This is a genomic window from Nocardia sp. NPDC057663 (genome assembly GCF_042799895.1).
Taxonomy (GTDB): Bacteria; Actinomycetota; Actinomycetes; order Mycobacteriales; family Mycobacteriaceae; genus Nocardia.
Window position 1 is genome coordinate 16948 of the sequence record NZ_JBHVHX010000021.1, and the last position, 54663, is coordinate 71610.

The following is a 54663-nucleotide window of genomic DNA, read 5'->3' on the forward strand; positions in this document are numbered from 1 at the left end:
GGGGCGCGGCCGCCCCCCACCCCCCCCCCCGGGGGGGGGGGGCCCCCCCCCCCCCCCGGGACACCCCGCGGGGTTCTACTTGGGGGGGGGGGCCCCCCCGGGGGGCCGCCCACCACCTGCCAGGCCAGGGCACAATCACCTGAGGTGTACTCCGTGACGGCCCGATGGGGCTGTCGAGCAGCGAGAGGGTGCAGTGACAGTGACGTCCGACGAGCAGGGTGACCAGGCGGGGCCGACCGCGAGCGAGACCATGTTCGACTACGACGCGGAGCTGCGCTCGCACAACGAACTCTTCCGCACCGCCACGCGCGTCGGCGTCGCGGACCGGGTACTCGATATCGGGTGTGGCACCGGCCAGACCACACGCGAGGCCGCCGGAGCGGCCGTCGACGGGAGTGCGGTGGGTGTCGACGTCTCGGAGCGCATGCTCGGCCGAGCTCGTCAGCTCAGCGAGCGACTGCCCAACATCAGCTTTCAGCTGGCAGACGCCCAGGTACACCCTTTCCCGCCAGCGCATTTCGACCTCTGTATCAGCAGGTTCGGTGCGATGTTCTTCGCCGACCCGGTCGCCGCGTTCACCAATATCGGGCATGCCCTCCGACCCGGGGGACGTCTGGTGCTGCTGGTCTGGCAGGAACGCGACCGCAACGAATGGGCGTCCATGATCCGTCAGACGCTGACTACCGCAATGCCGATACTCACCGCGGGCCCCGGCGCGTTCGCACTCGCAGACCCGGATATCACCAGAAGCATCCTGGTGGCAGCCGGTTTCACCCATATCGGCTTCACCGACGTCAACGAGCCTGTCTACTACGGCCGAGACGGTGCCGCCGCCTACGACAATGTGCTCCGCCTGGTGGAATTCCGGGACATCCTCGCCGACCTCGACCCGGCCTCCGCCGAGCAAGCCCGCGCCCGGCTGCGGGCCCTGCTCGCCGCGCACGACACCGGCAACGGCGTGTACTTCGACTCGCGCGCCTGGATCGTCACCGCTCGCCGTCCCTGAGCCGCGGACGGCTGAATCCTTTTGCGCGGCCAACGCCTCTTATCCGTGTCCCGACACAATGTCGGGAGGATACGGAGGTTGTTGTGATCATTGGAATCGGTATCGCCGTCGGCCTGGTGGCGCTGTGCACATGCATGGTCGTCGTGCAGCGCAAACGAGCCGGGCGTGGCTGAGTCGACCTGGCCCGACCACCAGCTGATCGTCGCGGCGCAGGGCGGCGATGTGGATTCGATCGCCGCGCTGGTGTCGGGCGCGCACCCGAACATCCAGCGCTTCGCTCGATCCCTTTGTGCCACACCGGAAGACGCCGAGGACGCGGCGCAGGAAGCATTGATCATCCTGTACCGCAAGATCGGGATGCTGCGGGCCTCCGGCGCGCTGGCGTCGTGGATGTTCCGCATCGTCCGCAACGAGTGCCTGCGGCGAGCACGGGTGCGGCTGCGGGATCACCCTCCGGTGCCGGACATCGCCTCTGCCGCGTCGGCCGAGGACGAGGTCCTGCAACGCCTGGAAGCGGGGCGGGTCGCAGCCGCGGTCGCCGCCCTGCCCGCCGATCAGCGTCGCGTACTGATCATGCGCGACATCCAGGGCTACAGCGGACGGATGGTCGCCGATGCCCTCGGACTGAGTACCGCCGCGATGAAGTCACGCCTGCATCGAGCACGCGCGGCGGTACGAGAAACACTGCAATCCGCATCCGACCCGGTTCCTGGAGGAAACGATGACCGGAACGAAACCTGACAGCCCCGACTTCGCCAGCTCATCCCTACCGAAACACCTGGCCCGCGGCACAGTGGGCTTCGCCGCCCTGATCGGCTCTGTCGCCCTGATCCCGCTCACCGGACCGGCCGGCCTCCTGCTCCTGCCCGTCGGGCTGATCGCGCTGCGTGGCTGTCCGACCTGCTGGGCGATCGGGTTGATGCAGACGATATCGCGGGGTCGACTGCAGCGCTCCTGTGAGGACGGTGCGTGCAAGCTGACCGTCGCGGGGTCCGAGAAGCATCGGGAGCAGGTGGCTTCCTGATTCCGGCGACCGTCGGTGTGCCTCCGGTGATCAGCGTGGGGCACACCGGCTTTCGCCCGCATTGCTCGCGCCGTCAGCGGCAGGTCTCTAGGTTTCCGCTAACCGCCGAACAGCAGGTACAGCCCGGAGAAGGTGAATCCGACCATTGTCAGCATCAATGCCAGCTGGCCGGTGAGTCGGTGACGAGGCGGGAGAAGCTGGAGGCAGCGGTCGTGGGCGGCGGCGACGGCGAGGATGTGGCCGATCAGGACGGCGAGCACGGTGGCGGTGGCGAGCAGGCTCGGATGACTCGACAGCACGTAAGCGACGTCTCGGTCGGCCAGGCCTGCGATGTTCCAGCCGCGATCCAGTGGGTCCGCGAACAGCAGCACTGTCGCCTGCCCCTTCTCGACGAGAAACGTGAGGTAGTGGGCGATCAGGTAACCCGCCACGAGAGGGGTGAGGCTGAACGCCAGCCGCCGCGGCAGCAGCGCTAGATCGGCGGGGGAGACACCGCCGGTGGCACGCGCGGTAACGGAGAACAGCCCGCCGACCACCCCGATGAAGGCCAGCAGCCCGGCCGTGCGCACCAGCTCCGCGCCGACGACCGGCGCCAGATTGTCGACCAGCTCGCGCCACCGCGGGAAGGTGGAGAAACTGTCGAAGGCGGTGGATCCGAGCAGCGTCGCCGCGACAGCCACGGAACCGGCGAGTGCCGGAGTGCCCGCGAGATTGTTCAGTGGCATCCGCAACACCGCCCGTCCGGCGCGGTCGCGCCCGTAGGGGCTCAGGTGCGCCAGTAGCGTGCTGTACACCTCGAGCGGATCGGCCCGTTCTGCCCAGACGGTGCCGAACAGTACGAGCCCGATCGAGGTCACGACCAGATAGCCGAGCAGCCAGGTCAGCACAGATCCCACCGATCCTGGCGCGCGCCAAGCCAATTCCAGCCAGACGAGGGAGAACAGGCCGAGCGCCGCGGGGCGGTACCCTCATTCCTCGCCGTAGCGGAGAAGTCCGAGTTCCGGTGGGCGTCGCAGCAACAGGCAACCCCATCGATGAATCGCTCTGGCTGGGGAGACGACCTTCCAGACCGGCCCGATCAGCAGGGACCCCACCATCACCCCGACCCAGACGCCGATGTACAGCACTCCGGGCACCGGATTCCGGGCCGGGTCCGAGGAGCCGAACACCGCGATGATTATCACGCAGGCGGTCACCGCCACGCTCACCGCGGCGATGATTGTTCGGGTCGTGCGGGCATCGATCACCCGGCGGACCGGCGCGGGCAGTACGTATCCCGGCGAGCAGGGGTCCAATCGTGGTCGGCGCCAGGCGAAGAACAGCAGCGCGAACGTGAAGGTCAGCGCCCATGCCGCACCGACCAACGCGTAGGTGAGCGGAATCGGCAGGTCCGCAGCACCGCCGATACCGTGGGCGAGGACACTCACTGCCGGACCAGCAGCGTCGTCACCGTCCGTCCAGCGTGGTGCAGTTCGATCTCCACCTGGCCTGGCACCGTCACGGTGAAGCCGAACTCCTGCCCGGAAGCCGCAGCCACGGGAAAGGTGTGCGCGGGGTCGGAGTGGACATGCAGTTCGTCGGCGGTGTCACTGTCGACCCGCAACACGATACGTTCCCCGACCTCGGCTTCGGTGCGCGTATCGGCCGGGGAGACCGTGCCGTTCGCGATCCGGATGTCGATGGTGCGGGCCGCGGGCTCGCCGTTCGGGGTGGTCCTCGTCCCGGACCGGTCGCCGGATGCGCAGCCGACGAGCAGCGAACTCACCGCGACAGTGAGTAGCCCGTACCGGAGCAGGCGATTGGTCACGGATGCTCCTCGGTGCGGTCGGCCTGCGCGGATTGTGTTTCTGCGTAGGCGTTCTCGCGTTTCTCCGCGCGCCGGTCACGCATCGCGATGAACAGCACCAGACCGACCAGCGCGATCGCGGGCAGAAAGGCCGGAATCGCCAACAGCAGGGAGTGGTCGGCGAGAATGTCGACGTCGCCCTGGCGAATCATGGTTGGGCCGTTGCCTTCTGGCCCTGTGTGCGACCCGCCGCCAGATAGCGATCGTTGATACGGGCAGCGCCCCACGACATCGCCGCGATCAAGGCCAGGCTGCACGCCAGCACCACCAGGCTCGCCAGGCCGATCAGCCAGGACGGATGGTCGAAGGACCGCTCGCGTTGCAGTACTGTGATCTCCTCGACGAACGGCCGCGTGAAGCTCGCGGGTGCGGGCACTTCCGCGGCGCCGATGCCGGGATCGAGCGGCATGAAGATCGGCAGCGCGGCTTGCATGCGCCCATCCTGCAGGCGCAGCAGCGTTTTCCAGGTGCCGTGCACGGGCACGGGCCGGGTGGAAACGAAGTGGTCGTCGGCGATGCGGCGCAGTGTGTCCACGACGAGGCCGTGGCCGGGACTGTCGTCGCCGGTGCCGCCCTGCCAGGACAGGATCTCCACCCATTCGGGATCGGAACCGATCAGATCCTCGGGGGAGAGTCTGATGTCGGCGGTGACCATCCGTCCGCCCTGTTCGGGAGCGGCGTCGGTGAGTGTGACGGTCGCCGACGCGGTCTCCGGTACGCGGATGATCAGGCCGTTCGTAGTCGCCGCTGCGGCAATCACCACAGCGGCGACCACGATTCCACGCCGCACCGCGGGTCTGGGCAATGCCTCGCCGCGCAATACGGTGCCGAGCATCGCGCCGATCACTCCGCCCGCCACACCGACCGGCACTGCCATCGCGAGCAGCTCCGGCCACATCCCGGCGACCCAGGCATTGACGAACATCCGCTCGACCCACAGTGACTCGAGCCAGACACCCACCGTCGCCACACAGAACCCGGTGAGCGCGCCCCACCAGAGCGGGCGGCGAATCAGCGGCACGACGGCGAGCAGTTCGACCACGATCGCGGCACCGAGATACAGCGGAAACACGTTGCGTGGCGCCTCGAATCCGGTCCCGACGAGGACCGCGACGACATACCGCACACAGAAGGCGAAGGCAACGAGCAGCAGCGTGCTGAGTGGGCCGAGCGTCAACCGCGCCGAGATCAGGGCGATCGTCGCGGCGAAGACGATCAACATCGGTTGCAGCACCAGCCGGAACTGCTCGACGCCGAAGTCGAACTCGACCTGGAACACCGACAGTCCGATCACCAGACCGCCGAAAGCGAATGCCCGAACCGCCCACAAGACCCGCCCGTCGATGCGTTCGGGATCAGGCCGGTTGTATCGGCCTTCGAGTTCGAGCAGCAGCACGCCGATCAGCGACAGGCCCGCACCGCCGATGAGCATCAGGTGGGTCGGCCCCCAGAGGGTGACATCCTGGCCGAACAGCCGATGCCAGATGTCGTCGAGCGGGAAACCGATCAGCGCGTACAAACCGGCACCCGCGATCAAGATGCCGCCGACGGGGGCGTACCAGTCGCGGGTGATTCGCACCGCGGCACTGCCCGGCTTCTCGTCGAGCGGCAGCACGATCGCCAGCATGCCGGCCATGAAGAGGAAGAACAGGCCGACCAGAATGAAGTAGTGCGCCGGGTTGGCCAGCGGTCCGGCGTCGCGGCCCTTGCCGACGTGCAGGCTCACATCCCAGATGAAGCCGAGGAACGCGGTCAGGATGGTCGCGAGGAACATCAGGATCGGCAGCGCCACCCAGCCGGGACGGTTCATGATGCGACCGCTGAAGTCGGCCAGGCGCCGCAGCCACGTGATGCGCCGCGTCCGGTGCAGGTAGGCCACCACCAGCAGAATCGCGCCGACCACCGCGGCCGCGCCGGTCATCGCTGCGACTTGATCGAGGGCAGCGCCACCGCCTTCGCTGCCCTGCGCGATCAGGATTGTCGACGGATCGGTCATCGCTGTGGCCATGGCAGTCCTCCGAGGATTCGAAGCGCCCGGTCTGCGGGGTAACGAACATTATCCCGAATTCCGCGCGGCGCCGGTACCCCGCGCGCACAGGACGCGGTTCGAACCCAATGCTCAGCTAGGGGCAACCTCCAGCTCACTAGCCGGCCTGACGGAGCTGCTCCCGGTACCGCTCGCCCCAGGTCTCCATCAGCAGGATGATCGGGACGAGACCGCGGCCGAAGTCGGTCAGCTCGTACTCGACTCGGGGCGGGACCTCCGGATACACGGTGCGGGTGAGGACGCCGTCGCGCTCGAGTTCGCGCAGCTGCGCGGTCAGCATTCGCTGGGTCACGTGCGGCATGGCGCGGCGCATCTCGTTGAACCGCGCCGTTCCCTCACTCAGATGAAAGACGATCATGCCCTTCCACTTGCCGCCGATCACATCAAGGGTGACCTCGACCGGGCAGTCGAAATCGAGATCCTGCTTACGCTTCGCCATGCCACATCCTCGTCTCACCGGCAAAGGTATGAAAAAGGGTACCGGGTAACAGAAATGTGCGTTCTTACGCAGATATTCCCCGTCGGGCAGGCTCGGTTCCGCAAGTTACCCCGCCCTGACAGGAGTATCAGAGATGGTCCAGCTGCTGCAGCTCGATGCCAGCCCGCGCCGGTCGCGCTCACACACCCGCACACTGGTCCAGGAGTTTGCCGAACGCTGGAGCGAGGGCAGACCGGGCGACACGGTGATCCGCCGCGACCTCGGCCACGAACCGCCTCCGCACCTCACCGAGGACTGGATCGCCGCCGCCTTCACCACGCCAGGGGAGCGGACCACGCAGATGCGCGAGGCCCTGGCCTACAGCGACCAGCTGGTGGACGAGCTGTTCGCCTCCGACGTGCTGGTGCTCGGAGTCCCGATGTACAACTTCGGGGTACCGGCGATGCTGAAGGCCTACATCGACCAGATCGTCCGGGTCGGCCGCACCTTCGCCTTCGACCCTGAGGCCGCGGCACCGTACACGCCACTCGTCTCCGGCAAGCGCGCCTTCGTCATCGTCGGCACCGGCGACGCCGGGTATGAGATGGGTGGTCCGCTGGCGAGCGCGAATCACGTTGAGCCGTACCTGCGCACGGCTCTGGGTTTCATCGGCATCGATGAGGTCGAGTTCGTCTACACGGGCAACGACGAATTCGGCGGCGAGCGCCTGCAGCGGTCCCTCGCGTTCGCCCGGAACCGGGTAGCAGATCTGATATCTGTGGGTGCAGTGGGTTGAGAGCCACCCGGCGGTGACCAGCAGACGACGGTGCTGGACCAGCGTCATTTCCCGTTCGGCAGGCGCGCCGTGTACGGCTCGTCTTGGGCAGGGCGTGCCGATGGTCATGGTTGCTGCGGAGCATCGACCTGGAGACCTTCGAGGGTCTCGATACCGGGTCGGCACGGTCGGGTCACCTACACGTAAAGCTCGGGCTCTCTGCCCCACGCGGGCGACGTGGGGCAGACGGCGCAAGCTGCGAGTGGATCGTCTACCTGCAACATCTTCTGTGGGCGCAGAGGGGATCGAACCCCCGACCGCTGGTGTGTAAAACCAGTGCTCTACCGCTGAGCTATACGCCCGGGCACCGCCGGCGGGAACCGGCGGTGACGGTTTATGAATCTAGCGCGGTGAGCGCTTTCTCCCAAGCCGCCTGGTCACGGGCCTCTCCGGGCCCGTTCATCTCGGCGAAAGTGATGTGACCGGACTTGTCGACGACGAAGGTGCCGCGGTTGGGGTAACCGGACTTCTCGTTGAAGACGTCGTAGGCCTGGGTGACGGCGCCGTGCGGCCAGAAGTCGGACAGCAGGGGGAACAGGTAGCCCTGTTCTGCTGCCCAGATCTTGTGGGTGGGCGGTGGGCCGACGGAGATCGCGAGGATCTCGGCGTCGTCGTTCTGGAACTTGGGCAGCTCGTCCCGAACCTTGCACAGCTCGCCCTGACAGATACCGGTGAAGGCGAGCGGATAGAACACCAGCAGCACGTTCTTCTTGCCGCGATACTCCGACAGGGTGACGGGCTGGTTGTTCTGGTCCTTGAGCGTGAAGTCCGGCGCGAGAGTGCCAACCTCTAGCGGCATACTACGAATCCTCCGTCGTGTCGGGTCCCAGCCGAGCGTTCTCGCCCAACTGAGACCCTAGCGAACGGCGGATTCAGCGCTGTTTGGACGGTGCCTTCGGCTGGACCAGGCGCGAGCCCGTCCAGCTGCCGAGGCTGATGGTGGATGTCTGGGTCAGGCCGGCCGTGGGTGCGGCCTCGGCGATCTCACTCGGATCGACATGGCCCGATTGACCGGTCTTGGGGGTGAGGACCCAGATGAAGCCTTCGTCGGCCAGCGGGCCGATGGCATCCATCAGCTCGTCGGCCAAATCGCCGTCACCTTCTCGCCACCACAACAGGACGGCGTCCACGACCTCGTCGGAGTCTACGTCGACCATCTCGCCGCCGCTGACCTCCTCGATCTCGGCGCGCAAGTCGTCGTCGGTGTCCTCGTCCCAGCCCAATTCCTGAACGACCAAGCCGTGAGAAATGCCAAGCTTCTGAGCGTAGTTCTGCGCGTCCGCCGCGGCGACCACGGTGGTGTCCTCCCTAAACTGCCGACAATAAGATAGGTGCAAGCGAACATGGTTATCGGCCGCAGCGCAAGCCGATCGGATGAATTGGGACCGTATGCCGCGTGTCGGCGGGGCGAATTCAGCGGCTCGGGCAGGCGTCGTGGACCGCGGTGCGGGCCTGGTTGATCTTGCGGCTGGCGTCGTTGAGCTTGGCCACTTGTGAGTTGTAGGTCATCTTCCTGGTCTCGGCGGACAGCTCGCGGGCGGCGACGACGTAGGCGGTGAACTTCTCCGCGAGGTCGGCGGGCAGCGCGCCCGCCGCGGTGGTGACGCCGGTCTCGACCTCGAGCGCCGCGTTGTCGAGGGTGGTGGCGGCGGCCTCGCGCTTGGCGGCGTAGTCGGGAGCGTTGCTGTCGTGCGCGGTGACGAAGTCGTTGAAGGCGGTCACGCCTGCGCCGGTGGTGGTGGGGAACCGGGTGCAGTTGTCGCTGATCGCCCTGGTCTGCGCGGCGGCGGCCTTGGACGACGCGGCGGCGGACGAGGACGCGGCCGCCTCGGTCTGGTACGCGGCGACCTCGGCGGGATCGGTGGTCGGCGTGCCCGGCACCTGCTCGGCGCACCCGGCCACGACCATGCCCGCGGTCACGGCGACAGCGGCACAGGCCAGCCCCAGCCGGCGCGCGTCCAGCAGCCTCATCGTTGTCCGATCCCTCTCGCTCACGTGGTTCCCACACCTAAACCTAGTGGATCTGCGGATGCGGCGGCGCGTCGCGCCCACGCTGCTTTCCAGGGGAATACCGCCCAGTACCTGCCAGGGAGGGATGACCTGCGCCACCTTTTCGGTAAGGATGGGGGTGCGCCCGAAACGTGTGTGACGGGTGGCCCGCACACCTAGCGGGCAGGCCCGGGGATAGCGACGCCAACAAGCAGTTCAGCCCCCAGTACGAGGAGCAGATTTGACCGACCTGATCCACTCTGTGTCAGCGAATTCCGCGAACGATCCCGCCGCGGCGGCACCCGCCGCAGGCGCCGAGTCCGCCACCAGACCGACCGGTGAGCGGGTCCGGGTGATCCGCGAGGGAGTGGCGTCGTATCTTCCGGATATCGACCCCGAGGAGACCAGCGAATGGCTGGAGTCCTTCGACGACATGCTCGACCGCGAAGGCCCGGGACGCGCCCGCTACCTGATGCTGCGGCTGCTCGAGCGCGCCGGTGAACGCCGCGTCTCGATCCCGGCGCTCACCTCCACCGACTACGTGAACACGATTCCCACCGAGAACGAGCCGTGGTTCCCCGGTGACGAGGAAGTCGAGCGCCGCTATCGCGCTTGGATCCGGTGGAACGCCGCGATCATGGTGCACCGCGCGCAGCGCCCCGGCATCGGCGTCGGTGGCCACATCTCGACCTACGCGTCCTCGGCGGCGCTCTACGAGGTGGGCTTCAATCACTTCTTCCGCGGCAAGGACCATCCCGGCGGCGGCGACAGCATCTTCATCCAGGGCCACGCCTCGCCCGGCATCTACGCCCGCGCCTTCCTGGAGGGCCGGCTCAGCACCGACCGGCTCGACGGGTTCCGGCAGGAATACAGTCACGGCGGACCTGGCCACGGCCTACCGTCCTATCCGCACCCGCGGTTGATGCCGGACTTCTGGGAGTTCCCGACGGTGTCGATGGGCCTGGGCCCGATGAATGCCATCTACCAGGCCAGGTTCAACCACTACCTGCACGATCGCGGTATCAAGGACACCTCCGACCAGCACGTCTGGGCATTCCTCGGCGACGGCGAGATGGACGAGCCGGAGTCGCGTGGCCTGATCCAGGTGGCCGCCAACGAGGCGCTCGACAACCTGACCTTCGTGATCAACTGCAACCTGCAGCGGCTCGACGGTCCGGTGCGCGGCAACGGCAAGATCATCCAGGAGCTGGAGTCGTTCTTCCGCGGCGCGGGCTGGAACGTCATCAAGGTGGTCTGGGGCCGCGAGTGGGACGCGCTGCTGGGCGCCGACCGCGACGGCGCGCTGGTCAACCTGATGAACACCACCCCCGACGGTGACTTCCAGACCTACAAGGCCAACGACGGCGCGTACGTGCGCGACCACTTCTTCGGCCGCGATCCGCGCACCAAGGCGCTGGTCCAGAACATGTCCGACAGCGACATCTGGAACCTCAAACGCGGCGGCCACGACTACCGCAAGGTCTACGCGGCCTACGCGGCGGCGATGGCGCACAAGGGCCAGCCGACGGTGATCCTGGCCAAGACAATCAAGGGCTACACCCTCGGCAAGCACTTCGAGGGCCGCAACGCCACCCACCAGATGAAGAAGCTGGCGCTGCAGGACCTCAAGGACTTCCGCGATCTGCAGCGCATCCCGATCACCGATGCCGAGCTGGAGAAGGATCCGTACCTGCCGCCGTACTACCACCCCGGCATGGACAACCCGGCGATCCAGTACATGCTGAGCAGGCGTCAGTCGCTCGGCGGTTTCGTGCCGGAACGCCGCTCGCCCGCCAAGCCGCTCACGCTGCCCGGCGACGAGGCCTACCGCTCGGTCCGCAAGGGTTCGGGCAAGCAGAAGGTCGCGACCACCATGGCGTTGGTCCGGCTGGTCAAGGAGCTGTTGCGCGACAAGGAGATCGGCAAGCGCATCGTGCCGATCATTCCCGACGAGGCCCGCACCTTCGGCATGGACTCGTGGTTCCCGACGCTGAAGATCTACAACCGCAACGGCCAGCTCTACACCTCGGTCGACGCGGAACTGATGCTCGCCTACAAGGAGAGCACCGTCGGCCAGATCATGCACGAGGGCATCAACGAGGCCGGTTCCACCGCGACCTTCACCGCGGCGGGCACCTCCTACGCCACCCACGGCGAGCCGATGATCCCGCTCTACATCTTCTATTCGATGTTCGGCTTCCAGCGCACCGGCGACAGCTTCTGGGCCGCCGCCGACCAGCTGGCGCGCGGTTTCGTCCTCGGCGCCACCGCGGGCCGCACCACGCTCACCGGCGAGGGCCTGCAGCACAACGACGGGCAGTCGCTGCTGCTGGCGTCGACCAACCCGGCCGTGGTGACCTACGACCCGGCGTTCTCCTTCGAGATCGCGCACATCATGCGGGACGGCCTGCGCCGGATGTACGGCGGCGCCACCCCTTCTGTGAGCCCGCTGCCCGGCACGAATCCGCCCGAGGACGGCGCGTTCGGCGGGGAGAACATCTTCTACTACATCACCCTGTACAACGAGCCCTACCAGCAGCCGGCCGAGCCCGACGACCTCGATGTCGCCGGTCTGCTCAAGGGGCTGTACCTGTACCAGCGTGGTGGTGAGGGCAGCACTCGCGCGCAGATCCTCGTCTCCGGCGTGACCGTGCCCGACGGTCTGCGGGCGCAGGAGATCCTGGCGCAGGAGTGGGGCGTGGCCGCCGACGTGTGGTCGGTGACCTCGTTCGGCGAGCTGCGCAGGGAGGCGCTGGACAAGGAGATCCAGGCGCTCAAGCACCCCGACACCGATCCGGGCGTGCCCTACGTCACCCAGGCGCTCGCGCCGACGCAGGGCCCGGTCGTGGCAGCCACGGACTGGATGCGCGCGGTGTCGGATCAGATCCGGCAGTGGGTGCCGGGCGACTACATCACCCTGGGCACCGACGGGTTCGGCTTCTCCGACACCCGTCCGGCCGCCCGCCGGGTGTTCAACGTCGACGCGCAGTCGATCGTGGTCGCGGTGCTCGAGGGCCTGGTCAAGGAAGGCACGCTGGACAAGGCGAAGGCGGTGGAAGCGGCGGCGAAATACCGCATCGACGACGCCTCCGCCGCGCCGAAGCCGAGTGCGGACGCGGGCGAGGAACTCGCGTAGCGGACTATTGGACTGTGGAGCGCAAACCGCCGCGGCCCCGTCGGATCACCGAGGGCACCAGCGAGCACGAGGTCTACCTGCCGACGGGGGCACTGTCCCCGAATCGGCAGACCCGTGATCCGCTGCCCGACACGCTGCTCAAGCGGGTCAAGCAGTTCTCGGGCCGGCTGTCCACCGAGGCGGTGGGGTCGATGCAGGATCGGCTGCCGTTCTTCGCCGATCTGGACGCCGCGCAGCGTGCGGGCGTCCAGATGCTGGTGCAGACGGCGGTCGTGAACTTCCTGGAGTGGTTGCAGGATCCCGACTCCGATATCCGCTTCAGCCTGGACGCGTTCCAGGTGATTCCGCAGGATCTGGCGCGGCGGCTGACGCTGCGCCAGACCGTGGACATGGTGCGGGTGGCCATGGACTTCTTCGAGCAGTGGCTGCCCGCGCTGGCGCGCAATGATCGTCAGCTGGTCGCGCTCACCGAGGCGGTGCTGCGATACGGGCGTGAGCTCGGTTTCGCGGCCGCCTCGGTGTACGCGAGCGCGGCCGAGTCGCGCGGCGCGTGGGACACCCGCCTGGAGGCCCTGGTGGTCGACGCGGTGGTCCGTGGCGACACCGGTCCCGACATGCTCTCCCGGGCCGCCACGTTGAACTGGGACGCCACCGCGCCCGCCACCGTGCTGGTCGGTACGCCACCGGCGGACCAGGGCGTGTCGACCGTCGGCGCGGTCCACACCATCGCGACCAGGCACGGCAGGGCCGCGCTGGCGGTGGTGCAGGGCGCGCGGCTGGTGATGGTCGTCAGCGGGCACCTGGGTGACGCCGGGATCGCCTCGCCGTTCCTCGCCGACCTGCTCGCCGACGTGTTCTCCGAGGGTCCGGTGGTGATCGGCCCGACCATGCGTACGCTGGGCGCCGCGCACGCCAGCGCGATCGAGGCATTGGCCGGAATGGAGGCCGTGGTGGGCTGGCGGGCCGCGCCAAGGCCCGTTCACGCGTCGGAGTTGTTACCAGAACGGGCCCTGCTGGGCGATAGAGCTGCAATAGAGGCGTTGAACGAGTATCTTGTGCTCCCGTTGGCTGCTGCCGGATCGTCGTTATCCGACACACTCGACGCGTACCTGGATTGTGGTGGAGCAGTAGAAACGTGCGCGCGTCAGCTGTACGTCCATCCAAATACCGTTCGGTACCGTCTCAAACGAATCGGCGAGATCACCGGACGTGATCCCATGAATCCCCGAGACGCCTATGTGCTCCGGATCGCAGCCACAGTGGGCCGTTTGACACGAACCCATAACGAATCGTCTCCCTCCGTCACAGAAACACCGCCTACCCCAGTGGGCTTCGAGCCCCTGTAACGAGATTGGGGAATCGGTCGATCGGGACACCCCACCTCGGATTTTGTGGGACCCCTACAAAACCCGTCCGAAAGCTTCATTCGCGCCGACATCTCGTGCGGCGGGGGTCACAGTGTTTTCTTAGGGAGTGATCGCGTTGTTCACCCCTGGACAGGGGTCCCAGACACCCGGCATGCTCGCGCCCTGGCTCGCACTTCCCGGTGCGACCGATCGCCTCGAGCTGTGGTCGAAGGCCGCCGGCCTCGACCTGGTCCGTCTCGGTACCACCGCGACGGCCGAGGAGATCGTCGACACCGCGGTGACCCAGCCGCTCGTCGTCGCCGCCGCCCTGCTCGCGTTCGCCGAAATCGCCCCCGATACGATTCCTGCGGATACGATCGTCGCCGGACACTCGGTCGGCGAATTCGCCGCAGCCGCGGTCGCCGGTGTCATCACCGCCGACGAGGCGGTCAGCCTGGCCGCCATCCGCGGCCGGGAGATGGCCAAGGCGTGTGCGCAGGAGCCGACCGGCATGTCCGCGGTGCTCGGTGGCGACGAAGCCATCGTGCTCGCACGGCTCGCCGAACTCGATCTCGTCCCGGCCAACCGCAACGCGGTCGGCCAGATCGTGGCAGCGGGTCGCCTGGAAGCTCTGGCGGAGCTCGCCGCGAACCCGCCGGAGAAGGCTCGGGTCCGCGCGTTGCCCGTCGCCGGTGCGTTCCACACCGCTTTCATGGCCCCGGCGCAGGCTGCTGTCGCCGATGCCATCGCTCAGATCTCGCCGAGCGACCCGATCCGGACCCTGCTGTCGAACTTCGACGGCAAGCCGGTCACCTCGGGCGCCGACGCGATCGACAAGCTCGCCGCTCAGGTCACCCGCCCCGTGCGCTGGGACCTGTGCACCGAGACCGTCCGCGAGGCAGCTGTCTCGGCCGTGGCCGAACTGCCGCCGGCGGGCACCCTCGTCGGAATTGCCAAGCGGGAACTGAAGGGCACGCCCAACCTGGCCCTGAAGACCCCGGAAGACCTCCCCGCATTGGTCGAATTGACCATCTCCGGCTAGCTTTCCCCCGGCGGCCGCGCACGACGAGGTGCCGGCCGTTCAAGACCCCCTACAAATGAGAACAAGAAGGGAGCCACCAAAGTGGCCGCTCTGACCCAGGAACAGATCGTCGAAGAACTCGGCAAGATCATCGAAGAGGTTACGGGTATCGAACCCTCCGAGGTGACCATCGAGAAGTCCTTCGTCGACGACCTGGACATCGATTCGCTGTCCATGGTCGAGATCGCTGTGCAGACCGAGGACAAGTACGGCGTCAAGATCCCCGACGAGGACCTTGCCAGCCTGAAGACCGTGGGTGACGCTGTCTCCTACATCCAGAAGCTCGAGGCGGAGAACTCCGACGCCGCCGCGGAGCTCAAGGCCAAGTTCGACGCCGAGTAGGGCTGAACCAGTGACCACTCCTTCCACCTTGAACGGGAATTTCCCCAACGTCGTCGTCACCAGCATGGCGGCGACCACGTCGATCGCGGGTGATGTCGATGCGACGTGGAAGGGACTCCTCAACGGTGAGAGCGGAATCGACGTTCTCGAGGATTCCTTCATCGAGGAATACGACCTGCCGGTGCGTATCGGCGGTCACCTGAAAGTCAGCCCCGACACCCTGCTGAGCCGGGTCGAGATCCGCCGTATGGCGTATGTCGAGCGCCTGGCGACCGTCCTCGGTCGCGAGGTGTGGAAGAACGCGGGCAGCCCGGAGGTCGACCACGACCGCCTGGGCGTCGCGATCGGCACCGGCCTCGGTGGCGGCGACGCGCTGATCGACTCGGTCGACAAGCTGAAGAACGGCGGCTACCGCAAGATCTCGCCGCTGGCTGTTCAGATGGTCATGCCGAACGGTCCGTCGGCCGTCGTCGGTCTCGAGCTGAAGGCCAGGGCGGGAGTGGTCACTCCGGTCTCGGCGTGCTCGTCGGGTTCGGAGGCCATCGCCAACGCGTGGCGGATGATCGTGATGGGTGACGCCGACATCGTCGTCACCGGTGGCGTCGAGGGCTTCATCGACTCGGTGCCGATCGCGGCGTTCTCCATGATGCGGGCGATGAGTACTCGCAACGACGATCCGAAGGGCGCCTCGCGTCCGTTCGACAAGGATCGTGACGGCTTCGTCTTCGGCGAAGCGGGCGCGCTCATGGTCATCGAGACCGAAGAGCACGCCAAGGCTCGCGGTGCCACCATCCACGCTCGACTGCTGGGTGCGGGCATCACGTCCGACGGCTTCCACCTGGTCGCTCCCGATCCCGAGGGCACCGGTGCGGCCAGGGCGATGACCCGCGCGATCCAGACCGCCGGTCTGACCAAGCAGGACATCACCCACATCAACGCCCACGCGACCGCGACCCCCATCGGCGACACCGCCGAGGCCAACGCGATCAACCTGGCAGTGGGCAACCACGCTTCGGTGTACGCGCCGAAGTCGGCACTGGGCCACTCGATCGGCGCTGTCGGTGCCCTCGAGTCCGTGCTCACCGTGCTCGCGATCAGGGACGGCGTCGTTCCGCCGACGCTGAACCTGGACAACCAGGATCCGGAGGTCGATCTCGATGTGGTGCACGGGCAGGCCCGGCACCAGGAAATCGAGTACGCGATCAACAACTCCTTCGGTTTCGGTGGGCACAACGTCGCGCTCGCCTTCGGTCGGGCATAGCCGCCGACTGCATTCACGATCGCCGGTGGGGTCGCGCCAACTGAATGGTCCGACCCCACCGGCGGTTCGCCATACGCAGCCGCCGTAGCGGCACTCTCTTCGAAGGCAGGAGACGACGACGCGATGACCATCATTGCTCCCGCGTTTAACGACACGACGACCGATCCGCGCGACCCGCTCGGCCGGCTTCAGCGATTCTTCGACCCCGGCACCGTGCTTCCGCTGCACCCGCGGGACAAGTCCGGCGTCCTGGCCGCGATCGGCGAGGTCGACGGTGTCCGCACCGTGGCCTACTGCTCGGATGCCACCGTCATGGGCGGCGCGATGGGCGTCGAGGGCTGCAAGCACATCGTCGACGCGATCGACACCGCCATCGACTCCGGCATCCCGGTCGTCGGCCTGTGGCACTCCGGCGGCGCTCGCCTGGCCGAGGGCGTCGAGGCGCTGCACGCGGTGGGCCTGGTCTTCGAGGCGATGGTCCGCGCGTCCGGTCTGGTTCCGCAGATCTCCGTGGTGCTCGGTTTCGCCGCCGGTGGCGCCGCCTACGGCCCCGCGCTGACCGACATCGTCATCATGGCTCCCGAGGGCCGTGTCTTCGTCACCGGTCCGGACGTCGTGCGTTCGGTGACCGGCGAGAATGTCGACATGGAGACCCTGGGCGGTCCCACCACACACTTCAAGAAGTCCGGCGTGTGCCACATCGCCGCCGACGACGAAGCCGATGCCATGCACCGCGCCCGTCGGCTGGTCTCGATGTTCGCCGAGCAGGGCGAGTTCGACCAGGCTGCGGCCGAGCACGGTGATATCGACCTGAAGGCGATGCTGCCCGCCTCGCCCAAGCGCGCCTACGACGTCAAGCCGATCATCCACGAGCTGCTCGACAACGTCGACGGCGAATCCTCCTTCGAGGAACTGCAGGGTGGCTACGCCCGCAGCATGGTCGTCGGCCTCGGTCGCCTCGGTGGCCGCACCGTCGGTGTGCTCGCCAACAACCCGCTGCGCCTCGGCGGCTGCCTGAACTCCGAAAGCGCCGAGAAGGCATCGCGTTTCGTGCGTCTGTGCGACGCGTTCGGCATCCCGCTGATCGTGGTCACCGACGTCCCCGGCTACCTGCCCGGCGTCGGCCAGGAACTCGAGGGCGTCGTCCGCCGCGGCGCGAAGCTGCTGCACGCGTTCGCCGAAGCCCGCGTCCCCCGCGTCACCCTGGTGACCCGCAAGATCTACGGCGGCGCCTACATCGCGATGAACGCCCGCTCCCTCGGCGCCACCGCCGTCTACGCCTGGCCCGGCTCCGAAGTCGCCGTCATGGGCGCCAAGGCCGCCGTCGGCATCCTGCACAAGAAGGCACTCGCGGCCGCCCCCGAAGCGGAACGCGAAGCCCTCCACGAGCGCCTGACCGCCGAACACGAGCAGATCGCCGGCGGCGTCGAGCGCGCCGTCGCGATCGGCGTCGTCGACGAGGTCATCGACCCGGCCAAGACCCGCAGCATCATCGCCGCGGCCCTGGCCTCGGCCCCTGCGCGCAAGAGCCACCACAAGAACATCCCGCTGTGATGTGACGACGGCGTACTAGCACGGACGAATTGGGCCCCGAGATCTTCGGGGCCCAATTCTTTTGTGGGACAACTATTTCGCAGATACTTGGCGACATGGACAGTCGTACCGAGTGGACAGCCGCCGACCAAGATCTGGCGCCAGTGCTGTGGGATGCGTTGACGGACAACGGGCGTGACGTGTTGACAGTGCTCATGCGCAGCCCCGGCCGACCTTTCTCCGGGGAGCAGTTGGCGGCAGCTCTGAACCGCAGCGGATCGCACTGGGCTGCAGGTGTATTCGCGGGTATCGAGTCCAAGTGCGCTGCCTTGGATCGTAACTATCTGTGGCACTTCGCCTACCCTGCACCCGGTTCCAGATGCGTCTACTGGGTTGAGGACGAGATCGCTGCCCTCTTCGCTGCCCTGCTTCATCCGGCAGGGCGTTAACTCACGTGGGGCGTGGTGCATCGGCGTAGCCCGACCTCCACGGGGGGCGGTAGCTCGGAGAAGTCCGCAGGAGGGGCGTCCATATCCGGATGAGGTGCCCGGTGAGCGGAATTTTCTGAGTTCGACTGTACGACCTGTGCGAACGGGCCGCGGCGGGTGACGCCGACGTGAGCGAGCGGGCTGCCGAAGGTGGCCTCGATGTCGTCATTTCGTCAGTCCGAGGAGTGCGGCGGTGAGCCCGTAGTCGGGGCCGAAGTCCTGCATGTTTCCGGAGCGGCAGCCATCGGACTTCAGCTGGATCCGCTCACAGAAGACGCTGACGACCTCGCCCGAGAGGGCGGTGCCGACCAGGCCGTGTATTCGGACGAACCGTTGATCGTGGTCCATCGCGCCGTCGATGTTCTGCATCAGCAGCGGGACGATGTCGACGATCTCGACCATCGCGCCCGAGTTGGCGCGCAGCTGGTTGGTGACATTGGTCAATCCGGTCAGCGAGGCGGCCAGCTCGTCTTGATGTCCGGCGAAGGTGGTGCTGGTGTTGGCCAGGAACGCGTTGAGCTGGTCCAGGGTGGCCTGCAGGCCGGGAGCCTGCTCGGCCAGCAGCCCCGTCATGGCGGTCACCCGGTTGCTGAAATCGCGCACCGACTGATCGTTGTCGGCCAGCATCGTCGTCAGCTCGTTGAGCTTGATGATGATGTTGGAGATGGCGTCCTTGTTGTCGACACCGACCTTGAGCGCGCTCGAGAGCGCGTCGAGGGTCTCGCGGATCTTCTGGCCGTTGCCGTTGAGTACCGGGTAGAGCACCCGGCCCGAGAGCGGGCCGAGGCCTTCCTGACCCGGTTCGGGCTTGAGCGCGGCGGAGAATTGGTCGATGGTCTTGATCATCGTGTCCAGCTCGACCGGGGTCCTGGTGCTGGCCTTGGTCAGGTGCTGGCCGGACTTCATGGCCTCGCCGCCGGTGTAGGGCGGGGAGATCTCGATGTGGCGGTCGGTGACGATCGAGGGCGAGATGATCGCGGCGATCGCGTCTTTCGGGATCTTGACGCCGCCGTCGATGGTCATGTGGACTTCGACGTAGGTGCCCTTGGGGATGATCTTGTCGACCTTGCCGACCGCGAGGCCGAGGACCATGATCTCGTTGCCCTCGTACATGCCCGCGATGTTCTCGAAGTCCGCGGTGATCTCGGTCGACGGGTTCAGCGCATCGCCGAACTCGTCCGGCAGCAGCGAACAGCTGCCCAGAGCCAGCACTGTGGCGCCTGCCATCATCGACCGCGCGGCTGTTCCGTGTCGTGCTCGCGGGGTCGGCCCGAGCCCGGCGGTAAGGCGTTGACGGGATCTGGACGGCTCCTCCGTGTGTGTAGCTGTGGTGTCGGATTCGGTGGTCTGTCGGTGTGTTCGCACCACGGCTCCTGTTGTTCCGGTCGCCGCGCACAATCGTTGTGGGCGAAGGGCGACCGCTGCTCGGTGGTAAAGATCGATCCGGCTCGGCGCCCCGGATCGGGTTATCGGAGGGTGTCGGTGAAGTCCGCGAGGACGAGCCGGGTGGATCGCCCGTGGCCGGGGACGAGGGTGTGCGCCGGCTGCCGGGTGAGCGCACGAGCGCTGTCGAGCGTGCGTGCGAGGTCGTGGTGGAACACCGGCGGCAGCAGTTGCGGTCCGGTCCGCCGGGACAGGGGGTGACCGGTCACCAGCGCGTCACCGGAGAACAGAACCCCTTCGGCGGGAAGGAGATACGCGGTGTGCCCGTCGGTGTGACCGGGCGTCGGCAGGGCGACGAGTCCACCGGGCAACGTCGAAGCCTGTGTCGCGGTCGGAACGCTGGTACCGACGCCGCCGTGGACCGCGCGCAGCGTCTGCGATACCCAGCGCGCTCCGCCGGGTGCGAACAGCGTGCGCACCAGCTGCCCCGGCGTGATCTGTTGCAGGTATTCACGTTTGGCGTGCCGCACTTCCTCGGCGCCGGTGTAGACGGGAACGCCGAGAAGCTCGACGAGCCGTGGGACGGCACCGATGTGGTCCAGATGCGCATGGGTCAGCAGGACGGCGGTGATGTCGGCGAGATCGTGGCCGATGTGGCGAACCGAGTCGAGAACGAGCGGGGTGTCGGCGGGGTAACCGGCGTCGATGACGGTCACGCCGGTGCCGTCGCTGATCAGCGCCCAGTTGACATTCGTTCCGGCGACGACATACACGGAGTCGGAAACCTGATCGATGTTCACGCCGCACTCACCCGCGGATCAGGTGCTCGATGACACCGATCTCGTCGATCTCCAGTCGCAGGACATCGCCGGGCGCGAGCCATCGGCCCAGTTCCATCCCGCTGCCACCGGGCAGCGTTCCGGTGGAGATCAGCTCACCGGGGAACAGCTGTTCGCTCCGGGAAGCATGGGCGATCGCCGCGCCGAGACTGTGCCGCATGCCGTGGGTGCCGGTCCGGGCTACCGTGTGCCCGTTGATCTGCACAGATGCGGTGAGCGAGTCGAGCCGGTCGGCCACCGCCGAGCCGGCGACCGCCGTCACCGACATCGAGGTGGCGAAGTGCTTGGACTTCTGCGGCCCGAATCCCGAACGCATTTCGGCCAGCTGGACGTCGCGCGCGGAGAAGTCGTTGACGACGACGACGGCGCCGATCGCGGCGAGGGCTTCCGCCGGGGTCGCGTCGCGCAGCGGCGCACCCAGCACGACACCCAGTTCCAGCTCGAAGTCGAGCGCCGCGCTGTAGCCGGGGCAGCTGACCGGAATTCCCGACGGGATCATCGTCGACGCGTTGGACATGTAGTAGAGGGGCTGCTGGTTCCAGAGCCGATGCGGCCGGTAGGGCGGGAAGGTGCGCCGGGTCAGAGTCTCGAACAGGAGTCCGAGGCGGTAGCCGGCGGGCACGAATCGCCGCGCCATACCGCGCGCGGCATCGACAGCGTGCTTCTCGTAGACCATGAAATCGCGGAACGACACCGGACAGACGGGCAGGACGCGGGCTCCGTCGGGAACGCCGAGCAGTTCGTACCGGGAGATCTCGTACTCCTCGGTGACGGCCGCCGGGACGACGAACGAAGGCAGGTCATCGATCGTCGTCCACCCGGCGCCGGTGTCGGTGTGCAGCGTGATCCGACGGGCCGCGAGGTCGAGAGTTCGGTGGATCCGGGGCACAGGCAGCGGCATGGGATCAGCACCCCACGCTCTGCCGGACGACCAAGTGCTCGCGCAGGAATCGCACCGACAGCGCGCTCCATTCCTCGCTGTGTCCCATGGCGCAGTGGTCGTCGTCGGCGTAGAGCACCAGCTGGGCCTTCGGCGCCCCGATGGCGATATCGATGGAGTCCTGGGTGCTCAGCAGGGTGTCGTCGGCGCCGTTGACGACCAGGAGTGGAATGTCGATGTGCCGGTACAGGTGGGCGATCGAGAGCTCCCGCAGCTTGCCCGCCATCTCGTGGATGCTCGCCGATCCCGTCGCGTTGCGCAGCGTCGACACCATGATCTCCGGAAGACCCAGTGCCGCAGCCGCGGTGAAGCTGCGGTGCGCGGGCGCGCCGTTGGCGACCGCGACCGAGATCTGCGGATCGACCGCGGCCATCCGGGTCGCCCAGTAGGCCCCGAAGCTGACGCCCAGCATCCCGATGCGATCGCTGTCCACCCGCGGATCCGCGGCGAGGTGCTCGACGACCGCCGAGTACACCCGCTCCACCTCGGGCGCCAAGGGCTGCCGGTAGGAGTAGGTGCCGGGCATCTCCATGACGAACAGGGCCATCCCGGCACGCCGATGGGTCAGCATCGGCAGCATCAGCTCCGCGAGGGTTCCCTCGATACCATTGCTGCACAACACGATCGGAATCTCGGCGGCACCCCGATCGAGCGGGAACATCAGGTATCCGCGGACCACGTCGCCACCCGGGACCGGAACACGCACCGGCTCGATGGACACGCCCATCGCCGGAGCCAGGCAGGTGAGGACGAGTTCGGCGAGCCGGTGTGACCGCTCGTAGGCCGCCAGCCGGCGCGGTGTCCAGCCCGGCCACGCGGCGACGAATTCGTAGACCATCGCCTTGATCAGGCCGTCCAGGGCGATGGCCGACTGCGCGGAATCGGGGTGTTCGGCGCAGAACTTCGCCACCGCGTCAGGGTCGGCGACCGGGCCCCGGTCGGCGAGCAGGGAGACCGCCGGCGACAGTCGCGCACCCAGCTCGTCCCGTATCTCGCTGTCGGTTGTCGCGAGCAGTGCGTCGGTATCCGGAACGCCGAGCTGTGCGAGCGCTTCGTTCGCGCGGGCCATCTGCCGCCCGGCGATGGTCTGCCAGTGCGCGGTCCACCGGGCGTCGTCGAAGGATCGGCAGTCGTCCAGCTGGGTGCGGAACTCCGCGTCGGCGATCCCACCCAGATGGGTGAACCGGTCGACGAACAACGCGGGCAGGAACGGGGCAGGGCCGATCCGGCGGGTCGCGTATTCGGTGGTGCTGGTCAGCGCGCAGATGCTGACCAGCACTTTCTTTGCCCATGCTGACAACGATGTCATCGGTGAACCTCTCCAGTTCAGAAAAAGCAGAACTTTCTGCTTCAGCGAGCTTAAGTCGCCCCGGTAATCAAAAGCAAGGAAATCTGCTTTAAGATCGAGAGGTGACGACGACAGAGGAAGACGCTCCGCAGCGGCGGCCAGGAGGCCGGTCTGCACGCGTTCGCGAGGCGGTTCACCAGGCGGTGCTGGACGCGATCATCGAGCACGGCGTCGATCGGGTCGGGATTCCCGACATCAGCCGCCGGGCCGGGGTCCGGGACAGCTCCATCTACCGGCGGTGGGGCAGTCGGGAGAATCTGCTCCTCGACGTGCTCCTCGAATACAGCCGGCGGGTTCTTCCCCTGCCCGACACCGGGACATTGCGGGGCGACCTCGCCGAGTTCGCCACCGAACTCGCGGCCTATCTCGAGACGCCGCTGGGCGGCGGTCTCTCCCGAGCGCTCGCCTACGTCACCGATACCGAGGAGATGGCCGAGGTGCGCACTGCGTTCTGGGACAGCCGATTCCTCGCGGTACAGCCGCTGTTCGATCGCGCCGTCGAACGCGGTGAGATTCCGCCGGACACCGACCCGCGGCTCGCCCTCGAACTGCTCATCGGGCCCCTGCATTTCCGCACCACACTCGCTCGCCGACCGGTCGCTGCCGACTTCGTCGACCAGCTGGTCTCGCATGTTGTGCGGGCGCTGCAGCGCGCATAATGGCAGGGTGCGCTACGAAGACCTCGCCGAGTTCCCGTGCTCGATCACGCGGCCGTTGGTGATCTTCGGGGACCGATGGACATTGCTGGTACTCAAGTACTGCTTCACCGGGATTCGGCGATTCAATGCCTTCCAGAGCGCGCTCGGGATTTCGCGCAGCCGGCTACAGGACCGCCTCGATCGGCTGATCGAGCACGAGATCCTGGTGAAGCAGCCCGCGAAAGACGGCGCCTACGAGGAATATCGTCTGACCGAAAAAGGCCACGCCATCTACCCGATCCTGATGGCCATCCGCGACTGGGGCGACACCTACATGGCCCCCGACGGCCCCCCGGTCGAATACCGGCACAAGGATTGCACCGGCGAGGCACACGTCCACCTCACCTGCGACGAGTGCGACGCCGAGGTCACCGCCCGCGACATCGTCCCCGAACCGGGCCCCGGCATCACCTCCGCCGCCCGCCCCGCCTGACGCCATCGCCGGGATGAACGATCACCACGCTCTGGTGCGAGCATCGGCCGCCACCGGAGCATGGTGATCGTGATCTGGGTCAGCTGGTGTGCCAGGTGATCTGGTCGGGGAGAGGGGATCGGGAGGTGCGGAAGGTGTTGATGGGGTGGTCGAGGTCGGGGTAGCCGAAGGAGACGCCGAAGACGACCTTGCGGTGGTCGGGGAGGTCGAAGTATTCGCGGAGGAAGGGGGAGTAGGAGGCGAGGGCGGCTTGGGGGGCGGCGCCGAGGCCGAGGGCTTGGGCGCCGAGGAGGAAGCTCTGCAGCCAGAGGCCGCAGTCGACGGCGCCGTAGGTGCCGAGGTCGGCTTCGGAGGTGACGATGGCGACGTGCGGCGCGTCGAAGAATTCGAAGTTGCGGACCATCTGGCGCATCGTGTTCTCGTGGTCGCCCTTGACGATGCCGACGCTGTCGTAGAGCTGGAAGCCGCACTCACGTCTGCGGTCGCGGTAGACGCCTGCGTACTGGGCGGGGAACTCGAAATCCGGTGCGGTGCCGTTGGTCTGGATGTGGGTGAGCAGTTCCTTGCGGAATCGTTCGGTGCCTTCGCCCGTGGTGACGACGACCTGCCACGGCTGAGTGTTGCACCACGACGGTGTGCGCGCGCCGAGGCTGAGCAGTTGGTCGATCGTCGCCCGGTCGACCTCGTCGGGAAGGAACTGCCTGCAGGTCCAGCGTGTGTCGGCGAGGCGCTGCAGGGCGGCGAAATCGCTGCTGTCGTGATCGGTCGGCGCCATCGCGCGGCTCCCTCGGTCGGTGCGGAGAACTAGTCTCATTTTGAGACCACGTTAGCAGTCGGGCCGGAAACGCGGAACCCGCCCGCACCACGAAATCGGGTGCGGGCGGGCTCCGGACGTGAATCAGGCGCGACGCCGGGTGACCACCCAGATCGCGATACCGATACCGATCAGAGCGACCACGCCGACACCGAGGGCGGCGACGGCGACCCAGGGTGTCGACGAAGCCGAACCACTCACCGCGACAGACTTTTCGGTGCTGGGCTGCGACTGCTCACCGAGCACGTCGGGACTACCGGTCAGGTACGTCGGCCCCGCCTCGGTATCACCCGCGACGGTGAGGTCGAGTTCGACCGGGGTCGGCGGCATGGCCGTCGTGCCCGACGGCATCCCGATTTTGACCGCGATGTAGTACCACCCGGCCACCGACTGCTGCTGCACGGGGATGTCGTCGGCGTCTCGGTTCGCGTAGCGGATCGGGACGGTCGCGCCTTCGAGATCCGTGGCCTGCCGCCCGGTGTAGGCGTTCGTGTCTTCGTGGATCTGGCCGCCGAGCGGCGAGTACACGGTCGTGGTGACGTTCGTGGCGGTGGTGTACCCCGCGCCGCCGGTTTCGGTGAACCGTACGCGATAGGCCAGCCCCTGGCCCCAGTTCAGGCGCACCTTGTAGAAGACGTACTCACCGGACTGGATCGTGTCGGTGTACTTGCCGCTCCCGTCGAGAGCGGTGGCGACGGTGAACGATCCGCCGCCGCTGACCGGCTCGGCCGGGCCCGCCGGTGCGGCGAACGTCGTCTTCTTGGTGACCGAGCTCGGGCCGGGATCGGTGACGCCCGGTTCGATGCCGATGAGCAGCTCCACCGGTAGCCGCGCGGGCAGGCCGGCGGGGGCCTCGTCCCAATTGAGTTCGTAGTAGTAGCGGCCGCCGCCCTTGCAGGAGTCGGAGCTGCCGCCGCTGGGCTCCTCGGTGGCCCGCTCCAGGGTGTTGCTGATCGTGAAGGCGACGCCGTCGCCGGTGCGGGATTCGAGCTCACGTTCCCGGATGTTGCAGTACGCGCCGTCGTGGCCGTAGACGCGCAGTTCCAGCACGCTCAGACCGTTGGTGGCGGCGCCCAGGGCTGCCCGCGGGAAGGCGACGATGCCGGTGAAGTACGCCGTCGCGCCGGCGGGCACGTCGACGGCGTAGAACCGCTTCTCGTGCTGGCCGATGGTGTCGAGGTACTGACCGGGCTTCGCGACGGGGGCGGTGCCGTAGGTGGCGGTGCCGGTGATCGGGGTGCCGGTGGCCTGGTAGTTGCGCAGAGCAGCCGAACTCACCCGCGGCAGAATACGTTCCAGCGCGGCGCCGTCGGCGGCGTCGCTGTAGCTGCCGCCGGTGGCCTGCGCCATGCAGGTGAGCTGGGCGCGGGCTTTGTCGTCGACGGCGAAACCGATGGAATGGACGACGAGGTCGATACCCTTCTGCTTCAGCTCCTTGGCGACCTCGCACGGATCGGGCGGCGCGCAGGTGTCGTCACCGTCGGAGACGAGCACGATCGAGCGCGGACCCGAGGACGGCAATGCCTCGGCGGCCTGGCGCAGCGCGGTGCCCATCGGGGTCCACCCGCGAGCCTGGATGCTGTCGACGGCGCTGGTGAGCGCGGGCTTGTCGATGGTGTTCGGCGGCTGCAGGATCTGGACGTCGCGGCAGCCCGCCGCCTTGTCGGCCTCGTCGTTGCCGGTGCCGGTGCCGTAGGTGGTGAGCCCGACCTTGGCTTCGGCCGGCGCCGAGTCGACGAAAGTGCGCACGGCCTTCTTCGCCGAATCCATCATGGTGGCGCCCTGGTCGGGGCGCTGCATGGACCCGGACGCGTCCAGGATGAGCATGGTCGGCGCGTACTGCGCCGGGTCGGCGTGCGCTGCCGCGGGTAGTACTGCGGGCAGCAGGGTGAGCGCTGCGGCGGTCAGTGCCGCGGTCAGCGTCCTGAATCTCGACATCGTCCTCGACTTCGTCAACCGGGATGAAACCGAACAGACGTTACAGATCGGGCGGTGCCGGTACTACCCCCAAAATCGGTGGCACAAGCCACCGTTTACCGGACGAAATCGTGTTTCGGCAGGTTGCCAGGCGGATGTCCCGGCGCTGTCTCGCGCCTGCCGCAGGATGACGACGTCGCGGGGCACAATCGAACGCATGGCTTCGCAGGCCCGCGATGCGCAGGAGCGCAAACGGCACGGCAGGCACTACACCCCGCCGGAGCTCGCGCGGTTCCTGGCGCGACGGGCGCTGCTGCACGCGCCACGCGCCGGTGAGCTCCGCGTGCTCGACCCCGCCTGCGGCGACGGCGAGCTGCTCCTCGCGGTGCACCGGGAGGTCGCACCGGATGTCACGGTACGGCTGACCGGCTACGACCTGGACCGGCGGGCCGTCGGCGAAACGGCCGCGCGCGCCGCCGCCGAAGGCATCGAGATCGAGTGCCGGGCGGACGATTTCCTCGCCGCGTCGGCACGCATCGCCGACGGTTCGTTCGACCTCGTCATCAGCAATCCGCCGTATGTGCGGACCCAGCAGCTCGGCGGTTCGACGGCACAGCTGCTGAGCAAGCAGTTCGGCCTGCGCGGGCGCATCGACCTCACCCATCCGTTCGTGGCGATCGCGCCCCGGCTGCTCGCCGCCGACGGTGTCCTCGGATTGCTCTGCGCCAACCGGTTTCTCACCACCAGAGCGGGGGCGAACCTGCGCCGGATCCTGACCAGCGAGCTGCATCCGGCCGAGCTCTACGATCTCGGCGACACCAAGCTCTTCGCGGCGGCGGTGCTGCCCGCCGTCACCGTCGCGACGCGGGCGCCCAGGGAGCACGACTGCCGGTACGTCTCGGTCTACGAGGAACTCGGCGCCGAACCCGACTGCGCCACCGACTTGTTCGATGCACTGGCCGGTGATGTGGCCTGCCTGGTCGGCACGGGTGGACGGGTGTTCGCCGTCGAGGTGGGTGTGCTGTCCACCGGGTCGATAGGTGGGCAATCGTCGCAGAGATCGGCGGCGGGTGCGCCGCACCCAGACAATGCTTCGACTGGGCTCGGCGGACCGTCTCCGGGGCGACGGAGCGTTCGGCCGGGGGTGGACCTCTCGGGGCCGAGGTGGGAGTCCTCGGCCCGAGAGAGGGGGGTGCGGCCGGAGCCCGACCGGCCGCCGGTAGTCGAAGCGCGGAGCCGGCCCGGCGAGGTCGACCGGTCGAGCCTCGTTCCGTCAGGTGACACCGCTTGGCGCATGTCCCGGCCCGCCGTCGACCGCTGGCTCGGCCGCATCACCGAGCGCACCTGGCGCACCTTCGGCGACACCGCCCGCATCCGCGTCGGCATCAAGACCACCGCGGACCGGGTGTTCATCTCCGACCGCTGGGACCAGATGGACCCGACTCCGGAACCGGAACTGTTGCGGCAGTTGATCACCCACCACGATCTGCAACCGTGGCGGATCGGGCGGGACCGCGGCACCAGGGTCCTCTACCCCTACGACCTCATGCAGCCACGCCGCACTCCCATCGACCTCGCCGAATTCCCCGGCGCCGCAGAGTATCTGCGCTCGCACCAGCAGGTGCTGTCCGGCCGCCGGTACGTGCTCGACGGCGGCCGGAAGTGGTTCGAGATCTGGGTTCCGCAGCGCCCGCACCTGTGGGGCGCGCCGAAACTGGTGTTCCCCGACATCAGCGAGCGACCCCGGTTCGCGCTCGACCGGTCCGGCGCGGTGGTCAACGGCGACTGCTACTGGATCTCGCTCACCGACCTCGGGACCGGCGAGCAGGCCACCGATCTCGCGTATCTGCTGATGGGCGTGGCGAATTCGGCGCTGGGACTGCGGTTCTACGACGCGGTGTGCGGCAACCGGCTGTATTCGGGACGGCGCCGCTGGATCACCCAGTACGTGGCCCGGCTGCCGCTGCCCGATCCGGCCTGTCCCGCCGCGGCGGCGATCGTCGGGCGGGTGCGTGGCGTGCTGGAAGATGGTGTCCCCGTGGCGGCCGCGGGCATCGACGAGGCCGTCGCCGCCGCGTTCGGGGTGCCCGCTCAGTGAGCGACGTGGATGCCGACCATGGGCAGCAGGGTGCGGCGGGCGAACTCGCGGCCCGCCGCCGGGTCGTCGAGGGGGATGAGACCGTCCGGGGTGAGCGCCAGCGACAGCGCGAGCCGCGCCATGATCTCGGCCACCAGGTCGGGCTCGAAGTCGGGGACCGTCTCGCCCACCTGCAGTTCGCGGAGCTTGTCGGCGAGGTAGCCGCGCCCGACCGTGAGGATCGGGCCCGCTTCGGTGGTGAGCCTGGGCAGGATGATCTCCGGTTCGGTAGCGAGCAGCCTGCGCAGCAGCTCGTTGCCCGCGATGGTCGTCACGAACGCGACGAAGATCTCGACGAGTTGTTCGCCGGGCTCGGTGACCGCGCGTACCCGCTCGTCGATCACGGCGACATAGCGCTGGGCCTCCCGCACGCCCACCGCTTCGACCAGGTCGTTCTTGGATTCGAAGCGCCGGTACAGGGTGGCTGGGCTGATGCCGGCCCGCCGGGCGATCTCGCCCATGCTCGTGCGTTTGATCCCGAAGTCGAGAAACGCCGACAGCGCGCTGTCGAGCAGCTTCTCCCCATCGGTGACGGGCTTTTCCAGTATCCGCGCGAGGATGGACGAGACGGTAGGCATCGTCCCATTATCCTCGTGGCGACAGATCCAGCGCGACCATCTCCTGCTCGATCGCGTTTGCCGCGAAGTGGACCCCGCGAGAACGTAATTCGTGAACCCGGCACTGGAGTGCCTCGATTCCGCCGGGCTGGGCGGCGATGTCGGCCACGCTGAGCCGTCCCCCTGCTCGGTGCACACCGGAATGCATGTATGCCACCGTGATACCTCCTACCTCGCGCATCCGGTGCCGGCCGTCACACTCCGTGGCCGGACGCAATACGCAGGGCAAATGCTATCAGGTATGCCAACTGGTCACTTGCTCAGTGTGACGACTCACAACACCTCGGCCGCGCGATGCGCCGCCAGATTGTGCACATAGACCGCCGCGTTGAGCTTGATCCCGTCCTGCTGCGCCTCGGTCAGCTCGCGGCGCACCTTGCCGGGGACACCGGCGACCAGCGAGCCGGGCGGAATCTGCGCACCCTCGGGGATCAGGGCATTGGCCGCGATCAGGGTGCCCGCGCCGATCACCGCGCCGTTGAGGACGGTCGCGCCCATGCCGACCAGCACGTCGTCGCCGATGGTGCAGCCGTGCAGGATCGCGTTGTGTCCCACCGAGACTCCACTGCCGACGGTGAGCGGGAAGCCAGGGTCGGCGTGCAGGACGCAGCCGTCCTGAATATTGGTGCGCGCGCCAAGAGTGATCTGCTCGAGGTCGCCCCGCAGCACAGCCGAGTACCAGATGCCGACCTCGGCGGCCAGGCTCACCCGCCCGATGACGGTCGCGTTCGGCGCGATCCAGGCAGTGTCGTCGATTTCCGGCGCGAACCCGGCCACCTTGATGATCATGCGGAGATTATCGCGCTGCCCCGCGGAACTGGGCGCGGTGGGCCGCCGGACTGGTGCCGAGCATGCGATGGAAGTGGTGGCGCAGGCTCACCGCGCTGCCGAAACCGGTGTCGCGCGCGATCCGGTCGACGGTCTCGTCGGTCGACTCCAGCAGCAGCCGGGCATGGTCGGTGCGCTGCTGCAACAGCCACTGCTGCGGACTGGTGCCGGTGCGTTCGCGGAACCGCCGGGTGAAGGTGCGCCGCGACATGAGCGCCTCGCGCGACCAGATGTCGAGATCGATCCCCGTGTCGAGGTGGGTGCGCGCCCACACCATCGCCTGCTCGATCGGGTCGGTGGTGCTGTCGTCGGGGACCGCGACCGGGATGAACTGGGCCTGCGAACCGTTGCGGTGCGGCGCGGTGACCAGCGCGCGGGCCAGATCGGTGGCCGCGCGGGCGCCGAGGTCACCGCGGACGATGTGCAGGCAGCAATCCAGCGCGGCGGCGACGCCCGCGGAGGTGATCACATCGCCGAGGTCGGTCCACAGGGTGTCGGCGCGCACGTGGACCCGCGGATAGGCGCGGGCCATGGCCTCCGCGGCGGCCCAGTGCGTGGTGAGTTCGCGGCCGTCGGCCAGGCCCGTCGCCGCGATCGCCCAGGCCCCGAGGCACAGGCCGACCAGCCGGGCGCCGTTCGCGTGCGCGGTGTGCACCGCGTCGTTGAGCGCGGGGGAGACGTCGAGGCCGCGCAGCCAGCCGGGGAAGACCACCAGCTCGGCCGTGGCCACGGTATCGAGGCCGTGGTGCACGGTGATGTCGAAACCCGCTGCGGTGGACAGGGTTCCGGGTTGCTCGGCGCATACTCGCACGTCGTAGGGCGACTCGCCGTCGACGCCGGTGCCGGACCGGCCGAGCACCAGCGTCGGTACCGACAGATGGAACGGACTGATCCCGTCGAACGCGATGACCGCCACCGAGCGCATGGCCCGATCTTAGCGATGGTCGGCCTGCAGGCCGCTGTCGTGGGGTGGCGTGGTCGGCGAAAGTTGTCGGCATGACCGAGACGATCACCCGCCCAATGCTTCTCGACGCCTTGCACATCGGTGGTCCGACCCTGCGCTTCCGGTACGCGGGCCTGACCTGGCTCACCGACCCGACCTTCGATGAACCGGGCGACTACCCGGGCCCGATCACGCTGCACAAGCTCAGCGGCCCCGCCGTGCCGGTCGAGGCGATCGGCGCGATCGATGTCGTGCTGCTCTCGCATGATCAGCACGCCGACAACCTCGACACCGCGGGGCGTGCGCTGCTGGCTCAGGTCGAGACCGTGCTCTCGACGCCCGATGCCGCGGGCCGGATCGACGGCGTGCGCGGGCTGGTCCCGTGGGAGACAGTCACTCTCGGCGATGTCGAGGTCACCGCGGTGCCCGCGCTGCACGGCCCCGAGGGCTGCGAGCCGCTCAGCGGCGTGGTCACCGGTTTCGTACTGCGTGCCGAGGGGGAGCCGACCGTCTACGTCTCCGGCGACAACGCGTCCGTCGAGTTGGTCGAGCAGATCGTCGAGCGGATCGGGCGGATCGACGTCGCGGTGCTCAATATCGGCGCCGCCAATATCGGCCGGTTCGGCGACAGTGACGTGACGCTGAACGCGCGCACCGCCGTTCAAGCCGCCGCCGTTCTCGGTGACGCGGTCATCGTCGCGGTGCACGCGGAGGGCTGGGGCCACTTCAGCGAGTCGCTGGACTATCTCGAGCGCACCTTCGCCTACGCCGATCGCGCTGGGCAGCTTCGCATTCCGGTGCGGGGTGAGGTGTTCGCGGTCTGAGGGCTGCTGGCTGCGCTTCCGACGCTGCGGTCGGTCGGAACTGTTAACGGCGGCAGCAGACAAAATGATTAGTTTTCGAAACGACTGGTTTCAGAACTTGGGGATTCGATCGCCCGCGTCCGGTCCACCGGGCGCGGGTTTCCACGACTGCAGGAGATGAGTTGCTGAAGAAGCGAATGAGTGGCCGCTCACGCGCGCTGGTGCGGGTGCTCCTGGCGCTGGTCGCGTTGGTGCTGGCGTTGACCGCGTGTTCGTCGAACGGGTCCGGTTCGGGTCAGCCGGGGTCGAGCTCGGTGTCCCAGACCTCGGTCACCACGACGCAGCCTGCGACGAGTTCGGTGACGCCGTCTGCGAATCCGGGCGGCGCACCCGGTGCCGCGGCGCCGGGTGGCCAGTCCGCGCCGGAGTCGTCGTGGTACCACTCGCCCACACAGGCGCCGGAGTCGTCGTGGTACCACTCGCCGACGCAGGAGCCGCCGCCGGGATACAACTGTGTGCCCGGCCCGGATTGTGGCACGGACAGTTGTGGACACAACGAATGCGGATTACCGCCGGGCCACACCTGCATGCCGGGTCCGGATTGTGGCACCGACAACTGTGGCCCCGGCCAGTGCGGCGAAACACCGCCGACGACCACCGTCGCGCCGCCGGCCACGACGCAGCCGGTGACGACCACACCGGCGTCCACCTCCGCCGCGCCGCCTGCGACGACCACCACCGGCGCTGCTCCGGCGGCGGCATCGGTGACGCCGTCACCGTGAACCCGGCTCCGACACGCGATGTTCCAACCGGCTGACTCCCGTCGGCGGGCGTCCTAAGCTGGCGCAATGACGGGAACAGGCGAAACGGTCGGTGTGCCGGCGGAGGTCAAACCGCAGGAGTTCCGAGTGGCCCTCACCCCGGCGGGCGCCACCGAACTGGTCGCACATGGGCACGAGGTGCTCGTGCAGGCCGGTGCCGGAACCGGCTCGGGATTCGGTGACGAGGACTACCTCGCCGCGGGCGCCGGGATCGTGCCGGACGCCGACGCGGTCTGGGCCGAGGCCGGGCTGATCCTGAAGGTGAAAGAGCCCGTCGCGCAGGAGTATTCGCGGATGCGGCGCGACCAGGTGCTGTTCACCTATCTGCATCTGGCCGCGTCGAAGGAATGCACCGACGCGATCCTGGATTCCGGGATCACCGCCATCGCCTACGAAACAGTGCGGGCGGCGGGCGGTTCACTGCCGCTGCTCGCGCCGATGAGCGAGGTCGCGGGCAAGCTCGGCACCCAGGTGGGCGCCTATCACCTGATGGCGCCGATGCGCGGCGAAGGCGTGCTGCTCGGCGGGGTGCCCGGCGTGCGCCCGGCCGACGTGGTGGTGCTCGGCGGCGGCGTCGCGGGGACCAACGCGGCGAGTGTCGCGGTCGGGATGGGCGCCAAGGTGAGCGTCCTCGACACCAACCTGGCGCGGTTGCGCGAGCTCGACGCCCGCTTCGCCGGCCGGGTCGGCACCCTCGCCTCGCACGCGCTGGAGATCGAAAAGGCCGTCCTCGCCGCGGATCTGGTGATCGGGTCGGTGCTGGTGCCGGGCGCCAAGGCACCGAAACTGGTCTCCGACGAGCTCGTCGCGGGGATGCGTCCCGGCTCGGTGCTCGTCGACATCGCCGTCGACCAGGGCGGCTGCTTCGCCTCCACCCGGCCGACGACGCACGCCGATCCCACCTTCCCCGTGGCGAATTCGCTGTTCTACTGCGTCGCGAACATGCCGGGCGCGGTGCCGCACACCTCCACCGTGGCGCTCACCAACGCCACCCTGTCGTTCGCGATCGCGATCGCAGACAAGGGCTGGCGTGGCGCGTGCGCCGCCGATCCCGGACTGGCCGCCGGGCTCACGGCCGTCGACGGAAAACTGCTGTCGTCCGAAGTGGCCGCGGCACACGGATATTCGCTCGGCGTCTGAGCTCCTACTCGCCCGCGCCCAGGTACCAGTCCGGCGCGCCCTCGGTCGGCAGGTCGTGCAGCTTGTCGGGGTTGCGGACGATATTGATCGCGACGATGCGGCCCGCGTCGATGACGAACGAGAAGACGCCGGTATTGGCGCCGTCGAACACCACCAGGCCGGGCACGCCGTTGACCAGGACCGCCCGGCCCCAGGCCTCGGCGGCCGACGGCGCGTGGTACCAGCCGAGCAGCGCCTTGGCGATGAGCTCCGCGCCGCGCAGCGGCTGGCGGACGGCGGGCACCTTGCCGCCACCGTCGGCGGTGAGCACCACGTTCTCGTCGAGGACGCCGAGCAGCGAGCTCAGATCGCCCGACCGCCAGGCCAGCGCGAACGCCGAGACGACCTTCTCCTGCTCGGCGGGCGAGGCAGGGAAGCGCGGGGTGCCGGACTCCACGTGCTTGCGGGCGCGGGAGGCGAGCTGACGGACGGCGGCCGGGGTGCGGCCGACGACCTCGGCGACCTCGGGACCGGTCATGCCGAACACGTCCTGCAACACGAACGCCGTGCGCTCGGCCGGGGACAGCGATTCCAGCACGACCAGCAGCGCGGTGGTGACCCGTTCGTCCTGGGAGATCCGGTCGGCCGGGTCGTCCCAGGTGGTGACCTCCGGCTCCGGTAGCCATTCGCCGACATACTGTTCGCGGCGGGCGCGTGCCGAACCGAGCTGATCGAGGGCCAGCCGGCCGGTGACGGTGGTCAGCCAGGCGCGCAGATTGTCGATCTCGCCCGCCTTGCCCGCCTCGTAGTGGCGCTGCAGGCGCAGCCACGCGTCCTGCACCACGTCCTCGGCGTCGGTGAGGCTGCCGAGCGTGCTGTAGGCGAGCCGCCGCAGGTAGGGGCGGTGTTCCTCGAAGCGGCGGGCCAGTTCGGCCTGGTCGAGCTGCTGGTGTGCATCGGTCATCGTGGTTCGCCGTTCGGTCGTCTGGCCCGGTCCGGGCGAGTGTATGAGGGTGGTCGCAGAGATGACGAAACAGCGGGGACGGGTGTGACATTCCCGCTGTCGGCTACCCTCGGCTGGGTGCAGAAGGGGACATCGACCGCGGTCGGGCTGATGCTGGGATTCGCGCTCGATCGGGTGTTCGCCGATCCGCGCCGCTGGCATCCCGTGGCCGGATTCGGCTCCGCGGCAGCGGCTTTGGAACAGGTGACCTATGCCGACGACCGGCGTGCCGGTGTCGTGCACGAGGTGGTCGCGGTGGGCTCGGTGATCGGGATCGGAGTGCTGGCCGCGCGCGGCGGCGTGCTCGCCACCGCGCTGGCCACCTGGACGGCGCTGGGCGGGCGCAGCCTGGCGCGCGCCGGGCACGCGATGGCCGAGCGGCTCGACGCAGGCGACATCGACGGCGCCCGGGACCTGCTGCCCTCGCTGTGCGGGCGTGATCCGTCGGTGCTGGACGCGGACGGGCTGGCCAGGGCGGCACTGGAATCGGTCGCCGAGAACACCGCCGATGCGACCGTCGCGCCGCTGCTGTGGGGTGCTGTCGCCGGGGTGCCGGGGCTGCTCGGGTACCGGGCTGTCAACACGCTCGACGCGATGGTCGGCTACCGCAACGAGCGATACCTGCGGTTCGGGTGGGCTGCCGCGCGGACCGACGATCTGGCGAATGTGGTTCCAGCCCGGGTTACGGGTGTGCTCACGGCGGCGCTGGCGCCGCTCGTCGGTGGAACGCCCGCCGCCGCGTGGCGGGCTTGGCGGCGTGACGCGGCCAAGCACCCGAGCCCGAACGCCGGTGTCGTGGAAGCCTCCATGGCCGGTGCCCTCGGTGTCCGTCTCGGTGGCCGGACCCAGTACCGGCACGGTGCCGAACTCCGGCCGACGCTGGGCGACGGACCCGCACCGACCACTGCCGATCTGCGCCGGGCGGTTCGCATGTCCGAGGCGGTGCAGGTGGGAGCGCTGGTGGTGTCGGTGCTGGCCGCCGGCGTGCGCGCGGTGCGGGACTGAACCGCCTGAGCGGTGGCTGTGTCGGCCTCAGCGGTTGCGGCCGTAGCGGTCGGCCAGGCGGGCTTCGGTGGTCGGCGGGGCCGGGGTGGCCTGCTCGTCGGCCAGGGTGGTCTCGGTGGTCGAGGTGCCTTCCGTGCTGGCGCGGTCGCGGCGGCGGGCGCGGAGTTCGGCGACGACGAAATAGCCGAGGCCGAGTGGGGCCATGATGCCGAAGGCCAGCCATTGGAGGCCGTAGGAGAGGTACGGGCCCGCGTCGAGCTGGGGGAGCGGGCTGGGGGTGAAGGCACCGGGTTGGCCCTCGGCCAGTTGGAGGTAGCCGCCCTTGTCGGTGCCGGTCGGGATGTCGGTGAGCGGGGTGCCCAGGACGGTGGATTCCTGGGCGGTGTCGACCGTGTACACCTGGCGGTAGCCGTCCTGAGTGCTCGGCGGCTTGTCCGCCACCACGCCTTCGGAGGCGCGCACGCGGGCTTCGAGGCGCTGGGGGCCGGTCGGCGGGACGGTGATCGCCGGGGGACGGGTGCCGTCGACGGCGGCGACCAGGCCGCGGTCGACGAGCAGGGTGCGGCCGTCGTCCAGGCGGAAGGCGTCGAGGACGGCGTAGCCGGGGGCGCCGTCGAGATGACGCAGCCGGACGAGGACCGTCGATTCCGGGACGTACGCGCCGCTCGCGGTGACCTTGCGCCATTCGGTGTGCGCGGTCGGGTCGCCGTCGAGAACGCTGACCACGTCCACCGGGTCGGCCTGCACGGAGTCGGCGATCAGCTGGTTGCGGTGCTCGGTGCTGGTGTTCTTGCCCAGCTGCCACGGCGCGAGGACGGTGAAGCACAGGTAGGCGAACGCCGCGACGATCACGGCGAGGATGAGCCAGCTGGGGCGCAGCAGGAACGTGAGTTTGCGCATCAGCGTCGGGCGTCGGCGGGGGTGCGGGCGTCGAGTTCGGCGCGAACCCAGTCGAGCAGGCCGGGGACGGCGGCTTCGATCTGATCGCGGACCAGGTCGAAGCCGGACTGATCGCCGTAGTACGGGTCGGGCACGTCGCGGCCGTCGGCGGCGGGGTCGAAGCTGCGCAGCAGCCTGCGCTGTTCGGTGGGCACGCCGCGGTGGGCCAGCTCCCGGTCGTGCCCGGTGTCCAGGGCGACGATCAGGTCGGCGTCACGATGCTCGGGACCGAAGGTGGCCGCGACGTGGTCGGTGGGGTAGCCGGCGCGGCGCAGCGTCGTCTCGGTACGCGGATCGGCCGGATCGCCGACATGCCACGATCCGGTACCCGCGCTGGTCACCCGTACCCGGTTCGCGAGACCGGCACGGTACAGATGCGCCTCGAACATCTTCGCCGCCATCGGCGACCGGCAGATGTTTCCCGTGCAGATGAATGACACGTGCAGCTGTCCCACGGAGCCATTCTCGCCCGAGCCGCCGAATTGCCGCCACGTAGGGTGTTCAACTGTGTTCCAGGACTCCGTCGACCCCGCGATGCTTCGCCACCACGGCGACGTGGAAGCGCGCCCTGGGATGCTCGATTTCGCGGTGAACGTGCGCGGCTCAGCCCCACCGGCCTGGCTGCGCGATCGCCTCTCCGCCCGCCTGGACGACCTCGGCCGCTACCCGAGCTCCGAGGACGAAGCCGCCGCCCGAGCCGCCGTCGCCGCCCGTCACGGCCGCGCTCCCGACGAGGTGCTGCTGCTGGCAGGCGCCGCCGAAGGGTTCGCCATGCTGCCGCGCCTGGCCCCGCGCCTGGCCGCGGTCATCCACCCGTCCTTCACCGAGCCCGAACTGGCATTGCGGGAAGCGGGTGTCCCGGTGACGCGGGTGATCCTGGAGCAGCCGTACACGCTCGACCCCGCGCTGGTCCCCGAAGACGCCGATCTCGTCGTCCTGGGCAACCCCACCAACCCCACCTCGATCCTGCACCCTGCCGCCACCATCCAGGCGCTGCGGCGGCCCGGTCGCCTCGTCGTTGTCGACGAAGCCTTCGCCGACGCGGTCGTGCCGGACCCTGCCGAGCCCACGTCGCATGCCGGGCCAGCGCCGCATGCCGGGCCAGCGCCGCATGCCGGGCCAGCGCCGCATGCCGGGCCACAGCCGCATGCCGGGCCACAGCCGCATGCTGGGCCACAGCCGCATGCCGGGCGACAGCCGCATGCCGGGCCGGCGGCGCACGCTGAGCCAGCGCTGCACATCGCGCTCGCGTCGCACGCTGAGTCTGCGTCGCACGCCGGGCCGGCGGCACATGTCGAGCCCGCGCTGCACGCCGCGCTCGCGTCGCGCGCCGGGCCCGCGGCACATGAGCCCGCGGCGGACACCGACCGCGGACTGCACGCCGAACCGGAGTCGCTGGCCGCGTTGTCCGCACCCGACGTGATCGTGCTCCGCAGCCTCACCAAGACGTGGGCGCTGGCCGGTTTGCGCTGCGGCTATGCGCTCGGCGCTCCCGAGGTGCTGGCCCGGCTGACCCACGGGCGCCCGCACTGGCCACTGGGCACGCTCCAGCTCGAGGCGATCATCGCCACCGCCGCACCGTCGGCCGTCGCCGAGTCCCAGCGGGACGCCTTCCAGATCGCCTCCGAGCGCGCGGCCATGATCGGCCGCCTCACCGCCCTCGGCATCGACGTCCACACCCCGGCGGCGGGACCGTTCCTGCTCCTGCGTGTCCCCGACGGCGCCCTGGTGCGCAAGCGCCTCGCAGACCGCGGCATAGCTGTCCGTCGCGCCGACACGTTCCCCGGTCTCGGCCCCGACTACCTGCGCGTGGCCGTGCGCGGTCCTGCCGAAGTCGACCGGTTGATCGAAGGTCTGCGGGCCGTGCTGTGGTGAACGCACCTGCCGAACCCATCAATTCCACGCCGGTTTCGACCGCCCATCATCGGCCTCGGTGGCCAGTGGTATCGCCTCGGTGCAGGTCGGTGCAGGTCGGTGCAGGTCGGTGCAGGTCGGTGCAGGTCGGTGCAGACGGAGCTCTGGAATCGATCCACCACCGAGGTCGGGTGTCGACGCGACCCGCACCGGCTGGGGCGGGCGAGTGGCGCACAGCCGGAAACCGGCGAACATCGTTGTGGTGCAAGGTGATCTCGTCGCCCTGGCGGTGACGGGCATGTCAACGGAACGAAGAAGGAGGCGGCGGTGACCGACCTGGCCGAACTGATCGGGGTTCTCGACGCGGCGTACCCGCCGAGACTGGCCGAATCGTGGGATTCGGTCGGGCTCGTGTGCGGTGACCCCGCGCAGGAGATCACCAAGGTGGTCTTCGCCGTCGACGCCACCGCCGCCGTGGTCGACGAGGCGATCGAGTGGGGCGCACAGGCATTGGTCGTGCACCACCCGCTGCTGCTGCGCGGCGTCGACACCGTCGCCGCCGATACCCCCAAAGGCGCTCTGCTGCACCGGTTGATCCGCTCCGGTTGCGCTCTGTTCTCCGCGCACACCAACGCCGACTCCGCCGACCCCGGCGTCTCCGACGCGCTGGCCACCGCCGTCGGCCTCACGGTCACCGGCCCGCTGGACCCCAAACCGGTTGCCTCCGTGGACAAATGGGTGATCCAGGTCCCGCAGACCCACACCGCCTCGCTCATGTCGGCGTTGTTCACCGCCGGCGCGGGCGCGATCGGCGACTACCGGGAAGCGGCCTGGTATACCGCCGGCACCGGCCAGTTCCGCCCGCTGCCCGGCGCGAAGCCGGCGCTCGGCGTGGTCGGCACGGTCGAGACCGTCACCGAGGACGCCGTCGAGGTGGTCGCGGCACCGACCTCGCGCCTCGCCGTCCTGGCGGCCCTGCGCGCGGCCCACCCGTACGAGGAACCCGCCTACCACGTCACCGAACGCGCACCGCTGCCGTCCTCGCTCGGCATCGGCCGCATCGGCGAACTCCCGGAGCCCGAAACCCTGCGCGAATTCACCGCCCGCGTCGGCGTCGGCCTGCCGCGCACCGTCTGGGGCGTCCGTGCCGCCGGTGACCCCGACCGCCTCATCCGGCGGGTGGCCGTCTGCGGCGGCGCAGGCGACTCCTATCTGAACGCGGCCATCCGCGCGGGCGTCGACGCCTACCTCACCTCCGACCTGCGTCACCACCCCGTCGACGAGCACCTCCGCCGCGGCGGCCCCGCCCTCATCGACGCCGCCCACTGGGCCACCGAGTTCCCTTGGTGTGGCCAGGCCGAGCAGGTCGTCCGCACCGCCCTCCTGGGCGTGACCACCCGGGTGTCCACCCTGCGCACCGACCCGTGGACGGTCACCGGCTGAACCACGCGGACGACGAGGGCTGCACGCTGCGCGAACGTCGGACGAACCGGACCGCGCCCGGTCTCTGTCCGAATCCGCGCGCACGACGACGCTGCGCGGCCTGCGCGAAGGTCGGGTGCGCGCACAGCGAGTCGGCGCGGCGGCAGCCTTCGGGTGCTGAACCACGTGCACGACGACGCTGTGCGGCCTGCGCGAACGTCGGGTGCGGGCACAGCGGGCCCGGCCAGGCGGCAGTCCTCGGGTCATGGCGTGCGCACCCCCCGCGGCGCGGTACGGTTGAACAACCCATCCGTCCCCTGTGTTCAGGAGTTCGTGCGCGTTGAATGTCGAACCGTCGGTCCAGTCCAAGCTGCTGCAGCTCGCCACTGTCGATGCCGAGTTGACGCGGATCGCGCACCGCAGGGGCGCGCTGCCCGAGCAGCAGGAGGTGGCACGCCTGGCGGCCGAGCGCAACGGCTACAAGGACGCGGCCGTCGCGGTGGAGATCGGCATCGACGATCTGGATCGCGACATCCGCAAGCTCGAGGGTGAGGTCGACGCCGTCCGCAAGCGCGAGGACCGCGACCGCGGCATGCTCACCGCGGGCACTGTCGCCGCCAAGCAGCTCTCCGAGATCCAGCACGAACTGGGCAGCCTGGAGCGTCGCCGCTCGGTGCTCGAGGACGAGCTGCTGACCGTGATGGAGCAGCGCGAAGCCATGGCCGCCGACCACGACCACGCGGGCGCCCGCCTGAGCAAGGCCGATCAGGACCTGGCCGACGCCGAGCGCCTGCGCGACGAGGCGCTGGCCGATCTCGAAGTGGCGCAGCAGCGTTGCGAGAAGGACCGGGCCGGGCTGATCGGCCTGTTCCCCGGCGAACTGCTCGCCGTCTACGACAAGCAGCGTTCGGCGCACGGCGTCGGCGCCGCCCTGCTGCAGGCCCGCCGCTGCGGCGCCTGCCGGATCGAGATCGATCGCGGCGAGATGCAGCGCATCGCCAAGGCCGCGCCCGACGCGGTCCTGCGCTGCCCCGAATGCGGCGCGATCATGGTGCGTACCAAGGAATCGGGGCTGTGATCGGCGTGGTGCGCCGATGAGCGTGCACGAGGTGATTGTCGAGGCCGACGGTGGCTCGCGCGGCAATCCCGGCCCGGCCGGATACGGCGCGGTGGTCTTCGCCGCCGATCATGTGCGGGTGCTCGCCGAGCGCAAGGAGTACGTCGGCGTCGCCACCAACAATGTGGCCGAATATCGCGGTCTCATCGCCGGTCTGGAGGCTTCGGCCGAGCTGGGCGCGCGGGTGGTCGCGGTCCGGATGGACTCCAAGCTCGTCGTCGAGCAGATGGCGGGACGCTGGAAGGTCAAGCACCCGTCGATGATTCCGCTCGCCGAACAGGCGCGGGCGCTCGTCGCGGGCTTCGACCGGGTGAGCTTCACCTGGATTCCGCGCGCCGAGAACTCCCACGCCGACCGGCTGGCGAACGAGGCGATGGACGACGGCGCCGTCGTCGGCACAGTCCGCGAGGCCGTCTCTGCCGGGCACACCCCGGGCGACCAGGTGGCCGTGCCCGCTGCCAGGGCGAGCGAGTCGGCCGATACCGACCGGGTGGCCGGCGCGGCAGAGCTCGCCGCTGACCCGGCACTCGATGGCGAAACCACTGCGGCACAGCCGGTTTCGACCAATGCTCCCGGCTGGACCGGCGCGCTCGGCAGGCCGACGAGGCTGTTGCTGCTGCGCCACGGCCAGACCGAGCTGTCGATCGAGCGCCGCTACTCCGGTCGCGGCAACCCGCCGCTCACCGATCTCGGCCGCCAACAGGCCGAGCGTGCCGCGAAAATGCTGGCCGCCAAAGGTGATATCGCCGCCGTCGTCACCTCACCGCTGCAGCGCGCCCGTGCCACCGCCGAGGCCGCCGCCGCGGCGCTCGACGTTCCGCTGCGCGTCCTGGACGGCCTCATCGAGACCGATTTCGGCGACTGGGAGAGTCTCACCTTCGCCGAGGCCGCCCAGCGCGATCCGCAACTGCACACGGACTGGCTCGGCGACCCGTCGATTCCCGCCCCCGGTGGCGAGAGCTTCGATCAGGTGCGCGAGCGCGTGGAGGGCGTGCGCCGGGATCTGGTCGCGCTGTATCCGGGCCAGAACATCGTCGTGGTCAGCCATGTCACCCCGATCAAGACGCTGCTGCAGCTGGCGCTCGGCGTCGGCCCGTCGCTGCTGTACCGCCTGCACCTGGACCTGGCGTCGCTGTGCATCGCCGAGTTCTACCCCGACGGCGGCGCGTCGGTCCGCCTCGTCAACGACGTTTCCTACCTTTGACAGCATGTCTGAATACACCTGATGGTGTCTGACACCGCCCTTCCCGGGCGTCGTCAGTTCACGCCTCGAGCGTGGCATGAACGTCGGTTTCCGCGTCTACCGGGCCGGTTGACCGACACCCGCAGGGTGTCGGTCAGCGCCTTCCCGTCGGCGGACATTGGTAACCCGGCCTCCTGCTCGGGGGTCCGGGGATCGTGAAAAGTCCTGCTGAATCGTCGGCCAATTAGCGAGGTTGATCGCAGCGTTGTGGTCACGGTCGGCGCGGAACCCGCACCCGCAGGAGAACACTCGATCGGCCAACGTCAGGGCGGTGTTGACCACTCCGCAGGCCGAGCACCGTCTACTAGACGGATACCAGCGGTCCGCGGTTGCGAGCGTGCCGCTGCGCCATGACTGTTTGTAGTCCAGTAGCCGCGCGAAGTCGCCCCATCCCGCGTCGCTGATCGCACGAGCCATGCGGCGGTTGCCGATCATGCCCGCCACGTGCAGGTCTTCGATCACGAGCCGGTCGTGGGTTTTGACCAGCGTGTTGGCGACCTGATGAGCGAAGTGACGGCGAATATTCGCGATTCGATGATGGTGCCGTGCCAGCCGGGTGACGGCCTGTCGATGGTTGTGTGACCCTTTCTGTTTCCGCGCCATCGACTTCGCCAGACGACGTTGCCGAGCCAGACCCGCTGCAAGTGGTTTGGGTGCGGTGTCGATGCGCGCGATCTCGGTGCCGTTGGCGGTCGCGGCGACAGCGAACACTGTCAACCCGCGGTCGATCCCGACCCAGCCACCGTCATCGCCGTGTTCACGCGGCCGATGATGGTGAGCCGGGTGTAAGTCGGCGGCTTCGAGAGTCAGGCTGATCCACCATCGTCGCGCCCGGTAGGTGATGGTGGCGTAGAGGATCTTCGCCCGCTCTTTGGTGATCAGACGACGCAACCGGCGGGTGTCATTGCGCACCCGCACCAGACCGATCCCGGGCAAAGTCACCGACCGGGCAGTGTCGTTGTCACCGACCCGGATCATCGCACGCCCACCTTTGGCGTGTTTGTTGCGGACCCGAAACGACGGGGTGCACCTATCCTTCTTCTTGAATCGGGGAAACCCGACCCGTTTGCCTGCGCGTTTACCCGAGCGGGAGTCCGAGAACGTGGCCAGGGCGCGGCCGCAGTCCACGGCGGCTTCTTCGAACACTTGCTGGCATACCTGGGTACGCCACACCAGCCCGGTCACCCGGACCTCGACAGTCCCGTCCGAACCGACAACGAATACCCGTCCGGCGGCTTCGGTCTTCTTCCACGTGTTGAACGCATTGATCAGATCGAACCGGGTCCAAGGCACTGGATGTCCTGGACAGCTTTTACGTTGGGTGAGTGCGGCTTTCACAAAATGGAGGCTCTGGTTGAATGCGAACCGGGCCGCCCCGGCATGCCGAGCGAGCGCGCTGGACTGCTCGACGGTGGGGTCGAGGCAGTACCGGAAGGTGGTGTGGCGGCTCATTGTCGACGAGTGTGACATACGCCACCGACAGCTATCGGAGCGACTTCCGGGCCCGGCATCGGACCCTATCGCACGGTGTCGACCAGAGACCACTCATCGGAGGGGCGATGCGGTGGGGAATCCTCACGGCCAGATGTGGACGCTCTCTGAGCTAGCCGTTGGTCGCCGGGGCGGGGTACGGTCGCCCCGGTTCGCGGTCGGCGTAACGACGACGCCCCGGCGCCCGAAAGGTACTCGGGCGTGCGGAATGCCGCGGCCATCGAGAAAGGTACTTGATGAGGTTTCTACGGATGGCGGCGTTCGCGGCGGCCATCGCGGGGGCGCTCACCGCGTCCGCTGGTGTGGGCAGCGTGTCGGCCGATCCGAGCGTGGTGCTCGGCGCGGCCTCGGGCATCGTCTTCGACAACAACTCCGGTTGCTCGCTGACCGCCATCGGCCATGACAACGCGGGCCGCCTGGTCGGCCTCACCGCCGGGCATTGCGCGCCGACGGGGGCGCGGGTCGGCGCCGAGCAGGCCCTCAACGCGGGTGTCATCGGCACCGTCGCGTTCTCCGACGACGGCGACTACCTGGATTTCGCTGTCCTGCAGCTGGATGCGTCGAAGGTACTGCCGGTCCGCACCGTCGGCCAGACCACCGTCGCAGGCATCGGCGGCCCGCCCGCCCCCGGCACCACGGTGTGCTCGGACGGGCGCACCAGCGGCCGCAGCTGTGGCGTGGTGTGGGGTGAGCTCGAAGGCACCTCGATCAACCAGTACTGCTCGCAGCCGGGCGACTCCGGCGGCCCGGTCGTCGTGGGCGATCGCCTGGTCGGCATGAACCAGGGCAGGCTCACCGGCCTCGGCCCGCTGGACTTCGACGTCCCGTGCACCGGCGGTGCCAACCCGATCCACTCGCCCGCCTACTTCCAGCCCATCGGGGTCATCCTCGAGGTGCTGAACCGGGCAGGCGGCGTCGGCGCGGGCTTCCAGCCGATCTGATCCCAGCTCGACCCCGCAGGGGCGCATCACCCACCCGGTGATGCGCCCCTGTCATCGTTCCCGGCCCGAAATCGCGTTGCCCGGCGCCGGGCGGCATGCTGGAATCGCAGTCATGGGGGAACCTGACGGCGCAGTCGGAATCAGGCGACTGGAACCCGGCGAGTGGGCGGTGTTCCGCGAGGTGCGGTTGCGCGCGCTGCGCGACGCGCCGACGGCGTTCGGCCAAACCATCGAGCAGGCGCTGGCACGGAACGCGCAGGACTGGCGGGACGTGCTGCGGGCGCGGGCACAGTTCGCGGCGACGGCCCGCACCGAGACGGTGGGCACGGTGGGGGTGACCACCGATGCCGCGAGCGCCCACCTGGTCTCGATGTGGGTGGCTCCGCGTGCCCGCGGCCAGGGTGTCTCGGATCTGCTGATCGACGCGGCATTGGGCTGGGCGGTCGAGCGTGGCTGTGTGACGGTGCGCCTGGAGCTGACCGAGGGCAATACCGCCGCCGAGAAGCTGTACCGGCGACACGGATTCGTACCGACCGGGCGGCGCGGGCCGGTCGAGCCGGGCTACCCCCGGATGGAATTCGAGATGCACCGGCTGCTCTGAATCCGGTCGGAGTGACGCGGCAGCGATGGTGCGGAGGGCGGCGGGCGCCTCACGGAAGGCGGCGCGCAGCCGACGGCGGCAGCAGCAGCGTATTGCGTTCCCGCAGTGGCACATCGAGCGTTTCGCACAGCCGCAGTACCGCACAGTAGGCTCGTCACAGCGAGAAGAGGAGACCGCGATGACCACCATCACCGCCCCACGACCAGGCCTGCTACCCACCGACCTACGCGTAGCCGGCTGGAGCGTCGCACTTTTCGGCGTCGCCTCGGCCACGACCTTCGCGGCGCTCGAGACCGTCGGCCTGGGCCGGGCCGACCGATGACCGCAGACGCCGATGCGGCCGCCGTGCGGCAGCTGCTGGCCACCCAGTCCGCCGCCTGGGCCGCCGGTGACGGCACCGCCTTCGCCGCCACCTTCACCGAGGACGCCGATTTCGTCTCCGTGATCGGCGAGTTCATCCAGGGCCGTGCGGAACTGGCGACGGTCATGCAGGAAGGCTTCGACGGCTTCATGAGCGGTACCCGGCTCTCGGATCCGGAGCGCACGACCGTGCGATTCCCGGTCGCCGACCTGGCTGTCCTCGTCACCTACGGCGTGAGCGTCCTGCGCCCGGACCCGTTGGCGCCGCGGACCCCGACGGTGCAGATCCGCACGGCCGTGCGCACCGGCGGCCGCTGGCTGTTCACCTCGTTCCAGAACACCCGCATCGCACCGCAGTAGTGCCCGTCAGCTGTTCGGCACGTGAACGCCGCCCGCCGGGGAACTGAGGCCGCGTTCGTGCATGAGCAGCAGGCCGTAGGCCGCCACCGCGTGGGGGTCGATGATCTCCCCGCGCAGGATCATCGCCTCGAGCTGTGCGCGGGAGAACCAGGCCATGCGCATGTCCTGCTCCTCGGGTTCGCGCTGCGGCTCGCTGGGAGTGAGGCCGGTGGCGAGGAAGCAGTGGCCGCGCTGGCTGCTCGAGGCGGGCGCCGAGGCCATGGTGCCGAGCAGCGTCATCCGGTCGGCCCGCAACCCGGTTTCCTCACGCAACTCGTTGTGCGCCAACTCGACCGGCGTCGGGGCAGTGCCCTGTGGCGGAGTGCCCGCGGGGAACTCCCAGCACCGCGTCCCCAGCGGGTACCGGTACTGCTCGACCAGATGGAAGCCCTCCCCGTCGAACGGGACGACCATCGCCCAGTCGGCCTTGTCGACCACGGCGTAGATGCCGACGGAGCCGTCGGCGCGGCGAATGGTGTCCTCCCGCAGCCGCATCCACGGATTGGTGTAGATCGTGCGCGAGCTGAGTTGTTCCATGGGATCCATGGTGCCCCACCGATCACGGGCGCAGGACGGACACCAGGAAGTCGGTCTGATCGCGCACGACCTGCTCGAACACGTCGTCGAAGTACACGTCGAAGTGGCCGACCGGGTACTGCTTGACCACCGCGTGCTTGGTGCGTTCGGCAGCCTTGCGGGTCGGGCCTGCGGGCGCGATCGAATCGTTCTCGGCGATCGCGTAGAACACCGGCACCTTCAGCGCCTTCGCCCGACGGCCGGGCCTGTCGAAGAAGGTCGAGAAGGCCACCCGCGCACCGACTTTCGGCTGGTAGGTCGCGCTCTCCTCGGCTAGCCTGCCGAACCCCTCGGGCACGTCGGGCGCACTCATCAGCGCCGCGGCGCGCTGGCGACCGGCCAGCCGGATCCGCACCGGCTTACGACGGATCGGGCCGATCAACAGGTCGACGGCCGCGATCGTGACGACCTTGGTGACGCTGATCGGCCCCTTCGCCATCGTCGAGGCCCACCCGCTGGTGAACGGCACCTGCGCGACCACCGCGGCGAGGTAGTCGTCGTCGGGCGCCACGGACAACACGTGCCCGCCGCCGAACGAGGTGCCCCACAACGCGATCCGGGTCGCGTCGAACCCGCGGATACTGCGCCCGTAGGCGATTGCGGCCTTCCAGTCCTGCCGCTGACGGGCGATGTTGAGCACCTGGCGCGGATCACCCTCGCTGGCGCCGAAATGCCGGTAGTCGAACGCCAGCACCCCCATCCCCGCCGCGACGAACCGCCGCGCATACCGATCCAACCCCATTTCGCGGGTTGCCCCCAGCCCGTGTCCCATGATCACCAGCGGGCGCGGCCGGGGCGCACCGTCGGGCAGGTAGAGCCAAGCAGCGCACTGCTGGTCACCCGAGGGGAAACTGACGTCGACACGTTCCATGGCTCGTAACCGTACCGAGTACTCTGTACGAGCGGACGAGTCGGCCGGGCGACCGCGGCGACGAGAACGGGCGCGATGGTGCCGCTGCTCGTTGCCGAGGAAAGTCCGGACTCCACAGAGCAGGGCGGTTGCTAACGGCAACCCGGGGCGACCCGCGGGACAGTGCCACAGAAAACAGACCGCCGCACGCACGTGCGGTAAGGGTGAAACGGTGCGGTAAGAGCGCACCAGCGCCCCGGGTGACCGGGGCGGCTCGGTAAACCCCGCCCGGAGCAAGGTCGAAGGTCGCACCTCGCGGTGCGGCTGCGCAGGTGTTCGAGGGCTGCTCGCCCGAGCCTGCGGGTGGACCGCTCGAGGCACCCGGCAACGGTGTGTCCAGATGGATGGTCGCCCCCCGGTGCGAACCGGGGACAGGATCCGGCTTACAGGCCGGCTCGTCCGCCTCCGACGAACGACGAGGCGGCGGTCCCGGGAGGGAACCGCCGCCTCGTCGAGCCGGGAACACCCGTCAGCACATCAGCTTGGCCATCTGGAAGATGGCCTGCGCCTCTTCGGTGGTCGCGGCCGTCGCGCCGTTCTTGGAGCTCTTCACGATCGCGGCGACGACGTCGGACTCCGGCTTGCCCGCCTTGATCTCACCGCAGGTCTGGGTCAGCACACCGCTCACCGCGGCGTCGTCGCGGCCCTCGGCCAGCTTCGGGAACGCGTTGCGGTAGCTCACCACGAACATGCCCGCCTTACCCGAGTCGACCTGCGCGGTCGGGGCGGCGGACGAGGAGGAGCCGGCAGTGGACGAGGAGTCGTCGCTGCAACCGGCCAGAAGCAGGGCGAAGACGGTGGCGCTGGCCGCGATGGCGGCGGAAGTTCTACTCACGCAGCGGGATGCTAGCGCCCCAGAAAACAAGTCGCCTGCCGTGTGGTTAACGGGAGGAAACACCGCTGCGGCGAATATGCGCGGGAACTCGCCGGGAACGTGAGCGAGGTCATAGAGTGATCGCCGTCGGCAGGGCCCGAGCCACAGGTTGCGGGCCCATCACACTCTCATCGCGGAAGCAGGTCACATTTACATGCGGGTAGTTCGTTCCATTGTCGCCGGTGCACTGATCGCCGGAGCCGCTGCGGTTCTCACCTCGCTGGGTGCCGGATCGGCGAGCGCGGTCGCGGTGACCCCGCTGTCGGGTGGGGTCCAGGTCGACCTCAGCCCGGCCGATACCGCCTGGGTCCACCAGACCCGGTTCGGCCTGACCGTCGCCGGTCTGCCGCACCCCTCGGCGGCCTCGTTCGGCCAGGCGCTCGACGCGGCGGCCGCCGTGTCGTCGTCGGTTCCCAACGGCCGGGTCACCTTCACCGTGTTCGGCCCGTTCGATCAGCTCAACGGCACCATGCTGGCACTGCAGTAGTCAGTCGCTAACCTGCCAGGATGGAACTCCATCAGCGGATCGTCTCGGCGCCGGTCGACTTCGGCGCCATCCGTTCCGAATTCGGGCTGGCCTCGGACTATCCGGCCGAGGCCGTCTCGGAGGCCCGCGGCGCGGTCGACGCGTTCGCGGGTACCAGGGTCGACCGAACCGACATCGAGTTCGTCACCATCGACCCGCCCAGCGCCATGGATCTGGACCAGGCGCTGCACATCGAACGCACCCCCACCGGCTTCACCCTGCATTACGCGATCGCCGACCTCGGCGCCGTGATCGTGCCGGGCGGTGCGCTCGCCCGCGAATCCGAAGCGCGCGGCCAGACCTTCTACCTGCCCGACGGCAACGTCCCCCTGCACCCGACGGTGCTGTCCGAGGGCACGGCCAGCCTGCTCCCCGGTGCCGACCGGCCCGCCGCGCTGTGGACCATCGAACTGGACGGCAACGCCGTCCCGCAGAGCTACTCGGTGACGCGCGCGCTGGTGCGCTCCCGGGAGCGGTTCGACTACGCGCACGTGCAGGCCGCCGCCGACGCCGGGACGCTGCATCCGTCCCTGCTCGCGCTGCCCGAGTTCGGGCGGCTGCGGATCGAGGCGGGGCTCGATCAGGGTGCGATCTCGCTGCGGCTGCCCGCCCAGGACGTGGTGCGCCACGGTGACAACTGGCGGCTGGAACTGGAGCCGCGGACCGCCGCCGACGACTGGAACGAGCAGGTCTCGTTGCTCACCGGCATGTGCGCGGCGCGGATCATGCTGGAGCACAACGGCACCCGGATCGGACTGCTGCGCACCATGCCGCCGCCTGCCGAGAGCGCGATCGCGTCGATGCGGCGCACCGCGACGGCCCTCGGCGTCTCGTGGCCCGCCGGCATGCCCGTCGGACGGATGCTGGCCGGCCTCGACGCGAACACCCCCGCCGCCCTGGTCCTCATGTCGGAGGCGACGAGCCTGCTGCGCGGCGCCAGCTACACGATGCTCGGCGACCTCGACCAGCCGACCGAGGACCAGCTGACCCACAGCGCGATCGGCGCCCCCTACGCCCACGTCACCGCCCCGCTGCGCCGCCTCGCCGACCGATTCACCACCGAGATCTGCCTGGCGCACTGCGCGGGCACCGAGATACCCCGGTGGGTGGCCGACGGCCTCGGCCCCGCCGCGGAAACCCTGCGCCGCACCGACTCCGTCGCCGGCAAGGTCGACCGAGCCTGCGTCGACCTGACCGAAGCCACCGTGCTGGCACCCCGCGTGGGCACCGAGTTCTCGGCCCTGGTCCTGCGCGAGGCCAACGGCACCCGGGGCGCCGAGATCTTTGTCGCCGAACCTCCCATTCTGGCTCGCTGCGAGGGCAAACCCCCGGAAGGCGAGCGGGTCTCCGTCCGCCTCACCGTCGCCGACATCGCGACCAGAACGATCGGCTTCGACTACAACGGACGAGCGACGGGCTGATCAGCGGGCCGCTGCTCCGCTATGGCTGGTCTCTCTTCGACCGTGCTGTCCGTGCGTCGCAGGACAGCCCGAGCGAAGCCACGGCGAAAGCCCCTGGGGGCCAGGGCTAATCGGGGACCGAGACGAAAGCGGCGGCGGCGGGGTAACTGGCCAGCGCTCGGCCCGCGGCGGCTTCCTCGGAGTCGGCGAGGAGTTCGTAGAGGGTGGCATTGGGGCCAGGGGTGGTAGCCGCAGCGAGGATGGCTTCGCGGGATTCGACGGCGTCGCGGTGGTCGCCGAGGACGGTTTGGAGGCGTTTGGCGCGTTTGCCGAGGTCGGTGGCGTTGTCGCCCAGGACCTCGCCTGCCGCTTCACAGGAATAGCGTAAGCGCTTGGCGCCCTTGCGGATATCGTGCAGGATTTCCACGCGGTCGTCGGGGGTGGCGGTGGGTTCGGCGAAGACCATCTTGCGGAGGCGCCTGCGGTCGCGGCGCACGACGTGGTCGAACACGGTCGCCGAGTCTTCCTTGGCGAGCGCCTTGACCAGCGGGGGATCGGTGCGCCAGGTGGTCAGGACCTCGGACAGTCTGCGGTAGCGGGAGCCGTCGAGTTCGGTCAGCACCTCGGCGTGGGCGTCGGTGTAGGCGGTGTTGGAGGCGCCGACCAGCGCCTCGGTGACCTCGGCGGGGACCTTGTCGTAGTTCGCCAGCAGGTCCGAGAAGCGCTCGGCGCGGACCTCGGCGTCGCGGGCGACGCCGAGTAGATCGGCCAGCCACTTCAGCTCGGACCCCGTCTCGGCGGCGGCCTCGGCATCGAACAGGTCGCGGTAGGAGCGGAGGACACTGCGCAGCCTGCGGGTGGCCACCCGCATCTGGTGGACCGAGTCGTCGGCGTCGGCGCGCACGTCGGGCTCGGCGGCCAGCAGCCGGTCGATGTCCTCGCGCAGTGCCGCGACGACGGCTTTTCCGGCCTTGGGCGCCATGATTCAGCCTCGTTTCCCGAATGCGTCGGTCGCCTCGACCAGGTGGTGCGTGATGCCGGGCTCGTGGGCGGTGTGCCCCGCGTCCTCGACGATGTGCAGGGTCGACGACGGCCACGCGTTGTGCAGATCCCACGCGCTCACCGCGGGGCACACGATGTCGTGGCGGCCCTGCACGATCACGCCGGGGATGTGGGCGATCCGATCGAGGTCACGCAGCAACTGTCCCTCGTCGAGGAATCCGCCGTGCCGGAAATAGTGGTTTTCGATCCGGGCGAAGGCCAGCGCGAAGCGCGCCTCGCCGGTCTCGGCGACCCGATCCGGTTGCGGCAGTAGCGAACTCGTCGCGCCTTCCCACGTCGACCACGCCACGGCGGCATCCAGGGCCACCTGCGGATCGGGGGAGTGCAGCAGCCGGTGATACACCTCGACCAGGTCGTCGGCGCGCTCCTCGGCGGGCACCGGGGCCAGGAATTTCGACCATTCGGCCGGGTACACGTTGCCCGCGGCGCCGTTGTAGTACCAGTCGATCTCCTTGCGCCGCAACAGGAAGATCCCGCGCAGCACCAGCTCGGTCACCCGCTCGGGATGGGCCTGGGCGTAGGCGAGGCCGAGGGTGGATCCCCACGAGCCGCCGAACACCTGCCAGCGTTCGATACCGAGGTGCGCGCGCAGCAGCTCCATGTCGGCGATCAGGTGCGGCGTGGTGTTGACGTCCAGGCTCGCGCCGTCGGCGATGTGGGGCACCGACTGCCCGCAGCCGCGCTGATCGAACAGCACGATCCGGTACACCGCGGGATCGAAGAACCGCCGCTGCAGCGGACCGGTGCCACCGCCGGGCCCGCCGTGCACGAACACCACCGGCTTGCCGTCGGGATTGCCGCTGACCTCCCAGTACACCGACTGGCCGTCGCCGACCTCGAGCAGGCCGTGCTCGAACGGCTCGATCTGCGGGTACAGCTCGCGCATCAGAATGCCCATCCCGCAGCGAGATCCGGCATGTCGAGCGCGGTCGTCGCCCCGGTGCGCGCAGGGAGCACGGGACGGACCTTCCAGCGGCGATGCGGCATCGATACCTCTACTCGTGTCGACTATGTCGCAATCGAGTCTGCCACCGTTGACAACTCTCCGCCGAACCCCGAGGCGGCCGCGAACCGCATCAGCCGGCCCCGCACGCCCCGACCTCGAGGAGGGGCAGGCCGCGCAGCGGCCGTCGCGGCCGTCCCGCCGGTCAGGTGCCGTTGCGTAGGCGACGAAGGAGCAAGCAACGGTGCCTGACCGGCGGGACACAAGGGGCCGCGACCTCGAGCGCGCCAGTGCTCCAGAAACTCAGAAGCTGTGCTCGGGGCCGGGGAAGGTACCCCGGCGGACCTCGTCGGCGTATGCGGCTGCGGCCGAACGCAGCTCGTCGCCGACATTGCCGAAGCGCTTGACGAACTTGGCGGTCTTGCCGCTGGTGTAGCCGGCCATGTCCTGCCAGACCAGCACCTGCGCGTCGCAGTCGGCGCCCGCGCCGATGCCGACGGTCGGGATGGTCAGCTTGTGGGTGACCTGGCCCGCCAGCTCGGCAGGCACCATCTCCATGACGACGGAGAACGCGCCCGCTTCCTGCACGGCGATCGCATCGGCGACGAGCTGCTCGGCGCCGTCGCCGCGGCCCTGCACCCGGAATCCGCCGAGGGTGTTGACGCTCTGCGGGGTGAAGCCGATGTGTGCCATCACCGGAATACCCGCCGCGGTGATCAGCGCGATCTGCTCGGCGACCCGTTCGCCGCCCTCGAGCTTGACCGCGTGCGCGCCGCCCTCCTTCATGAAACGGGTGGCGGTCGCCAGCGCCTGCTGCGGCGAGGACTCGTAGGTGCCGAACGGCAAGTCGGCGACGACCAGCGCGTGCGGCGCGCCACGGACGACACCGCGCACCAGCGGGATCAGTTCGTCGATGGTGATCGGCACGGTGGTGTCGTAGCCGTACACCACGTTGGCGGCGGAATCACCGACGAGCAGGACCGGAATGCCCGCTTCCTCGAAAAGGCGCGCGGAGGAGTAGTCGTAGGCCGTCAGCATCGACCAGCGCTCGCCGTCGGCCTTCATCTGCTGCAGATGCTGGACGCGGGTCTTGCGGCGGGGCTTGGCTTCGGCGGGAGCGGCACCGTAGGCAGGGGTCTGCTCATCGGATACGGACATCATCGTCCCTTTCGTCTGGTTCCTCGAGGCCCGTACCGGGTCCCCGGGTTTTTCTGACGAATCCAGTGTGCCACCTCGGGTCGAGCCGGTTTAAGGGCCGATGCCGGTGTGATCGGTCACAGCGGTGGTTCGGCTACCGTGAGGGTGAGCCCATTCGGGCGCATCGGGTTGTGCGCCGTGCGGCGCGGAAAGGTGGGCCCACCGTGCAGCGTGGCAGGCTTGTCGTGCTCGTCGGCGCTCTGTGCGCGCTGATCGTCTCGGGGTGCACCAGCGCCGAGACCAGCGCGCCCCGCGCCGAGCTGCCGCCCCCGCCCGAAGGCCTGGCGAAGTTCTACGAGCAGCCCCTGGACTGGGGTTCGTGCGAGGGCTTCGGCAGCCCCGAGGATCGGCTGCCGCCCAAGACCGAATGCGCGCGGATCACCGTGCCCGTCGACTACGCCCGCCCGGACGGTCCGACCGCCCAGATCGCGATGTCGCGGATTCCGGCCACCGGCGACAAGATCGGCTCGCTGCTGATGAATCCGGGCGGTCCCGGCGTCTCCGGGCTGTCGATGGTCACGGTCGGCAACCGCACCGAACTGTCCGACAGGTTCGATCGGGTCGGTTTCGATCCGCGCGGTGTCGGTTCGTCGCTGCCCGCGATCGTCTGCCTGACCCCGCAGCAGGCCGACGCCGAACGCGCGGAGCCGCCGACCGACAACACCCCGGCGGGCATCGCCGAGGCCGAGGCCGACAACCGGGAATACGCCGACCGCTGTGCCCAGCGCAGCGGCACCGAGCTGCTCACCCATGTCGGCACCCGCGAGGTCATCCAGGACATGGACGTGATGCGCGCGGTGCTCGGCGA

56 protein-coding genes, 1 tRNA gene, 1 other RNA gene and 1 pseudogene (1 of these 59 only partly in view) are annotated in these 54663 nt (G+C 69.0%); 29 read left to right on the top strand and 30 right to left on the bottom strand.

Annotated features, from left to right (window positions below; all coding sequences use genetic code 11):
* Nucleotides 1–193 precede the first annotated feature (193 nt).
* From ACFVAV_RS29695 to ACFVAV_RS29705, 3 genes are all read left to right on the top strand, one after another.
* Nucleotides 194–1006 (top strand): class I SAM-dependent methyltransferase, encoded by an 813-nt coding sequence (locus tag ACFVAV_RS29695; RefSeq protein ID WP_379038885.1) that lies wholly within the window; start codon nt 194–196, stop codon nt 1004–1006.
* Nucleotides 1007–1171: 165 nt separating this feature from the next.
* On the top strand, nt 1172–1747 hold the full coding sequence (locus tag ACFVAV_RS29700; RefSeq protein WP_379038886.1) for an RNA polymerase sigma factor: 576 nt from the start codon (nt 1172–1174) through the stop codon (nt 1745–1747).
* Nucleotides 1728–2030 carry a hypothetical protein gene (locus tag ACFVAV_RS29705; RefSeq protein ID WP_379038887.1) on the top strand — a complete coding sequence of 101 codons (303 nt, stop codon included), beginning with the start codon at nt 1728–1730 and terminating at the stop codon, nt 2028–2030. Before ACFVAV_RS29700 ends, ACFVAV_RS29705 begins: the two co-directional genes overlap by 20 nt.
* Nucleotides 2031–2128: 98 nt before the next feature.
* Here ACFVAV_RS29705 and ACFVAV_RS29710 read toward each other — a convergent pair.
* From ACFVAV_RS29710 to ACFVAV_RS29730, 5 genes and pseudogenes are all read right to left on the bottom strand, one after another.
* Nucleotides 2129–3457 (bottom strand): annotated as a pseudogene (locus ACFVAV_RS29710) (hypothetical protein).
* Nucleotides 3454–3837 carry a hypothetical protein gene (locus tag ACFVAV_RS29715; RefSeq protein ID WP_379038888.1) on the bottom strand — a complete coding sequence of 128 codons (384 nt, stop codon included), beginning with the start codon at nt 3835–3837 and terminating at the stop codon, nt 3454–3456. The pseudogene ACFVAV_RS29710 and the gene ACFVAV_RS29715 overlap by 4 nt, the downstream one beginning before the upstream one ends.
* Nucleotides 3834–4028 carry a hypothetical protein gene (locus ACFVAV_RS29720; protein ID WP_379038889.1) on the bottom strand — a complete coding sequence of 65 codons (195 nt, stop codon included), beginning with the start codon at nt 4026–4028 and terminating at the stop codon, nt 3834–3836. The genes ACFVAV_RS29715 and ACFVAV_RS29720 overlap by 4 nt, the downstream gene beginning before the upstream one ends.
* Nucleotides 4025–5884: a hypothetical protein gene (locus ACFVAV_RS29725; RefSeq protein ID WP_379038890.1), complete on the bottom strand. Its 1860-nt coding sequence runs from the start codon at nt 5882–5884 to the stop codon at nt 4025–4027. Before ACFVAV_RS29725 ends, ACFVAV_RS29720 begins: the two co-directional genes overlap by 4 nt.
* Before the next feature lie 136 nt (nt 5885–6020).
* On the bottom strand, nt 6021–6362 hold the full coding sequence (locus ACFVAV_RS29730) for a winged helix-turn-helix transcriptional regulator (RefSeq protein ID WP_379038891.1): 342 nt from the start codon (nt 6360–6362) through the stop codon (nt 6021–6023).
* A 133-nt stretch (nt 6363–6495) separates the two neighbouring features.
* Between ACFVAV_RS29730 and ACFVAV_RS29735 the strand changes: the two genes are divergently transcribed.
* The gene (locus ACFVAV_RS29735) at nt 6496–7137 is read left to right on the top strand and encodes an FMN-dependent NADH-azoreductase (protein ID WP_379038892.1); all 642 of its coding nucleotides are present in this window, start codon (nt 6496–6498) and stop codon (nt 7135–7137) included.
* 269 nt (nt 7138–7406) lie between these two features.
* Here the strand turns inward: ACFVAV_RS29735 and ACFVAV_RS29740 are convergent.
* The 4 genes from ACFVAV_RS29740 to ACFVAV_RS29755 all read right to left on the bottom strand — a co-directional run bounded on the left by ACFVAV_RS29740 (nt 7407) and on the right by ACFVAV_RS29755 (nt 9147).
* Nucleotides 7407–7478, bottom strand: a tRNA-Val gene (locus tag ACFVAV_RS29740).
* A gap of 32 nt (nt 7479–7510) precedes the next feature.
* Nucleotides 7511–7975, bottom strand: coding sequence for a peroxiredoxin (locus ACFVAV_RS29745; protein WP_379038893.1), 465 nt, complete (start codon nt 7973–7975; stop codon nt 7511–7513).
* Between the two features lie 73 nt (nt 7976–8048).
* Nucleotides 8049–8471 (bottom strand): DUF3052 domain-containing protein, encoded by a 423-nt coding sequence (locus tag ACFVAV_RS29750; protein ID WP_379038894.1) that lies wholly within the window; start codon nt 8469–8471, stop codon nt 8049–8051.
* A 118-nt stretch (nt 8472–8589) separates the two neighbouring features.
* On the bottom strand, nt 8590–9147 hold the full coding sequence (locus ACFVAV_RS29755; RefSeq protein WP_379038895.1) for a hypothetical protein: 558 nt from the start codon (nt 9145–9147) through the stop codon (nt 8590–8592).
* 370 nt (nt 9148–9517) lie between these two features.
* Here ACFVAV_RS29755 and aceE point away from each other — a divergent pair, with 370 nt between their 5' ends.
* From aceE to ACFVAV_RS29790, 7 genes are all read left to right on the top strand, one after another.
* On the top strand, nt 9518–12301 hold the full coding sequence (aceE, locus tag ACFVAV_RS29760; RefSeq protein ID WP_379038974.1) for a pyruvate dehydrogenase (acetyl-transferring), homodimeric type: 2784 nt from the start codon (nt 9518–9520) through the stop codon (nt 12299–12301).
* 44 nt (nt 12302–12345) lie between these two features.
* On the top strand, nt 12346–13647 hold the full coding sequence (locus ACFVAV_RS29765) for a PucR family transcriptional regulator (protein WP_379038975.1): 1302 nt from the start codon (nt 12346–12348) through the stop codon (nt 13645–13647).
* A 127-nt stretch (nt 13648–13774) separates the two neighbouring features.
* The gene (locus ACFVAV_RS29770; protein WP_379038896.1) at nt 13775–14689 is read left to right on the top strand and encodes an ACP S-malonyltransferase; all 915 of its coding nucleotides are present in this window, start codon (nt 13775–13777) and stop codon (nt 14687–14689) included.
* 81 nt (nt 14690–14770) lie between these two features.
* The gene (acpM, locus tag ACFVAV_RS29775; protein WP_019046010.1) at nt 14771–15070 is read left to right on the top strand and encodes a meromycolate extension acyl carrier protein AcpM; all 300 of its coding nucleotides are present in this window, start codon (nt 14771–14773) and stop codon (nt 15068–15070) included.
* Between the two features lie 10 nt (nt 15071–15080).
* Nucleotides 15081–16331, top strand: a complete 1251-nt coding sequence (locus ACFVAV_RS29780; protein WP_379038897.1) for a KasA/KasB family beta-ketoacyl-ACP synthase — start codon at nt 15081–15083, stop codon at nt 16329–16331.
* Between the two features lie 123 nt (nt 16332–16454).
* A complete protein-coding gene (locus ACFVAV_RS29785) occupies nt 16455–17885 on the top strand; it encodes an acyl-CoA carboxylase subunit beta (RefSeq protein WP_379038898.1) in 1431 nt (476 codons plus the stop codon).
* A gap of 95 nt (nt 17886–17980) precedes the next feature.
* Nucleotides 17981–18313: a DUF6416 domain-containing protein gene (locus ACFVAV_RS29790; protein ID WP_379038899.1), complete on the top strand. Its 333-nt coding sequence runs from the start codon at nt 17981–17983 to the stop codon at nt 18311–18313.
* A gap of 204 nt (nt 18314–18517) precedes the next feature.
* On the opposite strand, the gene ACFVAV_RS29795 is transcribed toward ACFVAV_RS29790, so the two are convergent.
* From ACFVAV_RS29795 to ACFVAV_RS29810, 4 genes are all read right to left on the bottom strand, one after another.
* A complete protein-coding gene (locus ACFVAV_RS29795; protein ID WP_379038900.1) occupies nt 18518–19579 on the bottom strand; it encodes an MCE family protein in 1062 nt (353 codons plus the stop codon).
* 239 nt (nt 19580–19818) lie between these two features.
* Nucleotides 19819–20535, bottom strand: coding sequence for an MBL fold metallo-hydrolase (locus ACFVAV_RS29800; protein ID WP_379038901.1), 717 nt, complete (start codon nt 20533–20535; stop codon nt 19819–19821).
* Between the two features lie 7 nt (nt 20536–20542).
* A complete protein-coding gene (locus ACFVAV_RS29805; protein ID WP_379038902.1) occupies nt 20543–21475 on the bottom strand; it encodes a fumarylacetoacetate hydrolase family protein in 933 nt (310 codons plus the stop codon).
* A gap of 4 nt (nt 21476–21479) precedes the next feature.
* On the bottom strand, nt 21480–22823 hold the full coding sequence (locus tag ACFVAV_RS29810) for an alpha/beta hydrolase family protein (RefSeq protein WP_379038903.1): 1344 nt from the start codon (nt 22821–22823) through the stop codon (nt 21480–21482).
* A gap of 101 nt (nt 22824–22924) precedes the next feature.
* On the opposite strand from ACFVAV_RS29810, the gene ACFVAV_RS29815 reads away from it, so the two are divergent.
* Together ACFVAV_RS29815 and ACFVAV_RS29820 are read left to right on the top strand one after the other, a co-directional pair.
* Nucleotides 22925–23521: a TetR/AcrR family transcriptional regulator gene (locus ACFVAV_RS29815; RefSeq protein WP_379038904.1), complete on the top strand. Its 597-nt coding sequence runs from the start codon at nt 22925–22927 to the stop codon at nt 23519–23521.
* Nucleotides 23522–23528: 7 nt separating this feature from the next.
* Nucleotides 23529–23993 (top strand): winged helix-turn-helix transcriptional regulator, encoded by a 465-nt coding sequence (locus ACFVAV_RS29820; protein WP_379038905.1) that lies wholly within the window; start codon nt 23529–23531, stop codon nt 23991–23993.
* 79 nt (nt 23994–24072) lie between these two features.
* Here ACFVAV_RS29820 and ACFVAV_RS29825 read toward each other — a convergent pair whose 3' ends face one another.
* Both ACFVAV_RS29825 and ACFVAV_RS29830 read right to left on the bottom strand, forming a co-directional pair.
* Entirely contained in the window at nt 24073–24768 is a 696-nt protein-coding gene (locus tag ACFVAV_RS29825; RefSeq protein ID WP_379038906.1) for a nitroreductase, read from the bottom strand.
* Between the two features lie 123 nt (nt 24769–24891).
* Nucleotides 24892–26745 carry a VWA domain-containing protein gene (locus tag ACFVAV_RS29830; RefSeq protein ID WP_379038907.1) on the bottom strand — a complete coding sequence of 618 codons (1854 nt, stop codon included), beginning with the start codon at nt 26743–26745 and terminating at the stop codon, nt 24892–24894.
* A gap of 196 nt (nt 26746–26941) precedes the next feature.
* Between ACFVAV_RS29830 and ACFVAV_RS29835 the strand changes: the two genes are divergently transcribed.
* Complete coding sequence (locus ACFVAV_RS29835; RefSeq protein ID WP_379038908.1) at nt 26942–28822, top strand: Eco57I restriction-modification methylase domain-containing protein; 1881 nt, start codon at nt 26942–26944, stop codon at nt 28820–28822.
* Here ACFVAV_RS29835 and ACFVAV_RS29840 read toward each other — a convergent pair.
* The 4 genes from ACFVAV_RS29840 to ACFVAV_RS29855 form a co-directional block, all read right to left on the bottom strand.
* Nucleotides 28816–29439: a TetR/AcrR family transcriptional regulator gene (locus tag ACFVAV_RS29840; protein ID WP_379038909.1), complete on the bottom strand. Its 624-nt coding sequence runs from the start codon at nt 29437–29439 to the stop codon at nt 28816–28818. The genes ACFVAV_RS29835 and ACFVAV_RS29840 overlap by 7 nt on opposite strands.
* Nucleotides 29440–29446: 7 nt before the next feature.
* On the bottom strand, nt 29447–29626 hold the full coding sequence (locus ACFVAV_RS29845; RefSeq protein ID WP_229740164.1) for a hypothetical protein: 180 nt from the start codon (nt 29624–29626) through the stop codon (nt 29447–29449).
* Nucleotides 29627–29751: 125 nt separating this feature from the next.
* Nucleotides 29752–30267, bottom strand: coding sequence for a gamma carbonic anhydrase family protein (locus tag ACFVAV_RS29850; protein ID WP_379038910.1), 516 nt, complete (start codon nt 30265–30267; stop codon nt 29752–29754).
* A 7-nt stretch (nt 30268–30274) separates the two neighbouring features.
* The gene (locus tag ACFVAV_RS29855; protein ID WP_379038911.1) at nt 30275–31231 is read right to left on the bottom strand and encodes a GlxA family transcriptional regulator; all 957 of its coding nucleotides are present in this window, start codon (nt 31229–31231) and stop codon (nt 30275–30277) included.
* Between the two features lie 71 nt (nt 31232–31302).
* On the opposite strand from ACFVAV_RS29855, the gene ACFVAV_RS29860 reads away from it, so the two are divergent.
* Nucleotides 31303–32073, top strand: a complete 771-nt coding sequence (locus ACFVAV_RS29860) for an MBL fold metallo-hydrolase (RefSeq protein ID WP_379038912.1) — start codon at nt 31303–31305, stop codon at nt 32071–32073.
* 274 nt (nt 32074–32347) lie between these two features.
* Here the strand turns inward: ACFVAV_RS29860 and ACFVAV_RS29865 are convergent, their stop codons facing one another.
* On the bottom strand, nt 32348–32791 hold the full coding sequence (locus ACFVAV_RS29865) for a hypothetical protein (protein WP_379038913.1): 444 nt from the start codon (nt 32789–32791) through the stop codon (nt 32348–32350).
* 109 nt (nt 32792–32900) lie between these two features.
* On the opposite strand from ACFVAV_RS29865, the gene ald reads away from it, so the two are divergent.
* Nucleotides 32901–34013: an alanine dehydrogenase gene (gene ald / locus ACFVAV_RS29870; protein WP_379038914.1), complete on the top strand. Its 1113-nt coding sequence runs from the start codon at nt 32901–32903 to the stop codon at nt 34011–34013.
* Between the two features lie 4 nt (nt 34014–34017).
* Here the strand turns inward: ald and sigJ are convergent, their stop codons facing one another.
* On the bottom strand, nt 34018–34956 hold the full coding sequence (gene sigJ, locus ACFVAV_RS29875; protein WP_379038915.1) for an RNA polymerase sigma factor SigJ: 939 nt from the start codon (nt 34954–34956) through the stop codon (nt 34018–34020).
* Nucleotides 34957–35073: 117 nt separating this feature from the next.
* Here sigJ and ACFVAV_RS29880 point away from each other — a divergent pair, with 117 nt between their 5' ends.
* Entirely contained in the window at nt 35074–36000 is a 927-nt protein-coding gene (locus ACFVAV_RS29880) for a cobalamin biosynthesis protein (protein WP_379038916.1), read from the top strand.
* A 27-nt stretch (nt 36001–36027) separates the two neighbouring features.
* On the opposite strand, the gene ACFVAV_RS29885 is transcribed toward ACFVAV_RS29880, so the two are convergent.
* Together ACFVAV_RS29885 and ACFVAV_RS29890 are read right to left on the bottom strand one after the other, a co-directional pair.
* The gene (locus ACFVAV_RS29885; RefSeq protein WP_379038917.1) at nt 36028–36900 is read right to left on the bottom strand and encodes an SURF1 family protein; all 873 of its coding nucleotides are present in this window, start codon (nt 36898–36900) and stop codon (nt 36028–36030) included.
* The gene (locus tag ACFVAV_RS29890) at nt 36900–37340 is read right to left on the bottom strand and encodes a protein tyrosine phosphatase (protein WP_379038976.1); all 441 of its coding nucleotides are present in this window, start codon (nt 37338–37340) and stop codon (nt 36900–36902) included. Before ACFVAV_RS29890 ends, ACFVAV_RS29885 begins: the two co-directional genes overlap by 1 nt.
* Nucleotides 37341–37446: 106 nt before the next feature.
* Here ACFVAV_RS29890 and ACFVAV_RS29895 point away from each other — a divergent pair, with 106 nt between their 5' ends.
* From ACFVAV_RS29895 to ACFVAV_RS29910, 4 genes are all read left to right on the top strand, one after another.
* Nucleotides 37447–38814, top strand: coding sequence for an aminotransferase class I/II-fold pyridoxal phosphate-dependent enzyme (locus ACFVAV_RS29895; protein ID WP_379038918.1), 1368 nt, complete (start codon nt 37447–37449; stop codon nt 38812–38814).
* Nucleotides 38815–39120: 306 nt separating this feature from the next.
* Nucleotides 39121–40236, top strand: coding sequence for a Nif3-like dinuclear metal center hexameric protein (locus tag ACFVAV_RS29900; protein ID WP_379038919.1), 1116 nt, complete (start codon nt 39121–39123; stop codon nt 40234–40236).
* A 319-nt stretch (nt 40237–40555) separates the two neighbouring features.
* Nucleotides 40556–41293: a zinc ribbon domain-containing protein gene (locus tag ACFVAV_RS29905; RefSeq protein WP_379038920.1), complete on the top strand. Its 738-nt coding sequence runs from the start codon at nt 40556–40558 to the stop codon at nt 41291–41293.
* A 16-nt stretch (nt 41294–41309) separates the two neighbouring features.
* On the top strand, nt 41310–42536 hold the full coding sequence (locus tag ACFVAV_RS29910) for a bifunctional RNase H/acid phosphatase (RefSeq protein WP_379038921.1): 1227 nt from the start codon (nt 41310–41312) through the stop codon (nt 42534–42536).
* A gap of 96 nt (nt 42537–42632) precedes the next feature.
* On the opposite strand, the gene ACFVAV_RS29915 is transcribed toward ACFVAV_RS29910, so the two are convergent.
* On the bottom strand, nt 42633–44027 hold the full coding sequence (locus ACFVAV_RS29915) for an RNA-guided endonuclease TnpB family protein (RefSeq protein WP_379038922.1): 1395 nt from the start codon (nt 44025–44027) through the stop codon (nt 42633–42635).
* A gap of 290 nt (nt 44028–44317) precedes the next feature.
* On the opposite strand from ACFVAV_RS29915, the gene ACFVAV_RS29920 reads away from it, so the two are divergent.
* The 4 genes from ACFVAV_RS29920 to ACFVAV_RS29935 all read left to right on the top strand — a co-directional run bounded on the left by ACFVAV_RS29920 (nt 44318) and on the right by ACFVAV_RS29935 (nt 46328).
* Nucleotides 44318–45007, top strand: coding sequence for a S1 family peptidase (locus ACFVAV_RS29920; protein ID WP_379038923.1), 690 nt, complete (start codon nt 44318–44320; stop codon nt 45005–45007).
* A 112-nt stretch (nt 45008–45119) separates the two neighbouring features.
* The gene (locus tag ACFVAV_RS29925) at nt 45120–45608 is read left to right on the top strand and encodes a GNAT family N-acetyltransferase (protein WP_379038924.1); all 489 of its coding nucleotides are present in this window, start codon (nt 45120–45122) and stop codon (nt 45606–45608) included.
* A gap of 178 nt (nt 45609–45786) precedes the next feature.
* Nucleotides 45787–45930, top strand: coding sequence for a hypothetical protein (locus ACFVAV_RS29930; RefSeq protein ID WP_379038925.1), 144 nt, complete (start codon nt 45787–45789; stop codon nt 45928–45930).
* Nucleotides 45927–46328 carry an SgcJ/EcaC family oxidoreductase gene (locus ACFVAV_RS29935; RefSeq protein ID WP_379038926.1) on the top strand — a complete coding sequence of 134 codons (402 nt, stop codon included), beginning with the start codon at nt 45927–45929 and terminating at the stop codon, nt 46326–46328. Before ACFVAV_RS29930 ends, ACFVAV_RS29935 begins: the two co-directional genes overlap by 4 nt.
* A 6-nt stretch (nt 46329–46334) precedes the next feature.
* On the opposite strand, the gene ACFVAV_RS29940 is transcribed toward ACFVAV_RS29935, so the two are convergent.
* Nucleotides 46335–46913, bottom strand: coding sequence for an NUDIX domain-containing protein (locus ACFVAV_RS29940; RefSeq protein WP_379038927.1), 579 nt, complete (start codon nt 46911–46913; stop codon nt 46335–46337).
* A 13-nt stretch (nt 46914–46926) separates the two neighbouring features.
* Entirely contained in the window at nt 46927–47814 is an 888-nt protein-coding gene (locus ACFVAV_RS29945; protein ID WP_379038928.1) for an alpha/beta hydrolase, read from the bottom strand.
* Nucleotides 47815–47850: 36 nt separating this feature from the next.
* Between ACFVAV_RS29945 and rnpB the strand changes: the two genes are divergently transcribed.
* Nucleotides 47851–48255: RNase P RNA component class A (rnpB, locus tag ACFVAV_RS29950), an RNA gene on the top strand.
* Between the two features lie 67 nt (nt 48256–48322).
* On the opposite strand, the gene ACFVAV_RS29955 is transcribed toward rnpB, so the two are convergent.
* Nucleotides 48323–48688 (bottom strand): hypothetical protein, encoded by a 366-nt coding sequence (locus ACFVAV_RS29955; RefSeq protein ID WP_379038929.1) that lies wholly within the window; start codon nt 48686–48688, stop codon nt 48323–48325.
* Nucleotides 48689–48881: 193 nt separating this feature from the next.
* Between ACFVAV_RS29955 and ACFVAV_RS29960 the strand changes: the two genes are divergently transcribed.
* Together ACFVAV_RS29960 and ACFVAV_RS29965 are read left to right on the top strand one after the other, a co-directional pair.
* Nucleotides 48882–49214 (top strand): hypothetical protein, encoded by a 333-nt coding sequence (locus ACFVAV_RS29960; RefSeq protein WP_379038930.1) that lies wholly within the window; start codon nt 48882–48884, stop codon nt 49212–49214.
* A gap of 20 nt (nt 49215–49234) precedes the next feature.
* On the top strand, nt 49235–50674 hold the full coding sequence (locus ACFVAV_RS29965) for an RNB domain-containing ribonuclease (protein WP_379038931.1): 1440 nt from the start codon (nt 49235–49237) through the stop codon (nt 50672–50674).
* 106 nt (nt 50675–50780) lie between these two features.
* On the opposite strand, the gene ACFVAV_RS29970 is transcribed toward ACFVAV_RS29965, so the two are convergent.
* From ACFVAV_RS29970 to panB, 3 genes are all read right to left on the bottom strand, one after another.
* A complete protein-coding gene (locus ACFVAV_RS29970; RefSeq protein ID WP_379038932.1) occupies nt 50781–51635 on the bottom strand; it encodes a CHAD domain-containing protein in 855 nt (284 codons plus the stop codon).
* 3 nt (nt 51636–51638) lie between these two features.
* Nucleotides 51639–52601 (bottom strand): prolyl aminopeptidase, encoded by a 963-nt coding sequence (gene pip / locus ACFVAV_RS29975; protein WP_379038977.1) that lies wholly within the window; start codon nt 52599–52601, stop codon nt 51639–51641.
* A gap of 360 nt (nt 52602–52961) precedes the next feature.
* Entirely contained in the window at nt 52962–53816 is an 855-nt protein-coding gene (gene panB / locus ACFVAV_RS29980; RefSeq protein WP_379038933.1) for a 3-methyl-2-oxobutanoate hydroxymethyltransferase, read from the bottom strand.
* Between the two features lie 203 nt (nt 53817–54019).
* Here panB and ACFVAV_RS29985 point away from each other — a divergent pair, with 203 nt between their 5' ends.
* Nucleotides 54020–54663, top strand: the 5' end (the start) of a protein-coding gene (locus ACFVAV_RS29985) for an alpha/beta hydrolase (protein WP_379038934.1). The gene runs 889 nt beyond the window's last position; the window shows 644 of its 1533 coding nt (coding positions 1–644); it begins with the start codon at nt 54020–54022; its stop codon lies beyond the right edge, outside the window.

What these genes read in the sequence shown, in the direction of transcription:
- ACFVAV_RS29705 (WP_379038887.1), top strand. Translation starts at nt 1,728, where the DNA reads ATGACCGGAACGAAACCTGACAGCCCCGACTTCGCCAGCTCATCCCTA.
- ACFVAV_RS29720 (WP_379038889.1), bottom strand. Translation starts at nt 4,028, where the DNA reads ATGATTCGCCAGGGCGACGTCGACATTCTCGCCGACCACTCCCTGCTG.
- ACFVAV_RS29725 (WP_379038890.1), bottom strand. Translation starts at nt 5,884, where the DNA reads ATGGCCACAGCGATGACCGATCCGTCGACAATCCTGATCGCGCAGGGC.
- ACFVAV_RS29730 (WP_379038891.1), bottom strand. Translation starts at nt 6,362, where the DNA reads ATGGCGAAGCGTAAGCAGGATCTCGATTTCGACTGCCCGGTCGAGGTC.
- ACFVAV_RS29735 (WP_379038892.1), top strand. Translation starts at nt 6,496, where the DNA reads ATGGTCCAGCTGCTGCAGCTCGATGCCAGCCCGCGCCGGTCGCGCTCA.
- ACFVAV_RS29745 (WP_379038893.1), bottom strand. Translation starts at nt 7,975, where the DNA reads ATGCCGCTAGAGGTTGGCACTCTCGCGCCGGACTTCACGCTCAAGGAC.
- ACFVAV_RS29755 (WP_379038895.1), bottom strand. Translation starts at nt 9,147, where the DNA reads ATGAGGCTGCTGGACGCGCGCCGGCTGGGGCTGGCCTGTGCCGCTGTC.
- ACFVAV_RS29785 (WP_379038898.1), top strand. Translation starts at nt 16,455, where the DNA reads ATGACCATCATTGCTCCCGCGTTTAACGACACGACGACCGATCCGCGC.
- ACFVAV_RS29790 (WP_379038899.1), top strand. Translation starts at nt 17,981, where the DNA reads ATGGACAGTCGTACCGAGTGGACAGCCGCCGACCAAGATCTGGCGCCA.
- ACFVAV_RS29795 (WP_379038900.1), bottom strand. Translation starts at nt 19,579, where the DNA reads ATGGCAGGCGCCACAGTGCTGGCTCTGGGCAGCTGTTCGCTGCTGCCG.
- ACFVAV_RS29805 (WP_379038902.1), bottom strand. Translation starts at nt 21,475, where the DNA reads ATGCCGCTGCCTGTGCCCCGGATCCACCGAACTCTCGACCTCGCGGCC.
- ACFVAV_RS29810 (WP_379038903.1), bottom strand. Translation starts at nt 22,823, where the DNA reads ATGACATCGTTGTCAGCATGGGCAAAGAAAGTGCTGGTCAGCATCTGC.
- ACFVAV_RS29825 (WP_379038906.1), bottom strand. Translation starts at nt 24,768, where the DNA reads ATGGCGCCGACCGATCACGACAGCAGCGATTTCGCCGCCCTGCAGCGC.
- ACFVAV_RS29830 (WP_379038907.1), bottom strand. Translation starts at nt 26,745, where the DNA reads ATGTCGAGATTCAGGACGCTGACCGCGGCACTGACCGCCGCAGCGCTC.
- ACFVAV_RS29835 (WP_379038908.1), top strand. Translation starts at nt 26,942, where the DNA reads ATGGCTTCGCAGGCCCGCGATGCGCAGGAGCGCAAACGGCACGGCAGG.
- ACFVAV_RS29840 (WP_379038909.1), bottom strand. Translation starts at nt 29,439, where the DNA reads ATGCCTACCGTCTCGTCCATCCTCGCGCGGATACTGGAAAAGCCCGTC.
- ACFVAV_RS29845 (WP_229740164.1), bottom strand. Translation starts at nt 29,626, where the DNA reads ATGCATTCCGGTGTGCACCGAGCAGGGGGACGGCTCAGCGTGGCCGAC.
- ACFVAV_RS29850 (WP_379038910.1), bottom strand. Translation starts at nt 30,267, where the DNA reads ATGATCATCAAGGTGGCCGGGTTCGCGCCGGAAATCGACGACACTGCC.
- ACFVAV_RS29855 (WP_379038911.1), bottom strand. Translation starts at nt 31,231, where the DNA reads ATGCGCTCGGTGGCGGTCATCGCGTTCGACGGGATCAGTCCGTTCCAT.
- ACFVAV_RS29860 (WP_379038912.1), top strand. Translation starts at nt 31,303, where the DNA reads ATGACCGAGACGATCACCCGCCCAATGCTTCTCGACGCCTTGCACATC.
- ald (WP_379038914.1), top strand. Translation starts at nt 32,901, where the DNA reads ATGACGGGAACAGGCGAAACGGTCGGTGTGCCGGCGGAGGTCAAACCG.
- sigJ (WP_379038915.1), bottom strand. Translation starts at nt 34,956, where the DNA reads ATGACCGATGCACACCAGCAGCTCGACCAGGCCGAACTGGCCCGCCGC.
- ACFVAV_RS29885 (WP_379038917.1), bottom strand. Translation starts at nt 36,900, where the DNA reads ATGCGCAAACTCACGTTCCTGCTGCGCCCCAGCTGGCTCATCCTCGCC.
- ACFVAV_RS29890 (WP_379038976.1), bottom strand. Translation starts at nt 37,340, where the DNA reads ATGGCGGCGAAGATGTTCGAGGCGCATCTGTACCGTGCCGGTCTCGCG.
- ACFVAV_RS29910 (WP_379038921.1), top strand. Translation starts at nt 41,310, where the DNA reads ATGAGCGTGCACGAGGTGATTGTCGAGGCCGACGGTGGCTCGCGCGGC.
- ACFVAV_RS29915 (WP_379038922.1), bottom strand. Translation starts at nt 44,027, where the DNA reads ATGAGCCGCCACACCACCTTCCGGTACTGCCTCGACCCCACCGTCGAG.
- ACFVAV_RS29920 (WP_379038923.1), top strand. Translation starts at nt 44,318, where the DNA reads ATGGCGGCGTTCGCGGCGGCCATCGCGGGGGCGCTCACCGCGTCCGCT.
- ACFVAV_RS29925 (WP_379038924.1), top strand. Translation starts at nt 45,120, where the DNA reads ATGGGGGAACCTGACGGCGCAGTCGGAATCAGGCGACTGGAACCCGGC.
- ACFVAV_RS29930 (WP_379038925.1), top strand. Translation starts at nt 45,787, where the DNA reads ATGACCACCATCACCGCCCCACGACCAGGCCTGCTACCCACCGACCTA.
- ACFVAV_RS29935 (WP_379038926.1), top strand. Translation starts at nt 45,927, where the DNA reads ATGACCGCAGACGCCGATGCGGCCGCCGTGCGGCAGCTGCTGGCCACC.
- ACFVAV_RS29940 (WP_379038927.1), bottom strand. Translation starts at nt 46,913, where the DNA reads ATGGATCCCATGGAACAACTCAGCTCGCGCACGATCTACACCAATCCG.
- ACFVAV_RS29945 (WP_379038928.1), bottom strand. Translation starts at nt 47,814, where the DNA reads ATGGAACGTGTCGACGTCAGTTTCCCCTCGGGTGACCAGCAGTGCGCT.
- ACFVAV_RS29960 (WP_379038930.1), top strand. Translation starts at nt 48,882, where the DNA reads ATGCGGGTAGTTCGTTCCATTGTCGCCGGTGCACTGATCGCCGGAGCC.
- ACFVAV_RS29965 (WP_379038931.1), top strand. Translation starts at nt 49,235, where the DNA reads ATGGAACTCCATCAGCGGATCGTCTCGGCGCCGGTCGACTTCGGCGCC.
- ACFVAV_RS29970 (WP_379038932.1), bottom strand. Translation starts at nt 51,635, where the DNA reads ATGGCGCCCAAGGCCGGAAAAGCCGTCGTCGCGGCACTGCGCGAGGAC.
- pip (WP_379038977.1), bottom strand. Translation starts at nt 52,601, where the DNA reads ATGCGCGAGCTGTACCCGCAGATCGAGCCGTTCGAGCACGGCCTGCTC.
- panB (WP_379038933.1), bottom strand. Translation starts at nt 53,816, where the DNA reads ATGTCCGTATCCGATGAGCAGACCCCTGCCTACGGTGCCGCTCCCGCC.